The organism is Bacteroides sp. OM05-12, assembly GCF_003438995.1.
Classification (GTDB): Bacteria; Bacteroidota; Bacteroidia; order Bacteroidales; family Bacteroidaceae; genus Bacteroides.
Genome location: NZ_QSUN01000002.1, coordinates 115,344 through 173,014, shown reverse-complemented (window position 1 = coordinate 173,014; position 57,671 = coordinate 115,344). Strand labels below are relative to the sequence as shown.

At 42.6% G+C, this 57,671-nt stretch carries 44 protein-coding genes (2 of these 44 cut by a window edge); 24 read left to right on the top strand and 20 right to left on the bottom strand.

What is annotated here, in order from left to right; translation table 11 throughout:
- The 3 genes from DXB63_RS02560 to DXB63_RS02550 form a co-directional block, all read right to left on the bottom strand.
- Positions 1–1,364 carry the 5' portion of a glucoamylase family protein gene (locus DXB63_RS02560; RefSeq protein WP_233522744.1) on the bottom strand. It extends 577 nt beyond the left edge of the window, so 1,364 of the gene's 1,941 nt are visible here — the first part of the coding sequence; its start codon is at positions 1,362–1,364; the stop codon falls past the left edge of the window.
- A 1,193-nt stretch (positions 1,365–2,557) separates the two neighbouring features.
- Positions 2,558–4,045 carry a RagB/SusD family nutrient uptake outer membrane protein gene (locus tag DXB63_RS02555; RefSeq protein ID WP_158563618.1) on the bottom strand — a complete coding sequence of 496 codons (1,488 nt, stop codon included), beginning with the start codon at positions 4,043–4,045 and terminating at the stop codon, positions 2,558–2,560.
- Positions 4,046–4,064: 19 nt separating this feature from the next.
- The gene (locus DXB63_RS02550; protein WP_122124813.1) at positions 4,065–7,100 is read right to left on the bottom strand and encodes a TonB-dependent receptor; all 3,036 of its coding nucleotides are present in this window, start codon (positions 7,098–7,100) and stop codon (positions 4,065–4,067) included.
- A 224-nt stretch (positions 7,101–7,324) separates the two neighbouring features.
- On the opposite strand from DXB63_RS02550, the gene DXB63_RS02545 reads away from it, so the two are divergent.
- Positions 7,325–7,741 (top strand): lipocalin-like domain-containing protein, encoded by a 417-nt coding sequence (locus tag DXB63_RS02545; RefSeq protein WP_122124812.1) that lies wholly within the window; start codon positions 7,325–7,327, stop codon positions 7,739–7,741.
- Between the two features lie 251 nt (positions 7,742–7,992).
- On the opposite strand, the gene DXB63_RS18080 is transcribed toward DXB63_RS02545, so the two are convergent.
- The 11 genes from DXB63_RS18080 to DXB63_RS02490 form a co-directional block, all read right to left on the bottom strand.
- Positions 7,993–8,817 (bottom strand): hypothetical protein, encoded by an 825-nt coding sequence (locus DXB63_RS18080; RefSeq protein ID WP_178300452.1) that lies wholly within the window; start codon positions 8,815–8,817, stop codon positions 7,993–7,995.
- A gap of 78 nt (positions 8,818–8,895) precedes the next feature.
- Positions 8,896–10,317: a capsule assembly Wzi family protein gene (locus DXB63_RS02535; RefSeq protein WP_233522756.1), complete on the bottom strand. Its 1,422-nt coding sequence runs from the start codon at positions 10,315–10,317 to the stop codon at positions 8,896–8,898.
- 66 nt (positions 10,318–10,383) lie between these two features.
- Entirely contained in the window at positions 10,384–10,971 is a 588-nt protein-coding gene (locus DXB63_RS02530; RefSeq protein WP_122124810.1) for a sugar transferase, read from the bottom strand.
- Positions 10,955–12,166 carry a DegT/DnrJ/EryC1/StrS aminotransferase family protein gene (locus tag DXB63_RS02525; RefSeq protein WP_122124809.1) on the bottom strand — a complete coding sequence of 404 codons (1,212 nt, stop codon included), beginning with the start codon at positions 12,164–12,166 and terminating at the stop codon, positions 10,955–10,957. The genes DXB63_RS02530 and DXB63_RS02525 overlap by 17 nt, the downstream gene beginning before the upstream one ends.
- Positions 12,167–12,181: 15 nt before the next feature.
- On the bottom strand, positions 12,182–13,207 hold the full coding sequence (locus DXB63_RS02520; protein ID WP_233522742.1) for a glycosyltransferase family 2 protein: 1,026 nt from the start codon (positions 13,205–13,207) through the stop codon (positions 12,182–12,184).
- Between the two features lie 127 nt (positions 13,208–13,334).
- Positions 13,335–14,600: a DUF6337 family protein gene (locus DXB63_RS02515; protein WP_122124808.1), complete on the bottom strand. Its 1,266-nt coding sequence runs from the start codon at positions 14,598–14,600 to the stop codon at positions 13,335–13,337.
- 27 nt (positions 14,601–14,627) lie between these two features.
- A complete protein-coding gene (locus DXB63_RS02510) occupies positions 14,628–15,620 on the bottom strand; it encodes a glycosyltransferase family 2 protein (RefSeq protein ID WP_158563617.1) in 993 nt (330 codons plus the stop codon).
- On the bottom strand, positions 15,617–16,669 hold the full coding sequence (locus tag DXB63_RS02505) for a glycosyltransferase (RefSeq protein WP_122124806.1): 1,053 nt from the start codon (positions 16,667–16,669) through the stop codon (positions 15,617–15,619). Before DXB63_RS02505 ends, DXB63_RS02510 begins: the two co-directional genes overlap by 4 nt.
- On the bottom strand, positions 16,666–17,925 hold the full coding sequence (locus tag DXB63_RS02500; protein ID WP_122124805.1) for an oligosaccharide flippase family protein: 1,260 nt from the start codon (positions 17,923–17,925) through the stop codon (positions 16,666–16,668). Before DXB63_RS02500 ends, DXB63_RS02505 begins: the two co-directional genes overlap by 4 nt.
- Positions 17,926–17,937: 12 nt before the next feature.
- On the bottom strand, positions 17,938–19,020 hold the full coding sequence (locus DXB63_RS02495; protein ID WP_122124804.1) for a Wzz/FepE/Etk N-terminal domain-containing protein: 1,083 nt from the start codon (positions 19,018–19,020) through the stop codon (positions 17,938–17,940).
- A 9-nt stretch (positions 19,021–19,029) separates the two neighbouring features.
- Positions 19,030–21,567, bottom strand: coding sequence for an SLBB domain-containing protein (locus DXB63_RS02490; protein WP_122124803.1), 2,538 nt, complete (start codon positions 21,565–21,567; stop codon positions 19,030–19,032).
- A gap of 498 nt (positions 21,568–22,065) precedes the next feature.
- Between DXB63_RS02490 and dapF the strand changes: the two genes are divergently transcribed.
- From dapF to DXB63_RS02450, 8 genes are all read left to right on the top strand, one after another.
- Positions 22,066–22,878 carry a diaminopimelate epimerase gene (dapF, locus tag DXB63_RS02485; RefSeq protein ID WP_122124802.1) on the top strand — a complete coding sequence of 271 codons (813 nt, stop codon included), beginning with the start codon at positions 22,066–22,068 and terminating at the stop codon, positions 22,876–22,878.
- 35 nt (positions 22,879–22,913) lie between these two features.
- Positions 22,914–24,146, top strand: a complete 1,233-nt coding sequence (locus DXB63_RS02480) for an LL-diaminopimelate aminotransferase (protein ID WP_122124801.1) — start codon at positions 22,914–22,916, stop codon at positions 24,144–24,146.
- A gap of 119 nt (positions 24,147–24,265) precedes the next feature.
- Positions 24,266–24,961 carry a TorF family putative porin gene (locus DXB63_RS02475; protein ID WP_369869573.1) on the top strand — a complete coding sequence of 232 codons (696 nt, stop codon included), beginning with the start codon at positions 24,266–24,268 and terminating at the stop codon, positions 24,959–24,961.
- Between the two features lie 25 nt (positions 24,962–24,986).
- Complete coding sequence (locus DXB63_RS02470; protein WP_122124799.1) at positions 24,987–25,343, top strand: P-II family nitrogen regulator; 357 nt, start codon at positions 24,987–24,989, stop codon at positions 25,341–25,343.
- Positions 25,344–25,384: 41 nt separating this feature from the next.
- Positions 25,385–26,791: an ammonium transporter gene (locus DXB63_RS02465; protein WP_122124798.1), complete on the top strand. Its 1,407-nt coding sequence runs from the start codon at positions 25,385–25,387 to the stop codon at positions 26,789–26,791.
- Positions 26,792–26,913: 122 nt separating this feature from the next.
- Positions 26,914–29,103, top strand: coding sequence for a glutamine synthetase III (locus DXB63_RS02460; protein ID WP_122124797.1), 2,190 nt, complete (start codon positions 26,914–26,916; stop codon positions 29,101–29,103).
- A gap of 180 nt (positions 29,104–29,283) precedes the next feature.
- Positions 29,284–29,463: a hypothetical protein gene (locus DXB63_RS02455; RefSeq protein WP_122124796.1), complete on the top strand. Its 180-nt coding sequence runs from the start codon at positions 29,284–29,286 to the stop codon at positions 29,461–29,463.
- Between the two features lie 58 nt (positions 29,464–29,521).
- The gene (locus tag DXB63_RS02450) at positions 29,522–30,259 is read left to right on the top strand and encodes a DUF5131 family protein (RefSeq protein WP_122124795.1); all 738 of its coding nucleotides are present in this window, start codon (positions 29,522–29,524) and stop codon (positions 30,257–30,259) included.
- Here DXB63_RS02450 and DXB63_RS02445 read toward each other — a convergent pair.
- Positions 30,243–30,764 (bottom strand): HdeD family acid-resistance protein, encoded by a 522-nt coding sequence (locus DXB63_RS02445; protein WP_122124794.1) that lies wholly within the window; start codon positions 30,762–30,764, stop codon positions 30,243–30,245. The two genes, DXB63_RS02450 and DXB63_RS02445, sit on opposite strands and share 17 nt — an antisense overlap.
- Before the next feature lie 60 nt (positions 30,765–30,824).
- Positions 30,825–30,971, bottom strand: coding sequence for a hypothetical protein (locus DXB63_RS18075; protein WP_199604145.1), 147 nt, complete (start codon positions 30,969–30,971; stop codon positions 30,825–30,827).
- Between the two features lie 154 nt (positions 30,972–31,125).
- On the opposite strand from DXB63_RS18075, the gene DXB63_RS02440 reads away from it, so the two are divergent.
- Entirely contained in the window at positions 31,126–32,868 is a 1,743-nt protein-coding gene (locus tag DXB63_RS02440; protein WP_122124793.1) for a hypothetical protein, read from the top strand.
- A gap of 131 nt (positions 32,869–32,999) precedes the next feature.
- Here the strand turns inward: DXB63_RS02440 and DXB63_RS02435 are convergent, their stop codons facing one another.
- Positions 33,000–37,565 carry a carboxypeptidase regulatory-like domain-containing protein gene (locus DXB63_RS02435; protein WP_122124792.1) on the bottom strand — a complete coding sequence of 1,522 codons (4,566 nt, stop codon included), beginning with the start codon at positions 37,563–37,565 and terminating at the stop codon, positions 33,000–33,002.
- Between the two features lie 342 nt (positions 37,566–37,907).
- Between DXB63_RS02435 and DXB63_RS02430 the strand changes: the two genes are divergently transcribed.
- From DXB63_RS02430 to DXB63_RS02385, 9 genes are all read left to right on the top strand, one after another.
- Complete coding sequence (locus DXB63_RS02430; protein ID WP_158563616.1) at positions 37,908–38,192, top strand: YtxH domain-containing protein; 285 nt, start codon at positions 37,908–37,910, stop codon at positions 38,190–38,192.
- A gap of 382 nt (positions 38,193–38,574) precedes the next feature.
- Positions 38,575–39,771 (top strand): tryptophan synthase subunit beta, encoded by a 1,197-nt coding sequence (gene trpB / locus DXB63_RS02425; protein WP_122124790.1) that lies wholly within the window; start codon positions 38,575–38,577, stop codon positions 39,769–39,771.
- The gene (locus DXB63_RS02420) at positions 39,768–41,174 is read left to right on the top strand and encodes an anthranilate synthase component I family protein (protein ID WP_122124789.1); all 1,407 of its coding nucleotides are present in this window, start codon (positions 39,768–39,770) and stop codon (positions 41,172–41,174) included. Before trpB ends, DXB63_RS02420 begins: the two co-directional genes overlap by 4 nt.
- 6 nt (positions 41,175–41,180) lie before the next feature.
- Positions 41,181–41,750, top strand: coding sequence for an aminodeoxychorismate/anthranilate synthase component II (locus DXB63_RS02415; protein WP_122124788.1), 570 nt, complete (start codon positions 41,181–41,183; stop codon positions 41,748–41,750).
- 407 nt (positions 41,751–42,157) lie between these two features.
- On the top strand, positions 42,158–43,153 hold the full coding sequence (gene trpD / locus DXB63_RS02405) for an anthranilate phosphoribosyltransferase (RefSeq protein WP_122124786.1): 996 nt from the start codon (positions 42,158–42,160) through the stop codon (positions 43,151–43,153).
- A 5-nt stretch (positions 43,154–43,158) separates the two neighbouring features.
- Complete coding sequence (trpC, locus tag DXB63_RS02400; protein ID WP_122124785.1) at positions 43,159–43,947, top strand: indole-3-glycerol phosphate synthase TrpC; 789 nt, start codon at positions 43,159–43,161, stop codon at positions 43,945–43,947.
- Positions 43,944–44,552: a phosphoribosylanthranilate isomerase gene (locus DXB63_RS02395; RefSeq protein ID WP_122124784.1), complete on the top strand. Its 609-nt coding sequence runs from the start codon at positions 43,944–43,946 to the stop codon at positions 44,550–44,552. The genes trpC and DXB63_RS02395 overlap by 4 nt, the downstream gene beginning before the upstream one ends.
- Before the next feature lie 20 nt (positions 44,553–44,572).
- Positions 44,573–45,349, top strand: a complete 777-nt coding sequence (trpA, locus tag DXB63_RS02390) for a tryptophan synthase subunit alpha (RefSeq protein ID WP_122124783.1) — start codon at positions 44,573–44,575, stop codon at positions 45,347–45,349.
- Between the two features lie 76 nt (positions 45,350–45,425).
- On the top strand, positions 45,426–46,478 hold the full coding sequence (locus DXB63_RS02385) for an asparaginase (protein WP_122124782.1): 1,053 nt from the start codon (positions 45,426–45,428) through the stop codon (positions 46,476–46,478).
- Between the two features lie 5 nt (positions 46,479–46,483).
- Here the strand turns inward: DXB63_RS02385 and DXB63_RS02380 are convergent, their stop codons facing one another.
- The 3 genes from DXB63_RS02380 to DXB63_RS02370 form a co-directional block, all read right to left on the bottom strand.
- The gene (locus DXB63_RS02380) at positions 46,484–47,866 is read right to left on the bottom strand and encodes an MFS transporter (RefSeq protein ID WP_233522740.1); all 1,383 of its coding nucleotides are present in this window, start codon (positions 47,864–47,866) and stop codon (positions 46,484–46,486) included.
- Positions 47,867–47,981: 115 nt separating this feature from the next.
- Positions 47,982–49,007 (bottom strand): AI-2E family transporter, encoded by a 1,026-nt coding sequence (locus tag DXB63_RS02375; RefSeq protein ID WP_122124780.1) that lies wholly within the window; start codon positions 49,005–49,007, stop codon positions 47,982–47,984.
- Positions 49,008–49,092: 85 nt separating this feature from the next.
- Positions 49,093–50,844 carry a LuxR C-terminal-related transcriptional regulator gene (locus DXB63_RS02370; RefSeq protein ID WP_158563615.1) on the bottom strand — a complete coding sequence of 584 codons (1,752 nt, stop codon included), beginning with the start codon at positions 50,842–50,844 and terminating at the stop codon, positions 49,093–49,095.
- Between the two features lie 128 nt (positions 50,845–50,972).
- On the opposite strand from DXB63_RS02370, the gene DXB63_RS02365 reads away from it, so the two are divergent.
- The 5 genes from DXB63_RS02365 to DXB63_RS02345 all read left to right on the top strand — a co-directional run.
- The gene (locus DXB63_RS02365) at positions 50,973–55,220 is read left to right on the top strand and encodes an FN3 associated domain-containing protein (RefSeq protein ID WP_122124778.1); all 4,248 of its coding nucleotides are present in this window, start codon (positions 50,973–50,975) and stop codon (positions 55,218–55,220) included.
- 163 nt (positions 55,221–55,383) lie between these two features.
- The gene (locus tag DXB63_RS02360; RefSeq protein ID WP_122124777.1) at positions 55,384–56,265 is read left to right on the top strand and encodes a DMT family transporter; all 882 of its coding nucleotides are present in this window, start codon (positions 55,384–55,386) and stop codon (positions 56,263–56,265) included.
- A 33-nt stretch (positions 56,266–56,298) separates the two neighbouring features.
- Positions 56,299–56,961: a rubrerythrin family protein gene (locus tag DXB63_RS02355; protein WP_122124776.1), complete on the top strand. Its 663-nt coding sequence runs from the start codon at positions 56,299–56,301 to the stop codon at positions 56,959–56,961.
- A 94-nt stretch (positions 56,962–57,055) separates the two neighbouring features.
- A complete protein-coding gene (locus DXB63_RS02350) occupies positions 57,056–57,658 on the top strand; it encodes a TetR/AcrR family transcriptional regulator (RefSeq protein WP_122124775.1) in 603 nt (200 codons plus the stop codon).
- Positions 57,659–57,660: 2 nt separating this feature from the next.
- On the top strand, positions 57,661–57,671 hold the beginning of the coding sequence (locus DXB63_RS02345) for a hypothetical protein (RefSeq protein ID WP_122124774.1). Its footprint extends 712 nt past the window's final position; 11 of the gene's 723 nt are visible here — the first part of the coding sequence; it begins with the start codon at positions 57,661–57,663; its stop codon lies beyond the right edge, outside the window.

Sequence of the window (57,671 nt, the reverse complement as noted above, 5' to 3'; positions counted from 1 at the left end):
CTGCTGAGTGCAGCCGTAGGAGCTACCGTAGCATGGTCATTATCGGGTGCACTCGCCGTATAACCGCCCTGAATATCACTCGCTGTCAGCCCCCAGTAGACCTGGCTGTAACGGTTCTCTTTCGGGGCTGTCTCCAGACAATAAGCGCGGTTGATAAGTGTCTGGGTGACATTGCGTACCCAATAACCACGAGTCACATAATCATCCGACATCTGTTTCGGATCAAGCCCGATGAAGGAGTAATGTACAAAGAACAGAGGGCCGGTATAAAACATGGATGCCTGGATGGGATAACCGTTGTATACCCGGTCGGTATATCCCTCGCCCGATGTCCAATAATTGTATGCCCTACGGGTGATGGGGTGTGTAGGCGATGAAACCGCCAGCACGTAGGTCACCATACATTCGTTGAATCCCTGTATCTTCATGTTCATATCGAAACCGTAATCGGGACTCCAATGCCAGTACAGACCGTCATTCTCACCTTTCGTAAACCAGTTCCAATCCACATCGTTCCATATTCCGGTAATATCCCGGCGAAGCTGTTCCTCCGCCCCGTTTCCCATGAAATAGGCACGGGCGATGAGCAATCCTTCTATCAGGAAAGAGGTCTCCACGATATCCGCCCCGTTGTCTTTCGGACTGAAAGCGATGGTCTTCCCCGTCTCACCGTTCAGCCAATGCGGGAAAGCCCCGTGAAGCCGGTTGCGCTCCGTCTTATCCTTCAGGAAGGAGACAATCTTTGTCAGGCGTTGCACCGCTTGTTCGCGGGTAATCCATCCACGCTCCGCACCTACCACGATGGCGGCAATGCCAAAGCCACTGCCTCCGGTAGTAACCGGAGTATCTTTGCCCGTATTCCGTTCCAAAGCGAGTCCGGACACGGGATGGGCATAGTTCCACATATAGTTGAATGCATCCTGCTGGAGCTTATCCAACAGGTCACGGTCTTTCAGGTAAGACTCATCGGGTGAGAAGTTACCGTCATTGTCCGAGCCACTTGAGTCTTTCACGCTGTCTGTTTTGCAGGACAGCAGGGAAAGGAGGATGGTTGCTATAAATATTAATTGTTTCATAACGTTAGTTTTTAGTTTTTGTTTGTTTGCGCTAGAGCCGCGCAGGCTTTTCATTTCTTTTGTGCGTACAAAAGAAACGAAACAAAGAAAAAACGCCGGCTTACGTTGCGAAGCTAACATATTCTTCCATTTCCTGAACAAACCGAACTCGCTACGCTCAAACAGCGTTTTGTCCTTCACGGAAATGAAACAATATTTCTTCACGCTTCTCCACTGATGCCGGAAATACTCGAGAGAAGCTCGCTTCGCATCGCTCCATGCTACATTCGGAAGAGTCTCGCTGCGCATCGAAGTAGTATGTCTCTTTGTTGTATTCTATTGTGCTTGCTTCGCTTTGCTTTGAGGTGATATGCTTCTATGCTGCTTTCTACGAGACCGTTACTCTGTATTCTTTAAATACTCCTGTCTATGATGGTCTGAATTATTCAAAGAGGTTGTCTCAAAGCTTTCTCAATTCCCCCGCTTGAGCGGGGGTAGGGGGTGTGTGAATTTTCTAACAGTTTAACAAGCAAAGAAAGATCACACACCCCTTAATCCCCGCTCAAGCAGGGGAGACTTGGATACTTTGGCTTTCGACGCATTCCGCATTCAATTCCCCTGCTTGAGCGGGGGTAGGGGGTGTGTGAATTTTCTAACAGTTTAACAAGCAAAGAAAGATCACACACCCCTTAATCCCCGCTCAAGCGGGGAAACTTGGATGCTTTGACTTTTGATTCATTCCGACCGCTAAGCGACAGAGAAGTTTCTTCCATTCTCAATTCTCAACTTGTTCAACTCTCAACTAAATAAACATACGGTCGATTGATGACAAACTCCTATCGTTTACAGACAAAGGACCGTATGTTCGTATTCAATCGTCCTCATCTTTTTCACTACATTCCGCACCCAAAATCACATCTAAAGCTCACTATCACAGCAACTTGTTTGAGAAGGGTCTCAGACCCTCTTGTTTCGCCAAGCGATGATAGCCAAAACTATCTAAAATACCTACTCTGCTTATAGAGGAGACGCCGCGAAGCCACGAAGGAATTTCTCCCATTCTCAACTCTCAATTCTCAACTTAAAGAAAAAACTCCCTCCCCCCTACGGGGTACTCCCTCTATAAACAGAGGGAGAGGGGGCACAGCCCCTCTTGTTTCGCCAAGCGGTAATAGCCAGCGAAGCGCAGTAAGCAACATGAAGAGCAGCAAAGAGACATATCACCCCAAAGCGCAGCGCAGCGAAGCAAAGCGCAATAGAATACAGCAAAAAAACATACTACTTCGATGCGAAGCGAGATCCCCCTAAAAAACTCCCCCCACCCCACTACCACAGCGAGTTTGCTTGAGAGAGCTGCATCATTTACGCAGCGTCAAGCGAATGAACGGAGAGACGCGTGAAGAAGGAGGCTTGTCTGAGCGAAGCGAGTTTGCCTCCTTTAGCGTCACGCAGAGAAAGAGTAGCGGAGGAAATGCAGCAGCACTCTCAAGCAAACGAGCGAACTACCATCCCGCATTCTGCGTCAGCGTTCCCCCGCTCAGGTCGATTTGTCTTTGCGGTATCGGGAACAGTTCATTCTTTCCTGCCACCCACTTACTGCCAAGCACCTCTGCCGCTTCTCCCCAGCGAACGAGGTCAAAATAACGTTCCGCTTCCATCGCCAGTTCGATACGACGCTCATGGTGAATGGCAGCACGGAGTTTCGGAATATCCGTTGTCTTCACCTCCGGCAAGATATTCTTGTTTCCGCCACGGGCACGAGTCCTGACCATCTCCAGCTTAGCCAACGCATCCGTCGTATTGCCCAACTCACAGGCAGCCTCCGCATTCATCAGCACCACATCCGCATAACGCATCAAGCGGATATCTATCCAAGAACCCTTCTGCCAGTAACCATTCCAGAAGTCGCGGTTCGGTTTGTTTCGTTCATCTATCCACGGATACACCTTCTTGTTATAGTAAGGATTGTCCGCATCCGCAGGAACCAGTTCACCCGGCTCCACATACGTACCTCGGAAGATAACCGTGGCATCTTTCCGGGGGTCTCCCTCCTCGTACGCATCCAACAATCTTTGGGAAGGCACATTGAAACCCCAACCCAAGTTGAGCGAACCGCGCACGCCCTGCACCTCGGCATATTGAGAACCGATACTTTGTCCGTACAGTATGTTCTGATCGCACTGCGTCTCAAATACACTTTCCGGCCCGTTCTCCTCCGCTTCGGTAAAGATTTTATCATAAGGAGTAGACAGGTTATATTCACCGGAAGTAATGATCTCCGACGTCAGACGATACGCCTCCGACCAATTCTTCTGATACAGATAAACCTTCGCCAGATAAGCCTTGGCTGCACCACGGGTGGCACGTCCGTACCATTTTGTTCCGGCAGTGCTCTTCTCCGGAAGAAGCGGAGCGGCATACTCCAAATCCTCACGGATAAAGTCGTAAGTAGCGGCAAGCGAGCTACGGGCAGGAGACTGTTCGTCTTGTTCCAGCTTATGGTCTACGATAGGCATACCGCCGAAAGCCCGAACCAGATTAAAGTAATATAGCGCACGCATGAAACGGCTTTCCGCCTTCATCACCTCGATGGAATCGTTCTGCGGAGCGGTGGCAAGGAAACTAAGCGCTTCGTTTGCCTTGGATACGCCTGCGAAATTTCCCGTATACCAAGCGGAAATCAACCCGTTGTCTGCATTGAAAGTAAAGTTCGCCAACTGCCCCATCTCCGGCGAATCCGTCGGCGTACTGCCCTTATCGGCATCACCGGACGTCACACTGGTGATACCCACAAACGGCATTGCAGAGACATCATACGAGCGCAGATGTCCGTAGGTATCGAATACCATGCCTAGATAAAGTTCGTTCTCGCTGAAGCCCAAATCCTCGTTCGTGGTGGAGCCGTAGGGCTTGCGGTTCAGGAAATCATCGCTGCAAGCTGTGGCAAGCAGCATTGCCGACAAAGCGGCGGTTATATATTTTAATTTCATAATCATGTCTGTATTAGGATTAGAATGTTACGTTTAAGCCAAAGGTCACGGCTGCCGGTATCGGATAAAGCGCACCGTCGTCCACACCGGAGCGCAGTGGACTGCCGCCCACCTCAGGTGTCCAACCGTTGAATGCCGAGAGGGTAAACAGGTTTTGTGCATTGACATACACACGGAGTTTGTTCAGGTATATCCGCTGCATCCATTCACGCGGGAAAGTATATCCGAGCTGCAAGGTACGCAGGCGGAGATAGCTGCCGTTCTCCACAAAGAAATCGGAAGCACGCATATTGTCGGGACGCTGATTGCTCAAGATCGGATATTTATTGGATGTACCTTCACCATGCCAACGGTCTTTCCATCCTTCGAGGAAGTTGAACTGGTTGAAGTTATAAGGGGCTTTCTTGGAGTTATAGATATCATTGCCTGCCACTCCCGCCAATTCCAGCGCCAGGTCAAAGCCATGATATTGGAAGCTGGCACTTACACCGAAGGTGACCGGAGCAAAATAAGCACCGAGAATGGTACGGTCTTTCTCATTGACAACCCCGTCACCGTTCACATCCTTGAAACGGAAGTCACCGGCTTTCGCATCCGGCATCATCTTCTCGCCCTTATCATTCACGTAAGCGTTCACCTCCTCCTGTGTCTGGAATACGCCCGCCGTCTTATAACCGTAGAAAGAAGCGATGGTCTCGCCTACTTTCGTAATGCACGGGCCATCCACCTTATCGCTGCCATCGCCCAGAGACAACACCTTATTCTTGGTATAAGTCAGGTTTCCGGTGATGGTATAGGTCATATCACCTGCCTGTCCGTTCCAACTGGCGGCAAACTCAAAACCACGGTTGCGCATACTTCCGGCATTGCTGATCATATATCCGTTGCCCACAGCTGCGGGAACGGGAACAGACGCAAGAAAGTCTCTCGTGACACGATTGAAGAAAGTGAACTCGGCAGCAAGGCGTTGCCCTAAGAACTGACCTTCCAAACCTACTTCCGTTCCTTCCATCTTCTCCCACGTCAGTCCGGGGTCTGCCATTGCCGTAATGCTCGGCAAGGTTATCAACGAATTACCGATCACCGCCACCTGACCGTTCGGGTTCACAAACTGATAGTAATCATAACGTCCGCTACTGCGGTCATTACCCAGTTTACCCCAACTCCCTTTCAGCTTCAGGAAGTCCACACGCGGAAGATTCTCTTTCATAAAACGCTCTTCACTAAGCACCCAGCCCAGACCTACCGACGGGAATGTGCCCCAGCGATTGCCTTTGGCAAACTTGGAAGAGCCATCCCTGCGCAGCGTGGCCGAGAGAATATAACGGTCGAGATAAGAGTAGTTCACACGTCCGAAATAAGAGATCTGCGTCTCTTCGGAACGACCGTCGCCATTGGTAGCGGTCTGCACCTTTCCCATGCCCAACATCTGAAATTCATCGGGCAGGTCAGACTGGTTTCCGGCTACATTGATGGAGTCTCGTGCAGCCCAAAAGCCGTCTTGACTCTGGTAATTGGTCGTGAAACCCGCCATCACCTTAAAGCGGTGGTCGCCTATCTTGTCATCCCATGTCAGGGTATGCTCCTGCTGGAAAGTGGTAAACTCCTCGTTGTTGCGGCGAAGAGACGAGTTCGGTTGCTCATAGTTGGCATCATAACGGAACTTCTCTTTGTAGAGCTTGTCACTGTTGATACCCAAATCCAGATAAGCCCCGAAGTGATACGTCAGCTTCTTCAGCGGACGAATGTCGGCAAACACATTTCCCATCATGCGGTAGCCGTGCGACTTGTTGTCATACGTCCCCGTCTTTGCCATCGCCAAGGGATTGTTGACACGAGCCTGCACCAAGCGGTCCGGCATCATGAACTCTCCATTCTCCTCATAAGGCGCATAAGTAGGCATCGCACGAACGGCAGAGGTCAGAATATCCCCGTAGGACGAAAAAGAGTTGGTCTTCTTATCCCAATAGCTGAAAGCCAGATTGCCTCCCACCGTAGCCCAGTCGTTGAAAGAATAATCCGTGTTGAAACGAGCCGTCACACGTTGGTAATTATCATACTTCACTACACCGTCTTGCTTGAAATATCCCAAGCTGAAGAAGGAATGACTGCGCTCCGTAGCCGAAGATGCGCTAAAAGACTGATTGGTGATAATGGCCCGGCGGGTTACCTCGTCCACCCAATCCGTACCCTTGCCCGCTATCTGCGGGAGGAAAGGAGAAGGAGCCCCCTCCCCCATATCGGCGGCAGAGTTGCGAAGCAGTTCGTTGTACCAATCCGTAAACTGATTCCCGTCCGCCAACTTCACACGGTCGCCTTTCATCACTGTCTGAAAGCCCGTATAACTGTCAAAATTGAACAGTACCTTTCCCTCCTTACCTTTCTTTGTGGTAATGATGATGATACCGTTCGCACCCTTCACACCAAACATAGCCAGTGAAGAAGCATCCTTGAGCACCTCCATGCTCTCGATGTCATTGGGGTTCACAAAATCGATATTATCCGTAAACATCCCGTCCACAATATAATAAGGGTTCGAATTTCCCATAGAGCCGATACCGCGGATCGTAATGCTCGGAGCCGTACCCGCACTACCCGTTGTAGTAACGTTCATGCCCGGCACACGCCCCTGCAAAGCCGACACGGGTGAAGATGCCGGAGTGGAGGTAAGCTCATCGCCTTTCACGGAGACGATAGATCCGGTAAGGTCGCGCTTACGGGAAGTGCCGTAGCCCACCACCACTACCTCGTCCAGTGTCTTGGCATCCGGTTTCATCGTCACGTCAATGGTGTGGCGCCCGTCCACCCGTATCACCTGTGTCTGCATCCCCACATACGAGAACACCAGCTCCGCATCCATCGGTACACTAATCGAATAAACTCCATCGAGATCGGTTATCGCACCATGTGCCGTGCCCCTCTGCAAAATATTTGCTCCGATGATGGGTTCATTCATCTCTCCATCCATCACCTTCCCGGTAACGGTTATATTGCCCTGAGCGTGCACACCCGCCGCCATGCAAAACAACAAAGATAAGAACAATAATTTCTTCATAATTTAGGTTTTAGTATTTGCGATACACAACAAAGGGAGGCGGGGATTGTTCAGAGATTAACGCAGGCAGGAATAAATTGCTTTATTTGTTCATACAACAAATTATCGTATCTTTGCTTCCAAAAGCGAAGATAAGCTGCACCTCGGCATAAAAAATGAACAAGTTCATTTTATTCTGCTCTTGATTTGCATTATCTTTGCCTCCCAAAGAAACAAAGACAACAATGAAGAAGTCAATAGTACTGTTTGCCCTCATCGTCATCACTTGTATGTCATCCTGCGGAAAACTTCCTAAGAATGGACGTCTGGATGGAATGTGGCAATTAATGAAGATTGAAAAGGTAGGAGAAGATGCAATCGATACAAAAGAAGACCGACTGTTTTATAGTGTTCAACTTGACCTACTCGCATTGCAAAAAGTAGGTATCATAGAATATCTGGGACGTTTTACTCAAACTCAGGATTCATTGTTTGTCTATGATTTCCGTCTCAAAGCCGACAATGCTGTATTTGCCACAAAAGAACAACTTCAGGTGTATGGCTTAAACAATACCTCCGAACGTTTCGGAATAGAGAAACTGGACGATAAAAAGCTCATATTAAGATCTGAAAAGACGCTGCTCACTCTCAGAAAGTTTTAGCAACAAAGCATAATCAAAGGTACGGAGGGATGTGTCAATAGTCAAAGCATCCAAGTTTCCCCGCTTGAGCGGGGATTAAGGGGTGTGTAATCTTTCTTTGATTATTAAACTGTTGGAAAAGTCACACCCCCCCTACCCCCGCTCAAGCGGGGGAATTGAGATAGTTTTGATACAATCTCCCGTATCTTTATAAACGAACGTCCGTATGATTCTTCGGGGAACATACGGACGAACTTTGTTTTTTTATACTATTACTTCTTTAGTTTCTTCAACAAATTGTTGACTTTAGTCGTCGTATCGGAATTAGTATTGCTACTACCGGAATGAGCTTTTACCCATTCATCCGGCGCACCCTTTTCCGGAAAGTCCAACATCAGAATCACATTTTCTTTGGCTGGATCTGCCAACCATTCACTCCAATAACCCGGATTATCCGATTCGGCAAAACCTTCCGGACGTTGAGCAAACTCTGTCACTCCGGCACCGATTTTCTTCAGTCCCGAAGATTTTTTACTCTTTACTTCATCCAATGCCTCATTCAATAGTGTGAAGACTTTATATTTCTCATCACGATTCACCCCCGGAGTGTCAAATTGGAAAACAACGGGATGGTCACCCGGATATTTAGCCCATCCACCTGTGAAATGTATATTTTTATATTTCTCCAAACTCTCTTTGCAAAGCGCAATAAATGGGTCATTCTGTCCCGTACCTATTTTACTCGAATTTTCAAGTACCAGATTAACGGCACAGTCGCCCTTTGAATTCAAATAATCGAGTACGGTATAAGCATCTACGTCACAGAACTCCACTTCACCATGAGCAAAATAAGGAGTACCGTCAATGAAACGAATCCTCAAGTCATAGAAACGAACACCAAAATCATATTGTTCTTTGTAATCCATACTCTGGCACTTGGCAAACGGCCACATCGCCAACATCTTGGCATCTCCACACGGCTTCATGTAAGTCATGGAGTTGTGCGTACCCAGTTTTCTTCCCGATTGTGCACTAGCGGTAGATATACCTAAAGTCAATAAGATAAAACACAATCCTACTATACCTTTCTTTTCCATTTTGAGAATTTTTTATTAAAATTATGAGCAAAAATAAAAAAACTCATCGACATTATCAAGCTATTACTAATTAATAATCTATTTCGATTTTGTCAATAGCCCCGTCTTACGCACCGTAATCATACTGCCGGCACTCTTTCCCAATAAATCTCCCGCATCAAAAGCCAAAGACGCTACAAAATCCCAGTTCTTTAACTGATGCGGTTTATAAGTCACTTCCAGCAATCCATTGATATTATCTTTCACCTCACTGAAAGGTTCTTTGTAGCCTCCCCAGTTTTTGGTATAAGAGAATAATACCCGATAACCTAAGTCTGCCATAGGCTGCCCCATAAATCCCACATGATGCCCTTTAATACGATTACTCATAAATCGAATATCTCCATTATTATACAAAGGAGCTACAATCAACGGATTGCCGATACCCATTCCCCAATGCTGCCATCCGGTATAGATATAATGATTATAATACTCATCCACAGCACTGACCTGATCTGGTATTTCCGGAGTCTTATCATGGAATATAGGCCCCGACTGATCCTTTGTTCCTATATATTCATAAACAAAGCTGCTGATAAAGCGATTTTTCGGGAAAGTAATCTCCACTCCCGCCAAACAGTCTTTCCATCCGTATTCGCCCCACATTTGAGAAGCATCCTCAAAAAAATGTTCATAATACACCCGTGCATTCCAATCCTCCAGCTGATAGCCCAACGAGAAGTTCCAGCTACCTACATGATTACCGTAAACATTCGTCTGCTCTCCCATTGGAGTTGAAGAGTCTCCACCGGAAGGTATTAATACCTTGAAAAAGTCTTCAAGCTTATTAGGCATATCTATATATTTCTTTTCTCCCATGTATTCTACATTGAATGCGTTTCCACCAAATTGTGCCTGCATCTCAATCCCACCTTCAAACACTAAAGGAAATTTCTTATAATCTCCCAGCTTAACGAAAAGTGCTTTAGAATGGTAAAGGACATGTTCGGTGTATTTATTCCCCGGAGTCACAAAATCTTCCTGCCAATTATCATCCGTAAACATACCATAAGAAAGGTGTCCTTTTATACGAAACAGCCCTTTTGTTCCGGGGATTAATGTATATTCGGGAATACCGATACGAACCTGAGGGATAGGACGCGCATTGCCGGAGTAGGTCATTCCCCCACTCGTTAACAATTGATTTTTCAGTTCACTTCCATATTCTTTACTACCCACACTCAATCCAAGACAACGATACTTCAAATCGAAATAGGCTTGCTGAACAATAAAACTCGACGTAAAATGATAAGCACCGGCCAAATCTATCCCGAAACCATATGAAAAGTGTTTATCATCTTCCAGCGGACGAAATATACCGGCCCGTAAATAACCGTTATTTTTCTCAATGGAAGATAGGCCCTGTTTATTGGCAGTCAACCATAAAGGGGTATGCTCTCCTCCACTAAAATTTATTCCTGTCTCTACCGAATAATTCATGCCTTTCGTAAATTGGGCCATCAACGGAAAGGAGACTGAAATTGATAGAAGAAATACAAAAAAACGATTCTTTACATGCATATTTTCTTATTTTATAATGTGATATAAAGTCAAAAAGATAATCTTAAAATATTCCTGAGGACACTGATGATTGATATATTTCATATTATATCTTATCTTATCCGGAAGAATTGTTTCAATATAAGCTTTTTCCGGATCTTCCGCCTGCCCCAGGATTACATTCTCATCAACATACTCGATAGAAGCATAATCCGTTATTCCAGGACGAACGGACAATACTTTTCTTTGTTCATCCGTATATAAATCCACATACTTACGCACCTCCGGCCTGGGGCCGACTATACTCATATCACCAATCAAAACATTAAACAACTGCGGCAATTCATCCAGTTTATACTTACGGATAAAAAATCCGGTTCGTGTCACTCTGGGATCACGCCCACCAACGGTAATCAATCCTTTTTTATCCGAGCCGATACGCATCGAACGAAATTTAAATAACTTAAAATCCCTTCCTTCTTTCCCCACTCTTGTCTGACTATATATGCCACCGCCCTTACTCTCAAGACAAATAGCTATATATAATACGACAAACAAAGGTGAAAGCAACGCAATACCAATGAATGAGAATACAACATCAAAAAATCGTATCATGCGCTTTGATTACAGTCTGTATAATAAAATCTACTTTCTCATCGTCCAGCTGCGGATAAATGGGCAGCGATATTTCACACTTATAATTATCATACGCTTGCGGATAATCTTTTATATCATATCCCTGTTCACGGAAGAAAGAAAGCATAGGCATCGGAATAAAATGTACATTTACCGCTACTTCACTCTTTGCTATTTCATCAATCATAGCATCACGTTGTTCCTCCGTACAGTTCTTAACCCTTAACGCATAGATATGATAGGAACTTTCCTTCTCCCCCTGCACCGACGGAGGAACAATAGCCCAATCACATTTGGAGAAAGCATCGGAATAAGAATTGAATATCCGTTTTCTCTCTTTCAACAACTCCGGATATTCACGTATTTGGGCTAAACCAATGGCAGCATTCACATCCGCCATATTTATTTTCATCCCCATACCTACAATATCATATCGCCATCCTCCGGCTTTAGACTTGGAGAAAGCATCCTTTGTCTGGCAATTCAAACTCATCATACGCATTTCAGCATAAAGAGCTTCATTGTCAAACGGTGCAGGAAGATTGAAACAAATAGCTCCTCCCTCTGCTGTAGTTACATTTTTCACCGCATGCAAAGAGAATATGGCAATATCCGTCTCACAACCGGTTCGCATTTTTGTACTATAGCGAGCACCCAATGAATGAGCAGCATCATTCAGCACCAGAATCCGTCCCAATTGTTTCTGAGCCGGAGAAGTAGGCTGAAATAAATCCCTAATCGATTGCTCTTGCACTAACGACATAATACGGTCATAATCACACGGAAATCCGGCTATATCTACCGGTATAATCGCTTTTGTTCTCGGAGTAATAGCTTGCCTGATCGCATCAACAGATATATTGAAGTCTTTACCGGAATCCACCATTACAGGTTTTGCACCTGCATGAAGAACAGCCAAAGCCGTGGCACTGTACGTATAAGCAGGAACAATTACTTCGTCTCCTTCTTTCACTCCCAGCCAACGCAACATCATAATAGCACCTGACGTCCATGAATTTACGCAAAGCACGGATTTAGCTCCTGAGAAGTTTTTAATCTCTTCTTCCAAAGCCTTTACTTTCGGACCGGAAGTAATCCAGCCTGACTTTAACGAATCAACGACTTCGTTGATAACCGCCTCGTCTATATAAGGTGGTGAAAATGGTATTTTCATAAATTCTTCATTTAATTATCTATTCGAATGTACACAAAAAGATTCTCTTTTCAATATTTTATAAATTCCATGCAAATATCCCCATCCATAACTAATATGGATCACCAAAAATATCCACGGAAGAAAAAACAACAAACGCCAATCTTTGTGTTTCAAACTCTCTATTAAAGAAAAGGACAAAGATATCAATAAATAAAGCAATAAAACTACTACATAAATATATCGTACCGATAAAAGAAAAAGACTTAGCAAACCACCAAGAATTAATCCTACCACAAATAAAAGAGGAAAAAACTGACGCAACGTTGCAGGAAAGCCTAGTTTTTTATTAACCAACGGTTTGAAAAGACCATACTGATAAAACATCTTAGATACTTTATAAATACTGTCGCGCGCATAATAATCTATTACCAAATCCGGTATCAAATAAATTTTCCCTCCATTCTTGATAATACGAGCATTGAATTCATCATCCTGATTTCGAATCAATTCTTCATCAAACTCCCCGATTCTATCAAATATATCTTTTCTGAAACAGCCAAAAGGAACGGTATCCGTTTCGGTTATATCTTTCACTCCGACTTTATGTAATGAATTTCCGATGCCGAATTTATGACTTACTCCTACTGCAATAGCTTTGCATAGAGAAGTATTCTTTGCCGGTAAAGTATTCCACACAGCACCAACATTATCGGCTCCCAACTCATACAAATTCCGAACTAATACAGAGATATAGTTAACCGGATAAGTACAATGACCATCTATACGGATAAGAACATCTCCCTTGGCTTTTCGAATCCCAATGTTTAATGCGGGAGGCACTATTTTATCAGGATTATCCAATAAATGAATAAAAGAATATCTATTTACATAATCCATTATTATAGAACGAGTAAGATCCGAACTCATCCCATCTACCAAAAACACTTCCATATATTCTTTCGGATAATCTTGCCGGATAATTGAATTTATGCAATTAGCGATAAACTTTTCTTCATTATAGACAGGACAAACTACAGAAACAAAATGTGTATTCATCATCCAAATTTTAAATATATAATGCTGAGACTAAGCCTACGCAGCCGGTACCAACAATTGCTATTTCTAATTTTCCCATATTTTTATTATATTCTATCTAATGCATGTCAAGTTAATGCCCTCTGTACTTCTACGTCAATTTATTTCTATTGATAAAAACAGTATTTACAGAAAAAGCTGATTTAGCCTTTTGCAGGAATAGAAAAACCAATAGTATCAGCGGAATTTCTATTATATCCAGATGGAAAAAATAAAATTCAAACCAGCCCATACATAATAAAGAACAAATAAATATGTAGATTGTACTGATCATTATATTTTTTGATAAAATAGACAATATGTTTAATCCATAAGAAATAAAACTCAAAACCAATAAATAAATAACAGCTTGCAATATGGTAGTATTTATAAATAATGTTCCGAAAAACGTTCGTACATTAGTCAAAGCCCATCCCGGATTAAGATAAAGCGGATTTATTGGTGAGACAAAATCATCTCCCGTAAAACTATATGCAATGTTGAAAAACGGTACTAATACATAATCAATAGGACGTTGATCCGGGAAGCCTAATTCCGCATCCATACTTAACCCATAAGTTCCACTGGTAAAATAATGCAAAAAGTGCATTGATATTTCATCTATAAAATCAATATTAAACTGCCCATCTCCCGCAACGACTAAGATTAAAAAGTATGAGAACTGAAAGAAAATAAATCCCACCAACAAAACTTTCAATAACAAAGAAAACTTCAATCTCATTTTCTTTGTATATAATCTTAATGTTATTCCGGCAATACAAGGAATAATAACCCACCCTTTTACCTGATATATCATATTGATTATTAAGAAAACAATAATGTATAGCCAATATATCTTATGCTTTTTATCAACTAAAAAAATCAGCAAGATTAAAAGTGGCATAGTTAATATACGGAGATGTCCCCAAATTCCGGCACAGAACTCTTCGGCAAACTCATCCGATCCAATAATAAACTCTGATGATCCGAACAAAGAATAAAGGCGAAATAAAAATAAAAGAATTAACAATATTATAAATACTTGAGCTACCTTGTCAAATTGAAAAGATACTGCAAAACCTTTTTTCTGTAAACTAAGCAGATTATATTTTTTATTAAATAAAAAACCTAGTACAAAACTCGGTATAAAAAAGACAAGTAGCCCAACATTCCAAAGCAATATAGTAGGATAATAGAACTCAACAAATCCAAACCTTCCAGAGATAAGAATAGTTATGAACAATACTAAAATATAAGGCAATATCAAAAAATTCAAAGGCGTATAAAGTGTCTTCCAGATGCACTTTTCACAATATACAAGCACAGCTGACTCTACAAGGAATGATAATACAATTAATATATTAAAAATAATATCCATCTTATAATCTTTAGCTCATTTGAATCTCTATTCGATATCTTCTATATTATGAGAGATAACATAAGAAAAATATTCTTGAGATACGCCATCCATTATCTTATGATTTTTAGATAATAATTTTATAAAACAAGCTATTTTTTTTATTGAGAATCCTCTTCTTATCAGCAATAAAATGATATACACATAATAAATATTTTTCCATATATAAAATTTCAATGGAGAGAAATGCGCTTTCACATCCATATATCTATCCAAATAATGTATATAAATTTTGGATAAATTATTCACTTTTGCAGTAGAAGCTCCCACTTTATGATAAATCTGAGAAGAAAGCACACAGGCCATCTTAACTCCTCTTTCTTGCATACGTAAAGAAAAATCAAAATCTTCCTCTCCAAAAAAGTATTTTTCAGTAAATAATTTCTCATTCTCAATCAAATCGATTGGAAAGAAAAATGCACATCCCGTTATAAGAGAAATTGGAATGAAATTCTCCTCTTTTATTGATGAAGCTAAATCATCACCATAATAATACTTTCTCAAACCAAAGATCAATTTACCTCCACAATTCCAAATTTTATTCTTATCATAAAAATAACGAATCATCGGAGTCAAAACTTTATATTCTTCATTAGCCTGAATAAAAGTCTCTAGTTGCCAAAGGAAATCAGCTTCAACCTCTGTATCATTATTTAATAATAATAAATAATCCGGAGAATATTTTCTAGCGAGATCTATTGCATAGTTATTTCCTTTAGCAAATCCATAATTTTCCTTCAAACAATAAAGGATACAATCTTTATTTTGCAAATTAACGTCTAATGTTTCACCTTGCCCTAAAATATAATGTTTCTTATCTTCATCTTTTAGCCAAGCAGATAAATGATCTACAGAATCATTAATAGAACCATTATCTACTAAAACAATAAAGAAATCACCTTTTTCTATTTGATACAACGACTTTAAACATGCAATTGTATCCTCCCAACCATTCCAATTAAGTATAATTATGCCTGTCATTTTTCTTCTATTAAAAAACATTTTAACTGTTCCCAAATTTTATCTGCATGAAATTCTTTACTTTTTTCATATGCAAATACTTTCATTTGTTCTAATAAAGAACGATTCATATATAAATATTCAATTTTATCATAGAATTCATTGACATTATTTACATCACAAATATAACCGGTCTTACCATTATCTACATATTCTCTACTATTATTCCAATTGGAAACAATTACTGGAATTCCTGATATATACGCATCTAAAATAGCACCGGGGAAACCTTCCGTCATATATTTTGTCGGTAATATAAGTAAATCATAGGTAGTTAAGGTTTGATATATTTCAGCCGGAGCCAACTCTCCTTTATAGGAAATTATAGAGTTTTCACGAACTTGTTCTTCAAAATATATTTTGTCCTTCTCTGCTATTTGTCCATAGAAATCGATTATGACTTGTCCTTCCATATATTTTTCAGAAAGTTTTCTTGCTAAAAGAAATACAGTATCTATTCCTTTTTCCAACATTATTCGTGACATGAACACAACCCTAAATTGATTTTGATTGGAAGATATCAAAGGTGCAAAACTGTGTATCCTGAAATTAGGGGATATATATACATTTTGTAATGAATAACGTTCTTTCATCTCCTTGTAAACAGAGCTATTCTCTAAAAATATCCCTTTTATATGAGATAACATATAACGATGAATTCTTTTATTCTTTAAATAAGACGATAACCAACCTCCTATTACAATATACAAAATATCAAATCTCTTTACCAGCGATAACACATAAATGAAGGGGAAAATATAAGTTAAGTTATTTTGAGCCGGTAAATAAACCAAGGAATCACAGTTCATTAATAATTTCAACATCCTAAGAAGAGAGCTCTTATTATATTGAAAATCTTGTGTATCAAAATGAGACAATAAAAAATTATCGGAACCATATAGTTCCAATAATTCATATACATTCCTTGTTTTTATTGTTTGACCATCCAGCTGATTATTTTGATAACCAAAATAGCCCAAGACTAATATCCTCCTTTTTTTCTCTTTCATCGACCTATCAAATATAAACTTCTAGTACATAATATAAATAATATCAATTCAGATAAAACCATTGAAATAGCCCCTGCATAAAAAGTCAGGCTATGTACTAAAAATAACATGACCAATATTCCTATAACTCCTGAAATAATCACATTCCTAAAAAAAAGGGATTGTTTATTCAAATTAATAAGTCCCACAATACCCAATACATAATTTAATCCTCCCACCACAATTACCAACGACATAATACGTATTAAAGGGATCGAATCAAAAAAAGACTTTCCCAATAAAATATTACTTAGAAACGGGGCAAAAATTAATACTAAAAGAAAAAGGAAAAATAATAAAACAGCATACGGCCTTATAAAACGATTCAGTTGGCGAACACTGTCTTTCACATCCTTATTCTTCTGAAATTTATACCCTAAATGAGGAAAAAGAGCTTCCGCTACCGGTGAAAGAATACCCTGCAAAGCTTTTATCAATTTCTCTGCTGCCGAATAAATTCCCACAGAAGCATCATTAGCAAATAAACCTAATATAAAAATATTAGAATTACGATATAAATTCATACTTAAGGTTGAACCAAAAACATGAAAGCCATCTCTTAACTGAAACCAAATGTCATTCCATGAAGGAATAAAGAAATTTATTTTAAAAAATCGTTTCACTATTATCGTACTGCAAATACCAGCAGCAACATATCCTAGAGAATTCAAAAGGATTATATACTTATAATCTTCCGGACTTATAATGACAAAGAATATCAAAATTGTAAATACAATTTTAGAAATCACATTTACCAAAGTCAGATAACGCATCTTTTCCATTCCTTGGAATAGCCAAACTGGTATAAATATATCACCTAAAACTATTCCGACCCCCATTTCAAAAACATTAAATTCCTCTTTGGATTTCAACACATAAAAAGAAATCAACGAAAAAAGTATCAATCCTATAAATGTCAACAATAAGCGAGCAGTGATCACTCCAATGTATATCCGACTTACTTCATTTATATTATCTCTATATTGAGAAACTTGTTTCGTTGCAGAGAAATTAAATCCATAGCTGCTCAACAATAATAAATATTGAATTATTACATAGACAAAAGAATATATTCCATATTTCTCCGGTCCTATGACTCTCAACAAATAAGGAAGAGTTACAAGTGGCAATAACAAATTCAGTCCATTCAATATTGACAAAGATAGAAAGCTTTCAATTATAGACCTATTATTTGTAACCTGTTCCTTAAATCGCATATAATAAATAAATTAGATTTTTTGATAAAAAATATCTTTCATAAAAATCCATCCTATTGTTCCAAAGCCTGCCAAAAACATAAAAACGATCAATATAAATATTTTCCTGGGAGAAGCAGCTTTCAAAGAAATAACAGCAGGTTGTACTACAGTATAAACAGGGGTCTGTTCTTGAACTTTCGCTTTTGCTAATTGCAATTGTTGGGCTACTTGTCCATATACCTGATACGCCAATTTAACTTCATTTCCCAATCTTTCTTCTTCAGTTTTAAAACGTTCTAATACCACATTTAAATTTCCATCCATATGCGTAGCATACGCCTGCTGAGCTTTAATATAATTTTGCAATGCTTCTTCATACATTTTTTCTGTAAAGAGCAAATCTTTCCGCGCCTTATTTGTACGATAATTAATTATATATTGCTGCAATTTGTCTTTTACCGTATCAGCCAAAGCCGCAGAAATCAAAGGATCTTGCATATATATTTTAAGCGTTATTACACCTGATTTCTTATCAACTGATGCAATGATACTTTTCTGTATTGATTTTGCTATTTTTGCCTGTTTCAATGTCAAATCAAAATAATCAACATTTGCAGAATCAGCATCTTCCGGATCGTCTTTAAACAAAGACACTACCCATCCCAATGCATCAAAAGGAGCCGATATAACATAACCAAACCAAGGGCTCTTCTGGTGTTCGTCCATATAATCATAGAGCGTAGTTTTTAAGTCTCCTTTTTTTGTCTCAACTTGCACATTAAATAACTCAACCAGAAAAGGGGTCGACTTTAAAATATCAGGATATAATTCCGGGGAAATGGCATCCTCACTTGTCATATTACCTAAATTAATACCTGCCAAGGAAGCCAAAGAACCTAAGCTTCCGCTTAAACCATTTTTCCCAGAAGCTATTTCCGGTGCCAAAGTTACTTTGGTTTCGTATTCTTTCGGAATACTAAAAGCAACGATCACTCCGACAACCGCAGCTATACAGCAGTTTTTAAATACCAGTTTACGCTTTGCCCATATTTTACGGGCTACTTCTATCAAATCAATTTCCTGGACTTGTTTTTTATCTTGTTCTTCGCTCATATCAGTGTATTATTTTATTAATGCAGCTAAAGCGGCTAAAGTAGTTGCTGAAGTAGAAGCCATTCCTATAATTTCGGCAAGTGATGCCTTATTTCCGGCTTTTCTCGGCACGATGATTTCACATCCCGGTTGAATAGCTTTCTTGCTCTTTCCTTTCAGACGGGCTACCGTACCATTCATATAAATGACGTACGCACGACTTTTCTTTGCCCGGTAGGAATAACCTCCCGCCATATTTACGTAATATTTTGTTTTCTGATCCGGATTATAAGCTACTGTATTCGGATGCATAACAGCTCCGCCTATCTTCACCGTATTGTTGTATTCCGGTACAACCAACTTATCTCCTTCACGTAATACTATATCTGCATCACTACCCGGTTTGTCCAATGCTTTTTCCAATTCGATACCAACTGAATAGACATCGCCTAAGTCAAGTGTTTCGGCAGACATTGATTCGTTTCCGGCTTGAGTTCTCGCCATCTTCAATGCTGCTTCCAAACGAACCTTTTCTTCCGGAGTCATCTTACGTTCCAAACGTGCTCCTTTGATATAGGCTTCTTTGGTAAAGCCACCGGCTCTTTCTACCAACTCGCTCAAACGTTGATTCTTCTTTGTCAAGGCATAGGTTCCGCCAAATAAGACTTCTCCTTCTATCGCCACATTCTGCTGTTGCTGATAGCCCGGACTGCGACGCACGTATACTTCATCAAACGGTTCCAGTGCAAAACCTGTTTCACCGTCTACCACGAATCCGTCTTTCAACGAGAAGCTGAAGGTCTGTGCTATTTCATTGGACGGTTTTGTAGCTTTCGGGTCTTTGACACGGCGTGCAACGTCGATACGTACCGTTGATGCCGCTTCTTTCAAACCTCCTGCCTGCAATACCAGATCTTCCAATGTGATGTTATCTGCATAAGGGAATACGCCCGGTTTTGCTACTTCACCGGAGATGGTCAGCGTTCTGCCTTCCTGCATGTCGTGGATGCTCGGGATGAATAACACATCATCTTTACGCAAAGCGATATCCGGAGTAGTGCCGTTCAGCAAACCATTCACATCCAATGAAATCACTTCTAAAGTAAGGTCTTCCTTTCTGCGATGCAATACGGCACGATTCAAGAATGCGTCTCCACGGATGCCTTCCGCTTTCTCTATCAATTCTTTTACAGTGTTGATGCTGCCTCCCATCTGATACATACCGGGACGATATACAGCTCCTTTCACTTCCACCATATTGGCAAAACGGGTCAACACGGAATCTACGAATACAGAGTCGCCATCCATTACCTTGAACAGGTTGAAATCGAACTCTTCTACATTATATATCTGATGTTCACGTCCGCTCTTACGAATCAAACGGATATTTTTTGAATAAGCGTCACCGGTAAATCCACCTGCATACTTCAACAGGGTAGCCACGCTTTCAGAGTTTTTCATTTCATAGAACATCGGGCGTTTCACCTTTCCGGCTACTTTTACCACACTGTCATAAGGTCCTACCACGATTACGTCGCCATCCATCAAGCGGATATTGTCTTTCATCACACCATTTATGATATAATCATATATATCTATGGTAGATACCAGCTTGTTGTCTCTATATACTTTTACCGCACGCAGCGTACCTATATCACTTACTCCTCCCGCCATATACAATGCATGGAATACGGAGGCCAACGAAGACAAGGTATAGGAACCCGGCACTTTTACCTCTCCCATCACATTGACTTGTATGGAACGTATCTGCCCCAGCGTCAGCTTTATCCGGGAAGTATTGTTTACTATACCGGCATATATCTTGCTCAGTTCCGAAGTGGCATAATCATTCGCCTCTTTCACGGTCATCCCGTTCAGATAAAGCGGACCGTAATTTTCTATCTGGATATTTCCATCCGGTGAAATCGTCTCGCAAATAGTGGTTTGCGAACCTCCCCAAATGTCTATCAGCACTTCATCACCCGGACCCAAGCGATAGTTCTCCGGAGTGGCGATATTTAAATTCGGTTCAAACGTAAGTTTCTTATTATTAAACAAGTCGCGTCCGAAAACCTCAGTGGTTCTATCTTTCGGAAACATCATCATGTACATATCCTCATCATACGGATACATACCATCTTCATCCATCGTAGAGAAACCTCCCATGGCAGACATAGAAGACATCCCTCTCATGGTAGACATTCCTCCTCCCATCCCGGATGATTTGCCGGAAGCTTTCAAAGAGCCTTTGCTTTTTTCACCTTTTATCATGCGTTCTTCGGGATCGTCCGTTGTTTCACGCATACGTTCTGGGTTATTCAGCATTCCACTGATCACCCCCTTGGAGGAAGCTCCCTGACTTGATTTTGAATATTTGCTTTGTAAATTCTTCAACTGTTCTACCGTCACACCTTTCTTCATCAAGGCGGACATCATGTCCTGTTGACTCATGCCACTGGCTTGTGCTTCAATCACATACTGCATAATTTGTTCGTCAGACATCCGCTGTGCCATAGAGACCTGAACAAAAGAAAATACAAAAAGTAATAAAATAGATAATTTACGCATATTTTTTAATTATGACCATAAAAATTTATAGAACCGGGCGCAAAGATAATACTTTCCCCCGTATTACTACATACTTTTTCTTCAATTAATAATCGTGTCAATTAGAAAACGAAGGACACAACGGAATATTGCAGCGTCTATTATTGTTTTTTTTCGGGCGAAGAAGTTTAACTCCCAACATACGGTCGATTGATCACGAACATACGGTCCTCCATTCACAAACATACGGTCCTCTATGCACGAACATACGGTCGATCAAACTGCATAATAAGTGAATATTTCAATAATCGTCAATCGAGCATCTATCATTAACAAAGTAATAAGTATAGTTAATCTATCAATCTATTACAATACAAAGCAAAAATATAACGAATTGAAAGTCTATTCATTATTTTAAAGAATTATGATAGCACTAATCTTGTATATACAGACAAAAAGATATATATTTGCAGAAAAATAAGACAAAAAGAAACGAAGACAACAATCATATAAATCAAAATGGCAGCAACCATAAAGTTCACAAAGATGCAGGGAGCCGGCAATGATTATATCTACGTCAATACCCTATCACATAAGTTAAACAATCCGGAAGAGATATCGAGAAGATGGAGCGCTTATCACACCGGGATAGGTTCTGACGGGTTGGTACTCATCGGAAATTCCGACAAAGCGGACTTTAGCATGCGGATTTTCAATGCAGACGGTTCGGAAGCCATGATGTGCGGAAATGCATCGAGATGCATCGGCAAATATATCTATGATAATAAACTGACTGACAAAACCGAGATAACACTCGACACCCTATCGGGCATAAAGGTATTAAGACTTCATATCAAAAATGATAAAGTAGAGAAAGTTACGGTAGATATGGGAACTCCCGAAATAGAATACTCCCAACCGATTACCGTCGGGAATGCCACTTACAAAGGTAGCGTCATTTCGATGGGCAATCCGCATTTGGTTATATTTACCGACGATGTAGAAACACTAGACTTAACACAGATAGGTCCTCTATTGGAGAACCATCCATTATTCCCCAACCGTACAAACGTAGAATTTGCACAGGTGATCGATAACGAAAATATACGGATGCGGGTTTGGGAACGAGGTTCGGGCATCACACAGGCATGTGGCACAGGAGCATGTGCCACAGCCGTAGCCGCCTCATTAACAGGAAGAACCGGACGAGAGGTTGCGGTAAAGATGGACGGAGGTGTTTTGGAAATTCATTGGGATGCCGATACCGGCAGAGTATTCATGACGGGAGACGCCGTCAAAGTATTCGACGGGAAGATCGAGCTGGAAGAATAAATCAGGAAACCAACAAACTTAAAACAATAAATCGTATGGCATTAGTTAATGAGCATTTTTTAAAGTTACCGAACAATTATTTGTTTTCCGACATTGCAAAGAAAGTAAATACGTTTAAAGTTACCCATCCGAGGACGGAAATCATCAGCTTAGGAATCGGGGATGTGACCCAACCACTGCCCAATGCCTGCATCGAAGCAATGCACAAGGCGGTCAATGAATTGGCGGGCAAAGAGACTTTTCACGGTTATGGTCCGGAACAGGGATATTCTTTCCTTGCCGAAGCAATCATAAAGAACGATTTTGCACCAAGAGGCATCCAGTTGGATACAAGCGAGGTATTTATCAATGACGGAGCTAAAAGCGATACGGGAAATATAGGCGACATACTTCGTCACGACAACAGTATCGGAGTTACCGACCCTATCTATCCGGTTTATATCGACTCGAACGTGATGTGCGGACGGGCAGGCGTATTGGAAGACGGACGTTGGAGCAATGTCGTTTACCTACCTTGTCTGGAGGAGAACGACTTCGTGCCGGAAATCCCCGACAGAAGAATCGACATCCTCTACCTTTGCTACCCCAACAACCCGACGGGTACGGTGCTCAGCAAACAGGAGTTAAAGAAATGGGTGAACTACGCTTTGGCAAATGACACCCTTATATTATATGATGCAGCATACGAGGCTTACATACAGAATCCGGATATTCCTCATTCGATCTATGAGATAAAAGGGGCTAAGAAATGCGCGATAGAATTCCGCAGTTTCTCCAAGACAGCCGGATTTACCGGAGTAAGATGCGGATACACAGTAGTACCGAAAGAAGTGACGGCCGCCACGCTGACAGGCGAACGGATTCCTCTTAACCGTTTGTGGAACAGACGTCAGTGCACGAAGTTTAACGGAACATCCTATATCACCCAGAGAGGAGCCGAAGCGGTCTTTTCTCCCGAAGGGAAAGAACAGGTGAAAGAAACAGTCAAATACTATATGACCAATGCCCGAATCATGAAAGAGGGACTTGAGAATATGGGATTGAAAGTATACGGTGGCGAAAATGCCCCTTACTTATGGGTTAAAGCCCCGGGCGGTATGAACTCCTGGAGATTCTTCGAGCAGATGCTCTATGAAGCAAACGTGGTAGGAACACCGGGAGTAGGATTCGGACCAAGCGGAGAAGGATACCTCCGACTGACGGCATTCGGAGAACGCTCCAACTGTCAGGAAGCAATGGTCAGGTTAAAAAGATGGTTGAAAGGATAACAAGAAACATAATAAGAAAGGAGGTTCATGGCGCATAGAAAGAGTTCTGTATGAAAAAAACGTAAAGAGAAGATTTTTCCACATTTTTCTAACTAAAAAGGTAAAAAGACATGAGAACGATGATTAAAACGACAAGTCTGTTACTACTAGGATGGACAACCATAATCCCCTTGGCAAATGCACAGGATAAGTTTGAAGTATCAGGCAATGTAGAATTGGTAAGCAGTTATGTATGGCGTGGCATGGATCAGGAATCAGGAGCCTCTTTGCAGCCATCGCTCACATTGGGTTATAAAGGGTTCTCACTCGAAGCATGGGGAAGCGGAAGCCTCTCGGACTTTCATCCGCAGGAGTTTGACATAACGCTGGGATATTCCACCGGAGGTTTCGGAATATCGGTAACCGATTATTGGTGGGAAGGTGCCGGCGCACCTTACGGACATTACAAAGACTCCCACTATTTTGAAGGGACTGTCAGTTACAACTTCGGAGAAAAATGCCCGCTCACTCTCTCATGGAGCACCATGTGTGCCGGAGCAGACAAAGATGAAAAAGGCGACCGGTATTATTCATCTTATTTCAATGCCGCCTATGACATTGCTCTGCCGAAAGAAATTACGTTGACACCGTCCATCGGTATCAACCCTTATAAAAGCAGGTATGATGAAGACTTTAATGTAATGGACATCAGCTTGAAAGCCTCCAAGGACATTAAGATTACAAATAGTTTTTCCATACCATTATACGTACAGGCCATTGTATCTCCGGCATACGATCATGCGTATTTAATAGCCGGACTCAATATCGGATTTTAAAGAAAGTTTTCAAATAAAGATCAATATGAAAAAAATAGAAGCCATTATACGTAAGACAAAATTCGAAGATGTGAAAGACGCTCTGCTTGAAGCAGATATCGAATGGTTCTCATTCTATGATGTAAGAGGTATCGGTAAAGCGCGTCAGGGGCGTATTTATCGTGGAGTAGTATATGATACCGGTTCTATCGAACGCATTCTGCTGAACATTGTGGTTCGTGACAAGAATGCGGAAAAGACAGTTCAGGCAATAATCAAGGCTGCACAGACCGGAGAAATCGGAGACGGACGAATATTCGTCATCCCGATAGAAGATGCCATCCGCATCCGTACGGGAGAAAGAGGAGACATCGCACTCTATAATGCAGAAAAAGAAAAATAGTACAGGTATTCAGGTATTAACACATTAACAGTAAAAAGATTATGAACACATATACGAAACATGTTATCCTGAGACGATGGGTAACCGGAGCCATCCTGTTGGTTTCAATGTTCGCTTTCGATACTTTTGCGCAAGACGTAACTGCCGTTGCAGTCCCGGAAAGCGCCCCGACTACTATCATCGACGCAATGGGAGAACTCGCAACCGGCATCAACACGGTATGGATGCTACTTGCCGCCATGCTGGTATTCTTCATGCAACCGGGATTTGCTTTAGTGGAAGCAGGATTCACCCGCACTAAAAATACAGCCAACATTCTGATGAAAAACTTCGTCGACTTCATGTTCGGCTCACTTCTGTTCTGGTTCATCGGATTCGGACTAATGTTCGGAATCGGCAATTTTGTAGGAGCACCGCATTTCTTTGACCTCAGCATCATGGATTCCATTATCGACAACGGACTCCCGATTGAAGGGTTCCTGATATTCCAGACTGTATTCTGCGCAACCGCCGCTACCATCGTATCCGGTGCAATGGCAGAACGTACTAAATTCTCCATGTACCTACTCTACACGATCTTCATCAGCGTAATCATCTATCCGGTATCCGGTCATTGGACATGGGGAGGCGGTTGGTTGATGAATGGCGACGAAGGCAGTTTCATGATGAATGCATTCGGAACTACTTTCCACGACTTCGCAGGTTCTACGGTTGTTCACTCCGTAGGCGGATGGATTGCCTTAGTGGGCGCGGCAATTCTCGGTCCCCGTGTAGGTAAGTACGGTAAAGACGGAAAGTCAAAAGCCATTCCCGGACACAACCTGACCATTGCAGCCTTAGGCGTATTTATCCTTTGGTTCGGATGGTTCGGATTCAATCCCGGTTCACAGCTCGCCGCTGCCACAAGCTCCGACCAGTTCATCATATCACACGTATTCCTAACCACCAATCTTGCCGCCTGTGCCGGAGGTTTCTTCGCACTTGCCGTCAGTTGGCTCAAGTTCGGGAAACCGTCTTTATCATTAACCCTGAACGGCATCTTGGCGGGACTCGTGGGTATTACTGCCGGATGCGATCTGGTATCGCCTTTCGGAGCAGTGATGATCGGTATGATTTGCGGTATCGTTATGATATTCGCCGTTGAATTCATTGACCGTGTATTAAAAATAGACGACCCCGTGGGAGCTTCTTCCGTACACGGAGTATGCGGATTCTTGGGAACCGTACTCACCGGTCTTTTCGCCACAGAAGAAGGATTATTCTATGGCGGCGGTTGCGGTCTGTTATTGGCACAGCTGTTTGGTGCGGTGATAGTAGGTGCATGGGCAGCAGGTATGGGCTTCATCATCTTCAAAGGACTCGATGTGGTTCACGGTCTTCGCGTTACCAAACGTGTGGAAGAGGAAGGACTCGATGTGTACGAACATGGCGAAAGCGCTTATAACTAAAACCAACTATAAGAATCTAATTAGAATATAGATTTATACCGGAGAGCCTTAACCGGCTTTCCGGCAACAAAAGAAAAAGAAATATAGATGAATATATTAACAACAAATCAAAATTAGGTAGTATGTCGAAACTTAGATTTAGAGTAGTCGAAACAGCGTTCAAGAAAAAAGCTGTAGAGGTTTCCTCTCCTAAAGAGAGACCTTCGGAGTATTTCGGTATGTATGTGTTCAACAAAGACAAGATGTTCAAGTATCTTTCCAACGAGGTTTACAAGAAGCTGACGGATGCGATGGACAATGGCGCTCCTCTTTCCCGTGAGATTGCCGACGAAGTGGCAGCCGGGATGAAGAAATGGGCGATTGAAATGGGAGCTACACACTACACGCACTGGTTTCACCCGTTGACGGAAGGAACTGCCGAAAAGCATGACGCCTTCGTAGAGCATAACGGTAAAGGCGGTATGATGGAATCTTTCTCCGGTAAGCTCCTTATCCAGCAAGAACCGGATGCATCCAGTTTTCCGAACGGCGGTATCCGCAACACATTCGAAGCCCGAGGATATTCTGCATGGGACCCCTCATCACCTGCATTCATCGTAGGCGACACGCTTTGTATACCGACTATCTTCATCGCTTACACGGGAGAATCACTCGACTATAAAGCTCCGCTGCTGAAAGCACTCCGCGCCGTAGACAAAGCAGCCGTAGAGGTTTGCCGTTATTTCAACCCGGAAGTAAAGAAAGTATATTCTTACTTGGGATGGGAACAAGAATATTTTCTGGTGGATGAAGGTTTATATGCCGCACGTCCCGACTTATTGCTCACCGGACGTACCTTAATGGGACATGAATCTTCCAAGAATCAACAATTGGAAGACCATTACTTCGGAGCTATACCTACACGTGTGACGGCTTTCATGAAAGAATTGGAAATAGAAGCTCTGAAACTGGGCATCCCGGTAAAGACCCGTCACAACGAGGTTGCACCCAACCAATTCGAACTTGCCCCTATCTTTGAGGAGTGTAACCTTGCCAACGACCACAACCTGCTTATCATGGCACTGATGCGTAAGATAGCCCGTCACCACGGCTTCCGCGTATTACTGCACGAAAAACCTTTTAAAGGAGTCAACGGTTCCGGAAAACATAACAACTGGTCACTCGGTACGGATACAGGCATATTATTGATGGGACCGGGCAAGACTTCCGAAGACAACTTGCGCTTTATCACTTTCGTTGTAAACACCCTGATGGCTGTTTACCACCATAACGGGTTATTGAAAGCAAGCATCATGTCTGCCACCAACGCCCATCGTTTGGGAGCCAACGAAGCACCGCCCGCTATCATCTCTTCTTTCCTCGGCAAACAGCTGACTCAAGTGCTCGACCATCTGGAAGAAAGTACCAAAGACGATCTTATCAGCCTCAGCGGCAAACAGGGCTTAAAGATGGATATACCTCAAATACCGGAGTTATTGATCGACAATACCGACCGTAACCGTACAAGCCCGTTTGCCTTCACCGGAAACCGCTTTGAGTTCCGTGCCGTCGGTTCGGAAGCAAACTGCGCAAGTGCAATGGTTGCACTCAATGCCGCCGTAGCCGACCAGCTCACCAAATTCAAGAAAGAAGTGGATGCTTTAATCGACAAAGGCGAGCCTAAGATTTCCGCTATCCTCGAAATCATCCGTAAGTATATCAAGGAGTGTAAGGCAATCCGTTTTGACGGTAACGGTTACAGTGACGAATGGAAAGAAGAAGCACAACGTCGCGGACTGGACTGTGAGACAAGCTGTCCGATTATCTTCGACAACTATCTGAAACCGGAAAGTATCGCCATGTTCGAATCAACAGGTGTACTGACAAAGAAAGAATTGGAAGCCCGCAACGAAGTGAAATGGGAGACTTACACCAAAAAGATACAGATTGAAGCCCGCGTACTGGGTGATTTGGCAATGAACCACATCGTGCCGGTTGCAACAGAATATCAGTCTAAGCTGATTGACAACGTGTACAAGATGAAAGACTTGTTCCCTGCCGACAAGGCAACGAAGATGTCTGCCAAGAATCTTGAACTGATTGAAGAAATAGCAGACCACACCATCTTCATCAAAGAGCACGTAGACGCAATGGTAGAAGCCCGCAAGGTAGCCAACAAGATAGAGAGTGAACGCGAAAAAGCCATCGCTTACCATGACACGATTGCTCCGATGCTCGAAGAAATACGCTACCACATTGATAAGCTCGAACTTATCGTAGATAACCAAATGTGGACACTGCCTAAATACAGAGAATTACTTTTCATAAGATAGATAATTTTGATTATCTATTTCTTTTGTTGGTTGTTTTAAGTTTGGAAGAGGAGATACTGTGAAGTATTTCCTCTTTATTTTTCATCCAAGCGGGCATGAATAAAAAATGATTATGAGTACGAACAAATAGCCGCCTCATTCGTTCTTATTGCTTACTAACCAATAAAAAAGAAAGAAGTTATGAAAGATAAAAGTAGAATTTGGACTATCGTCGCCGTCATCGTAGCCATCTTGTTATTAGGATATTGGATATTCTTCACTAAAAAAATAGACAACGCCGTCGATCAGCAAGGTGAAGAAGTGATTGAAGATCTGGAAATACCGGCACAACCCGATACCGTTACTACCGTATTCAATTAAAACCATATTTCTTTGCAACCTTTTTCTTTTCCATTATCTTTGTCGACAAACAAGATGAATGGAAAAGAAAAGTGCTTCTATATGGAATCCATGGCATGGTTGCCACAAACTGAGCGAAGGTTGCCGGCATTGCTATGTCTACCGGGGCGACAGCAAGCGCGGACGGGACAGCTCCATTGTAGAGAAGACGGGAAAATTCGACCTGCCGCTTCAACGGAAGAAACGAACCGATGAATACAAAATACCTTCCGGCAATCTTGTCTATACCTGTTTTACATCCGATTTTCTTGTGGAAGATGCAGACGAATGGCGTCCGGAAGCATGGGAAATGATGCGCATCCGTAGTGACTTGCATTTTCTTTTCATCACCAAACGAATCGACCGCTTGCAACAATGCCTGCCTGATGATTGGAAAGACGGTTATGACAACGTGACCATTTGCTGCACAATGGAGAACCAGAAAGAAGTGGATTATCGTTTACCCATCTACAAGGCAGCTCCCATCAAACATAAAATCATCATCTGCGAACCGTTGCTGAGTAAAGTCGACTTCTCTCCCCATCTCGGAATGTGGGTAGAACAAATCGTAGCCGGAGGCGAATCCGGCAAAGAAGCCCGCATCTGCGATTATGACTGGGTATTGGACATCAGACGGCAAGCCGTAGAGGCAGGCATATCATCCTTTTGGTTCAAACAAACCGGAGCCCGACTATTAAAAGACGGTAAAGTATATAACATCAGCAGGCAATACCAACACGTCCAAGCCCGAAAAGCCGGGATTAATTACGACGTTTGAACCTGAAGCCGTTAAACAGTTCGGACAATCCATAGACAATAGAACTGATACCCAGCATGATGAATGCCGCAGAAAGTGCATTGAAAGGGTTAACCAATACGATAAGTCCCGCAACAAGAATCAATACCGGAACAATGTAAAAGCCCATCGGAACATACGTCCACTTTCTTGCGGATACCAGCGAAGCAATCTGCTGAATACCTCCCAGCACCAATATAAAGCCCAATATATACATTAATATATTAACAAAGAATGCCGGCATGATCATCAACCACAGACCGAATAAAATACTGCCCACTCCGGCTATCGGGAATATACGGTAATCTTCTTCGTCTTTTTTCCCACGGGCAAAGTAGCTGATAAGCGAAATCAAACCGGGAACAAAGAACAACACTCCTACTGTAATCACTAAATAATTGATAGCCTCTTCAGGCCATAATACCAATAGTAAGCCCAGAACTAAAGCAAAAACGCTTCGGAGCATAAAGTAATTAATAGCTTTCATATTTCTCATTTTTTATAATCGGAACGAATATACGATATATCTCTGACATATGAAAAGGATTTAAGCGATAAAGACTTGCCCGGTAGTCACACATGCCTGTTCTTCATTCACATCCTCATCTACCAGAATAGCTACATACAGCCACCACAACAAAAGTATACATAAGATGATTGCTCCGAAAGCGATCCAAAATTTCCTTCTATTCATAATGTTTCATTTTATTTTACTCCCTAATAACAAATATGGGGAAAAGATTGTTCCCGGAGAAGAGTAAAGAGATGCAGAAAAATAATCGCTATTTTTATTCCGGTAAATAATAAATATTATATCTTTACCCTCCTATTCTTTACGAAAGAACTCTATGAAGACCATCTACCTATATATCGGATTATATATATTGCTGCCATTCAGCCTGAAAGGTACTACCACCCATCCATCATATTGGAAAGAGGTGTTGCCCGCTTTCGATACGCTTACCGTAAGCCTGGAGCAGAACTTAGACAACGCCGACAAGGATAAATTCAGTCACGTCATCCGTAAAATGTATCAGTTGGCAGAGCATCACAAAGAGCTCAATATTCTACAGGCGAGAGCTATGTACTGGGATGCCCGCATTAACACAAATACGGACTCCGCCATGTGTTTGCTCAAAAAGGCGGCAACGCTTGTCGACGATAAGCGATATGAATATGACAAGTTCCGTATTCAGCACCAACAAACCAAGCTGCTGATATACAAAGGCGACTGGCTTCCGGCATATATACAGGCCAAAAAGGAAGAAGCCTACTTTAAAGAAATAGCGGATACGCTTATGTTGGCACATGCTTGGGTGGATTTGGGAGTTGTAATGAGTAACTTGAATGATTTGGATAAGGCTTTGGAATATCTGGAAAAAGCAGATTCCTGTTTCGAGACACTGAAACAAACCGATTTACAGATGAAGAACCGACTGAATATATGTAACATTCTTTGCTGCATGGAACGCAAAGAAGAAGCGGTCAATACCCTCAAATTACTGCTAGAAGAACCGGAAGCACAACGTGACACTTCGTTCTATATCAATGTGTTGATGTCATTAGGTTTCTATGAAACAAACACAAAAGATGCACAATATTACACGGATAGAGCTTATAAATTAGCACTGACTTTCGGCAGTAAACTTCTCTTGGCCCAAACATCCATCAATAAAGCGACGTCACTCTATAACCAATCAAAAACAGACAGTGCACAGCTACTTTACCGTCACGTATGGAATTTCTCAAAAGGAACAGACAACTGCGAAATACAACTCCATGCCCTCGCCGGACTAACCAACACCTTTGCCAGTGTACAACGTTGGGACAGTGCCTATCATTACTCTTCGCTTTACCAGCATTACAATGATTCGTTATCGGGAATAAACAATCTGTCTGAGATCACCCGTATAGAGGGACGTGCCGCCATTGAAAAATATGAAAACGACTTAATACAGATGGAGGTAAAAGCCAAACTTCAACGCAAAGCACATATATGGATTCTTACTGCAACAGGCTGTTTCTCTCTCCTTGTCTGCGGCATATTCTGGTATATGCGCAAAAAAGAGGTAATGAAAAAGCAACTGAAAGAGATTGAAGTAAAAGACTTGAATGTCCGCTTGGAAAATGAAAAGCTGAAGAATGACCGCTATCACCTCGAGATAGACTCCAAAAACAGAGAATTGACTTCCAACATTATGCTCATGCAGGAGAAAAATCAAGTATTAAGAAACCTGCTGCAACAAATCGATGCATTAGGCAGTGATGGAGAATTGCCCCGCCAGAAATCTACCGAACTAAAGAAACAAATCAAAAGTCATCTACAAATAGACGATGAATGGCAATACTTCAAATTACACTTTGAATCCGTATATCCGGAATTCTTCGTTAATCTGAAAAAACAATACCCCTCATTGACAGAAAATGACCTCCGTCTCTGTGCTTACATACGCATCGGGATGAGCAACAAACAGATTGCCCAAATGCTTTCCGTTCTACCGGACAGCATCAAGATTTCACGTTACCGGATACGAAAGAAGTTTCTGTTACCACAAAAGGATTCTTTAGAAGATTTCTTACGGCTCACCTGATATTTATAAAGGAGAAGAAATAATCAACGGGACGATCGAATACGAACATACGGTCGGTTGAAGACAAAGATACGGTCGATTGTCTGCAAACTCCTATCGTTTGCAATCAATCGACCGTATGCTTATTTACACTACTTCACAAAGATCTTACGGATGGTTACCCCTTTCTCTGCGGTAATCTGCACAAAATAGAAATCCGAAGGTAAAGAAGTAACGCGAATGCAATTATCCGAGTTATCCCGATCTATGACTACCCTACCCATTTTGTCGATTACCCGGACACCCGTATATTCACCTTTGACATAGAAACAATCAGTTGCCGGATTAGGATAAACATCAATGCCGCTTTGTACATCACGGATACCATCCGGACCTGTCGAAACAAAACTCAACTCAGCCGGCCCTGACTCTCCCGACGAATAGACTCTACGAACGGAAGCTTTATTCTCGCCTTTGACCAACCCTTGCAATAAGAATGAATGATCGGTCGTATTATGTTTCACCAATTTATCATTCAAGTATACATCATAAGAATAGTATTCTTTTTGAGGAACACTTCTCTCTGCATCGATGAATACATCGTCGATCATTAAAAGATAGGTATTCATGGAAATACTGTTTATCGTCACATACTTAGCCTCTGCCGGAACATTAAATTCATAATGTGTCCACACCACAGGAACATCCTGCTTACTGTTTTCTATCCAACTGAAATCATCAATCTCTTTTCCTGTCATGGAATAGCCTATACGGAATATCTCCAATCCCATCGCACTTTCATAAGACCGCGCATAAAAAGATATTGTGAAATCTTTATCCGACTTCAGTTCCGGAGATATAATCCAATCATCACTATAACCGGATTGCGCAGCAAAACTTGCCAGATACTTATTGCCGCTATATGCAGCCGTATCACCGGGAGCCGTTTCGGTAGCGTTCATAATGATATAAGCCATTTCTTGCTCCATTCCGGGAAACTCATACATTGCCGAGCCCCAAGTTTCAGACTGGTCTGCATCGATATAGCTCCACCCGATTACTCCCGGAGAATTGATCGTGAAGTCAGGGTGTGTCTCAAAATTGTCGAACAGCCCTCTATCCCATGTCAACAAACATTCACCTTCCACCTCAGTATTCTCTGCAAAGATATTGAACGGTTTCTCTATAATCTCCTGTAAAGTGTAGGCTTCTGTTGAATAAGCGGCTTCTTTACTAAAATCAACTTCGTTCTTTATTAATGCTGTGTATCCCGGCAATACTACTTTCACACTATATATACCTTTCCACATTTCACTGAACTTGATCTTTTCCTCCTTACCGATCGTATCTGTATAAACATGTTCGTCGTTATATAAGGTAACGATAGCACCTTCCGAACTTTTCCCTGTGGTATTTGTATGAACATTTACAGTCACAGTAGTAAACATATCCTTATAAAGTACGTCAGAGAAAGCCGGTACGGAGCTAACGCCCTTTGATGATACAGTCTTAACTGCATAACGATAGATGCCCTGCGGAATATCTTTCCATTTTGTATCTGCCAGTTCCATTCCCGTTTGCGGTTCGGTGGTAAGCAATGTCCATGATGGTTCTTCTTTCTCTTTGCCACTCAGTAATCTCCATACCTTATAGACCGGTCGGTCGATATCCGCCGTTACAGGTTCATCTACTTTACCTAACGGAAAACTATTTACCCGAATCATTAAATTGCTATTATAAGTATCCCATGATTCCAAATAAACAAACCCATTTGCCGTGAAGTCATCATTGTAGCACATCAAATGCTCTGCAAACGGGTTGGTTCCACCATCTACGCCCAAAGACAAATTACCTTCGTCCACACTGAACGCTACCAAACAACCGTTAGGTGCATAAACTTCTTCTTTAAAATTGTAGGTAGACCATTGGGAGACTTGCGTCGGGACTCCTCTTTCCGAATAAATAATATGATTGGTAGGATTTCCTTTTTCATCCAAATCGAATATATAGATATTAACCTTGTCATTAATGGCCTTTTCGTCTGTCAGATACCAACTTACATTATTAAAAAGCATAGGTACACGATATACATTACCAAAGACACTTGCTTCATTTCCATAATCAAATCCAAACGAACTCTCACCCGAAGTACCATCATCATAAATAAAATCGGTCAAGTCTGCCGGTACTTTCCAAGAAATAACCGGACTGTCATTCTCTTTATTTACCGTCAGTCCATACGGCGGAAGTTCTCTTTCCGTTAATACTACAGTACCTAAATCCTTATTACCTGCAAGATCAAATAACTGCGAATAATAATAATAGAGCTTCTCTTTTATACTGAGTGTATACGAGTTCGCCTGATAAACACCGGTAATGGTAAATACTCCTCCTGCATCCGTAACTGCCTCGAGATGAACATAACCATCCAAAAAGACAGAAACACCCGCAAGCAGTTCGTTATTGGTTCCCACTATCTTTCCCGTAATAGAATAGCGAGGTAAAGAAACCAGAGTAGCATTTAACTCTGTCGCTGCCTTTTCCTGAACGGAAATAGATTCTTCTTTTACCACATATCCTGTTTTAGTAAATACTACGGTATAAGTTCCCGCTTCTATATTCAGCAGGCGATACTTTCCCTCTGCATCTGTGGTCACTTTAGCTCCCGTTTCTTTCACACTCACTACACAGCCTGCCAATGAAGTGCCGTCTGCATCTGTTACCTTACCGGTTATACTTCCGGCATTGCTTTCCTCAAGAACCAGATTGCTGACTGAAATATAGAACTTATAAGCATCTGAACAGGCATACAAACCTACCCTATAAGCATCATTCTCAATATTCTCCGGCAAATAGACTGTTTTTCTAATGACATCTTGAGAGGAATATGTAGCTTCATCCAATACAACAGCTTGCCCTTCCGCCGTATCATCTTTCCCGAAAGTCACTTTCAGTTTCTCCGGCATTCCACCTGTCAGCACATCAAACGATACTTTATAAGCCTTCCCTTTTTCCAAAGTAACAGGCGGACTTATCAGCCAATCATCACCGGAATTAGTTGAACTGTAATTGTATTGGGCTGTCTTCATATAGTGAATCCATGTCACCTTATCTTGATTGGCATCGATAACCGTCCATTTATTAAAGTCCGCATCGGTTTCAAATGTACAGGAATAAGGTACGGTAAAAGGATTACCTACTCCTACTTTGTTACTGGTAGCCTTACCTCCTTCACCATCAGTATTAAATGCCTGTATGCTATAATAATAACTGTTATAGTCACTGATATTATTATCATCTATACCGGTTTGATCCGTAGATTCCGTGATGACAACTTTATCAGGATACCTCGTTATCTTATAAGTCAATGTGGATACATCGATCCATCCGCCATTAAGTCCTATTGCGGGAGCGCTCCATGACAAGCGGATAGAATTATTACTCAACCTTTCGGCAGACACCATCTTCGGAGCGGCCGGTATATCCCGTCCCACAAATTTGGCAAGGGAAACGGCAGAGCTCTCTCCACCCTCATTGGAAGCTGTTATAGAATAAGTAGTCATCCCTATCGGTACATCCATATCTATATAGTCGGCCTTTCCACCTACAACAGGGTTTGCTATGGTATGAATCAAATCTCCGTTACGATAGATTTGAACACTAGTCAGTGCCGTCAATTCATTCCCAACCACATCTTTCGTCGGATTTGTCCATGACAGGGACACCTTATTACTGAACCCATCCAAAGTAATACTCAAATCGGACGGCGCAACAGGAGCTTTCACTAAAGATGCCGTATAAGGAATATATAAGCCCAATATTTGAGAGTTATTCCCAATTGTTCCCAAATTGGCAGCCTTTCCTGTTTTCGTATCCACTTTGGCAAGAAAACCTTTTTCTGCCGTGGTAGTAGCCGCCCAATACAGTTCATTGGAATTGCGGTCAAATTCCATGCTCTGACGATAGGCGGGAGAAATGCCGGTTGCCCCGACAGTTGTTATCTCTCCGTTTATCTTATTAATTGTACACAAATCACCATTAACAGTTACACCATACAATTCACCGTTGACATCAGCAGCCATGGCAATCAATGTCTGTTTAAGAGTTGCCACATCCGTACAATCGCCAGTGGTCAAATCTACCGTATGCAAAGATGAACCGTCACTCGAAGAGGAATAAGCCCACATGGTATTGGTTACATAATCATAGGTCATATCACCAAACAGCACCTTCATTGTCGAATAATCCTTAATCATCACCGATTTGCCACTTTCCAGATCCATCTTATAGAAGCCTAAAGGCAAAACATGGCTCTCAACAGTCGTATATGCATAATAGTAATAAGAATCATTGGCATAAGCTCCGGCACAAATAGTAAAGCCGTTAGTTTTATACAGGAATGAAAACTCCTGAAGATGATCCAAAGATAATTCAATGATACCCTTCTCCTTTATTTGGTCATCAAACTCCAAGTATCCATAGATTTTCTTACCTTCACCGGATACTAAACCTCTTGTATTCTCAGGTAATGATGCCGGAGATTTTAAATTAAGTGCCTGCTTCTGTAAAGAATGTAATTGTCCGTCCATTATTCGGGCTACCCGTAAATCCGGTTTCTGAATATCCCCGAAAGCAGTTCGTCCCCGTACGTCCGACTGAGCAAAGGCATATACAACCAATAGCTGTAGAAATGTCCAAAGAAGTAATAGCTTTTTCATGTTTATTCGTTTTTAGTTTAAGAAGTTTATGATTCGTTTAAGGTATCAACACAAGGAAACCTCTTTTAAACCTTGCCCAACCGATTCACAAATATAGAGGTATTAGACGCCAATGAATAATAGAAAGGGGATACAAACGGTATACAAAAACAAATTCTATAATTCACTTTATTTCATAATAGTCTATAAATGAACGACATAATCAAATACAGAGAAATTACAATAGAAGCTACCACCATAATTACGCTCTATCTATCTTCAAACTATCTGAATTTATATTAAAACATGAAACTTTCCGTATTCCGGGAATGTTGTCTCTACGAAATTAAAAGTTATAGCATTATGGAAAATAGCAAATTATTATTGGGTATCGGCATTGGCGCCATAGTAGGCAGCCTTGTCACTTGTTTCGCCAAATCGGCAAAAGGACAAAAGATGAGAAAAGATCTTTCCAGCTCATTCCACGAACTGGAAGGAGATGCAGAAGACATTCTCTGTTCAGCGAAAGAAAAAGCTCAATCAACCGGACAGGCAATTGCCAACAAAGTAACAGGCAAGTATAATTATGCCAAAGGACGGGTGGAAGAGAAACTGAATAATCTTTCCGAAGAACTGAATAAGGGATAATAGCAGGGGAGTTACCCGAAAAGGCTGCATATTCTTTCTTTTTGGATGAGGGGGGTGTAATAGGAAGAAGGCTATTGCACCTTTCCTTATATATAGACACAACTTGCAGATTATTAGGATAATTCACTATTACTGCATAAAAAAGTAAGTTTTCTATTGCATATATCAAACAGAAGGTTTATATTTGCCCGCAAATAAATCATAAAGCAATGAAGGTGATAATGGTAAATACATATTGGTGGTGGCACTCTTTACAACTCCGACAGTCGTAAGGGAGCAGCTCCTCATGTATATATACTAACCAAAAATATTAAAAAGAGGCCTGTCGCACTTGCGGCAGGTCTCTTTTCTTTTGTACACAATAATAAAAACAATATAAATTATGAAAAGAACATTTCAAGTGAACGAAGAAGGCTATTATGGAGAGTTTGGCGGAGCATATATCCCCGAGATACTTCATAGTTGCGTGGAAAACCTGAAGAAGACCTATCTCACGGTATTGGAAGATGAAGACTTCCTCCGCGAATATGATCAATTACTGAAAGATTACGTGGGACGCCCTTCCCCGCTCTACTTTGCCCGAAGACTGTCCGAACAATACGGATGCAAGATTTATCTGAAAAGAGAAGATCTCAACCACACCGGAGCACATAAGATAAACAATACCATCGGACAGATTTTGCTTGCCAAACGGATGGGGAAGACACGGATTATCGCCGAAACCGGTGCCGGTCAGCATGGAGTTGCCACCGCTACCGTCTGTGCCCTGATGAATATGCAGTGCATCGTCTACATGGGCAAGACGGACGTGGAGCGGCAGCACATCAATGTACAGAAGATGCAGATGCTCGGCGCAACGGTTTGTCCCGTCACTTCCGGCAACATGACCTTAAAAGACGCCACTAACGAAGCCATACGCGACTGGTGTTGTCATCCTGCCGATACTTATTACATCATCGGTTCTACCGTAGGGCCGCATCCTTACCCCGACATGGTGGCACGCCTTCAATCCGTTATCAGCAAAGAAATCAAGAAACAGCTGGCAGAAAAGGAAGGACGAGACTATCCCGATTACCTCATAGCCTGTGTGGGTGGTGGAAGCAATGCTGCCGGAACAATCTACCACTATATAGATGACGAACGTGTGAAGATTGTCTTGGCAGAAGCGGGCGGTAAGGGTATAGACAGCGGCCTGTCTGCTGCCACGATCCAACTGGGTAGAATGGGGATTATCCACGGTTCGAAAACACTGGTTATGCAGGATGAAGACGGACAGATACAAGAGCCTTACTCTATCTCCGCCGGACTGGATTATCCGGGAATCGGACCGTTGCACGCCAATCTTGCCCGGGAGAAACGCGCTACGGTGTTTGCCATCAATGATGATGAAGCGTTACGGGCAGCCTTTGAGCTGACAAGAATGGAAGGCATTATCCCTGCATTGGAATCCGCACACGCACTGGGGATATTCGGTAAGATGAAATTCAAGCCGGAAGATGTAGTGGTGCTCACGGTATCGGGCAGAGGAGACAAGGATATGGAGACATACATCAACGCAGAAAATACTATATCACAATGAATACATTCAATTTCACAACCGTAACCAAAAGTGTGCTCGGAGATTTGAATACCCCCGTAAGCATCTATTTGAAAGTACGCGACATCTTTCCGGAATCTGTTCTGTTGGAGAGTTCCGACTTTCATGGAAACGAAAACAGCCTTTCCTACATCGCCTTGAAACCTTTGGCAAGTTTCGGTGTAAACAGTTACATGAGCGAGATGAAGTATCCGGATGGGAAACGGGAGGAGGAAAAGATAACGGACAGCTTCACCGTAGCGGATTCCATGAACAAATTTCTGTCGTGCTTCCGCATAACCGGCACAGAAGCGGATACCTGCGGGCTGTTCGGTTACACTTCTTTCGATGCCGTGAAATACTTCGAGAAAGTGCCCATCATGGAGTGTCACGATGATATGAATGATGCGCCGGACTTGCTCTACATTCTCTACCGATACATTATCGTATTCAACCATTTCAAGAACGAATTGACGCTGATAGAATTACTCCAAGAAGGTGAGGAGGATCATCTTTGCGAACTGGAATCAATCCTCAACAATCGGAATTTCGCATCCTACGACTTCCGCCCCGAAGGAGCAGAAAGCAGTCCTGTTACGGATGAAGAGTACAAAGAAATGGTACGCAAAGGCATTGCGCACTGCATGAGGGGCGATGTTTTCCAAATCGTTCTTTCCCGCAGATTCGTACAGCCATTCCGGGGAGACGACTTCAAAGTGTACCGCGTATTACGTTCCATCAACCCTTCCCCCTATCTTTTCTACTTTGATTTCGGTGGTTTCCGCATCTTCGGCTCTTCACCCGAAACGCATTGCAAGATAGAGGACGGACGGGCAACCATCGACCCGATTGCCGGAACGTTCCGCCGCACGGGTGATGTGGTAAAAGACCGGGAACTCGCCGAATCTCTGTTGAAAGACCCGAAAGAGAATGCGGAACACGTGATGCTGGTAGACCTCGCCCGCAATGATTTAAGCCGGAATGCAGAGGGTGTGCGCATCGACTTCTACAAGGAAGTACAATATTACAGCCACGTCATTCACCTTGTATCCCGCGTGAGCGGAAAGATAGCCGAAGGAAGAAATCCGATACAGACATTTATCGACACCTTCCCGGCAGGCACACTGTCCGGCGCACCCAAAGTACGCGCCATGCAGCTCATCTCCGAAATAGAAAAGCATAACCGGGGCGGCTACGGAGGATGTATCGGCTTTATCGGACTGAACGGGAACCTGAACCAAGCCATCACCATACGTACGTTTGTAAGCAGAAACAACTTGCTGTCTTATCAGGCGGGAGCGGGAATTGTGGCAAAGAGCAATGCAGAGAGTGAATTGCAGGAAGTCAACAATAAGCTGGGCGCACTGAAGAAAGCCATCACCATTGCCGCAACACTCAAAAATTAAGAACCTATGAAGAAGATATTATTATTGGATAATTACGACTCTTTCACCTACAACCTCTTGCACGTAGTGAAAGAACTGGGACAGACCGACGTTGAAGTACATCGCAACGACCGCATCTCACTCGATGACGTGGAACGGTTTGACAAGATACTCCTTTCACCCGGTCCCGGCATACCGGAAGAAGCCGGTATATTGCTACCGCTTATTCAACGTTATGCCCCTACCAAAAGTATTCTCGGCGTTTGTCTCGGGCATCAGGCGATAGCACAGACATTCGGTGCGCAATTAGAGAATCTGACGGAAGTTTATCACGGCATCGCCACTCCCATCCGTATCGTCAAGGAAGACTTGCTATTTAAAGGTCTTCCCGAAAGTATCGAGGCGGGACGTTACCACTCATGGATAGTATCCCGCAAGCATCTGCCAGAATGTATCGATGTGACGGCGGAAGACGAACAAGGCAACATCATGGCACTCCGCCACCATATATATAAGGTAAGGGGAATCCAGTTCCATCCCGAATCGGTACTTACTCCCAAGGGGAAAGTCATCATCAGGAACTGGCTGGAGGAATGAAACTATCTCAAGTTTCCCCGCTTGAGCGGGGATTAAGGGGTGTGTGATCTTTCTTTGATTATTAAACTGTTGGAAAAGTCACACACCCCCTACCCCCGCTCAAGCGGGGGAATTGAGATAGTTATGACAACCTCACAGGCAGGATCCACCTGTGGGGGTAGCATGGGACTCACCCATGGGGGTAGCATGGGACTCACCCATGGGGGTAGCATAGGACTCACCCATGGGGGTAGCATGGGACTCACCTGTGGGGGTAGCATGGGACTCACTCGCAGGGGTGGCATAGGACTCACCCATGGGTAGGCATAGGACCCTCCCGTGGGTGGATGGGTGATCCTCCCGTGGGTGAATCCCCCTCCCACAGATGGGTATTATAAAGAGAATAACAAGAACAAAAACAGTAGTTTATGAAACAGATATTATACCAGCTCTTCGAGCATCAATACCTCAGACGGGAAGAAGCCCGGGAGATATTACAAAACATTACTTCGGGCAAATACAATGATGCGCAGATAGCATCGCTCATTACCGTATTCCTGATGCGAAGCATTTCGGTGGAGGAACTCATCGGGTTTCGTGAAGCCCTATTGGAGATGCGCATCCCCGTAGACCTGTCGGACTTCGAGCCGATCGACATCGTAGGAACCGGAGGCGACGGCAAGAATACGTTCAACATCTCTACCTGTGCGTGCTTTGTTGTGGCGGGAGCAGGGTATCCCGTGGTGAAACACGGTAACTACGGTGCAACATCCGTGAGCGGGGCAAGCAATGTGATGGAGCAACACGGCGTCAGATTCACATCGGACATCGACCGTCTGCGCCTCAGCATGGACAAATGCCACATCGCCTACCTGCATGCCCCCCTGTTCAACCCCGCACTCAAAGCCGTCGCGCCCGTCCGTAAAGCACTCGGAGTACGTACGTTCTTCAATATGCTCGGTCCGCTGGTCAACCCTGTTATCCCCAAATATCAGCTGCTCGGCGTGTACAACCTTCCGTTACTGCGCTTGTACAGCTACACCTTTCAGGAAAACCGAACAGGGTTTGCAGTCGTGCACAGCCTGGACGGGTACGATGAAATCTCCCTTACCTCCGACTTTAAGGTAGTCACCTCCAATAATGAGAAAATCTATACCCCCGAAAGTCTCGGTTTCAGCCGTTGCAAGGAGAAAGATCTCGACGGAGGCAACACTCCTGAAGAAGCGGCAAAGATATTCGACCAAGTTCTCACCGGTAATGCCACCGAAGCACAAACCGCCTGCGTAATAGCCAACGCCGGATTCGCGATACAGGTGATGGAACCGCAGAAGACACAGGAAGAGTGCATCGCCCTTGCCCGTGAGTCCTTGCAAAGCGGACAGGCATACAATACATTCAAAAGATTCTTGGAAATAAACGCATAACCGGTATGAAAGATATATTAGAAGAAATCATCGCCTACAAACGGATTGAAGTGGAAATGCAGCAACAGGCCTTTCCCTCAGAGATATTGGAAGACCATCTCACGGACGCCGTTCCCTTAAAACGCTCCATGCGTCAGGCTCTAGAGCAATCCGCAACAGGAATTATAGCCGAGTTCAAACGCCGCTCTCCCTCAAAAGGATGGATAAAGAAAGATGCGAAGGTAGAAGAAATCATCCCCGACTATGAACGAAACGGGGCTACGGCTCTTTCCATACTGACCGATGCCGAGTTCTTCGGAGGCAGTCTGCGGGATATACGTGAGGCACGTGCTTTGACCGACCTCCCCATCCTGCGAAAAGATTTCATCATCAGCGAGTATCAGCTATTACAGGCTAAAGCGGTGGGCGCGGATGCCGTGCTGCTCATTGCCGCATGCCTCACTCCCAAAGAGTGCAGGAACTTATCCCGCAAAGCGCACAGGTTGGACTTGGAAGTGTTGCTTGAGATACACAGTGAAAAGGAATTGGAGTACCTGAATGAGGAGATAGATATGGTAGGTGTAAACAACCGTAATCTAGGCACTTTCCATACAGATGTGGAGAACTCCCTGCACCTTGCGGAACTCCTGCCGAAAGACCGGGTTCGTATATCCGAAAGCGGTATCTCCTCTGCAGAAACAATGGCAAAGTTGCGTAATGCCGGATTCCGGGGCTTCCTTATCGGAGAGACTTTCATGAAGACCGAACATCCTGCGGATACATTACGCCGTTTCATTAAAGGAGGCACGGTATGATACTCAAAGTATGCGGTATGAAAGATGCGGAGAACACCCGTCGGGCAGAAGCGTTAGGCATTGATATGATAGGAAACATCTTCTATCCCGGCTCTCCGCGCTATGTATCGGAGAGGGAGCTTCACTTTACACCGAAGCGGGCAAAGCTCGTCAGTGTCTTTGTAAATCCGTCGGAAGAACAAGTCTGCCGTATTGTAAGTGTTGTCGGTTCGGACTATGTTCAGCTGCACGGAACGGAACCACCGGAGTTCTGCTCATCCCTCAGAGACAAAGGTATCCGGATTATCAAGGCATTCCCTATCGCCACAGCAGAGGATATGCAAAAGACAGAGTCTTATGCAGGGCTTTGCGACTACTACCTGTTCGACACAAAAACATCCGCTTACGGAGGTTCCGGCAAGCAATTCGACTGGGAGATAGTTAAGAGTTATACCGGAGAAACGCCTTTCCTCCTGAGCGGAGGTATCGGTCCGGACAGCATACCGGCACTAAAGGAGTTCAAGCACCCCATGCTCGCGGGTTACGACCTCAACAGTCGTTTCGAGATCCATCCCGGAATAAAAGACATCCCCCTGTTAAAAGAGTTCATTCAACAGATCAAATAACCGTTAATACAATAAACATCATGAACAGAATCAATAAATTATTCAATGACCGTGCAAAGAAAGACCTTCTTTCCGTTTACTTCTGTGCCGGATACCCAACCTTGAACAGTACGGTAGAGATTATCACCGAGCTGGAGCGTCAGGGTATTGATATGATAGAAGTCGGCATTCCTTTCAGTGACCCTATGGCGGATGGTCCCGTGATACAAAACGCAGCGACACAAGCGCTTAGGAACGGCATGACGCTACGCCTACTCTTCCAACAACTACGAGACGTACGCCATCACATCCACCTCCCCCTCGTACTGATGGGATATTTGAATCCGATTATGCAATACGGCTTCGAGAACTTCTGCCGTTCCTGTGTGGAATGCGGAATAGACGGTGTTATCATTCCCGACCTGCCCTACCGTGACTACATGGAGCATTACCGTATCATCTCCGAGCGATATAATATTAAAGTCATCATGCTGATTACTCCGGAGACTAGTGAAGAACGCATCCGGCTCATTGACGAACATACAGACGGTTTCATCTATATGGTATCTTCCGCCGCCACTACCGGTACACAGAAAGATTTCAATAAAGAAAAGCTGGACTACTTCCAACGCACCCAATCCATGAACCTGCAAAACCCACGTATGATAGGTTTCGGCATCTCCAACAAACAGACTTTCCAATCCGCCTGTAAGTATGCGGCAGGGGCTATAATAGGCAGCAAGTTCGTCACATTGCTGGGTGAAGAAGGTAATCCTGAAAAGGCGGTAAGCAAATTGCTGGAGGCTCTGAAAGAATAAACTGATTCTCAATGAAGGAAGAATCGACTGAAATTATTATCTTTGCAGCCGGAAACAATTAGCAGGAGAGTCAAGTATGGTGTTATACAACAAATATCCGTCTGTGTTATTGATTTATACAGGCGGTACGATAGGTATGATTGAGAACTCTGAAACAGGAGCGTTGGAGAATTTCAACTTCGACCATTTGCTAAAACACGTCCCCGAATTAAAACGTTTCAATTACCGTATTTCATCTTATCAGTTTAACCCTCCTATCGATTCGTCCGATATGGAACCTTCTTACTGGGCTAAATTGGTGAAAATCATTAACTATAACTACGATAGCTTCGATGGATTCGTTATTCTGCACGGTACGGATACAATGGCATACACTGCTTCCGCACTGAGTTTCATGTTGGAGAATCTTGCCAAGCCGGTCATACTAACAGGATCACAGCTTCCCATCGGCGTACTGCGAACCGATGGTAAAGAGAACCTGATAACCGCCATCGAAATAGCGGCGGCAAAGCATCCGGACGGGACTCCGATAGTGCCCGAAGTCTGTATCTTCTTCGAGAACTTGCTTATGCGCGGCAACCGCACCACCAAGATTAATGCGGAAAACTTCAATGCATTCCGTTCACATAATTATCCCGCATTGGCACATGTAGGCATACATATCAAATATGAGCCTCATCTTATTCATAAGCCCGACCCGGAGAAAGTATTCAAACCTCATTATCTGTTTGATACGAACGTAGTTATTCTAAGCCTATTCCCCGGCATACAGGAAAACGTAGTATCTTCCATACTTCATGCCCCCAACTTAAAAGCAGTTGTACTGAGAACTTTCGGCTCGGGAAATGCACCGCAGAAAGAATGGTTCATCAATCTGCTGAAAGATGCGACGGACAGGGGCATTATCATTGTCAATATCACCCAATGCTCCAGTGGCGCAGTTGAAATGGAACGTTACGAGACGGGATATCATCTGCTTGAAGCGGGTGTAATCAGCGGTTACGACAGTACGCCGGAAAGTGCGGTTACCAAACTTATGTTCCTGCTCGGGCACGGACTCAGCAATCAGGAGATCCGTTACCGTATGAACCGGTCACTTGTAGGAGAAATCACCAAAAGAGAAAGGTAATACCATCAACTTCCGGCAGGCACCGTCCTACCGATGCGCATCATACTGACAATTGCAGCGACAACAGCCACTCCACATCCCAAGTAGAGAGAAGCGTTCATGCTGTCTCCCGGAAACAGCCGGAACATCAAGGCAACCAAAGCTGCCCCACTCGTCTGCCCCAACAAACGTGCCGTGCCCAACATACCGCTTGCCCCGCCGCTCCTTTCCTTTGGAGCAGAGGATATAATGGTACTGTTATTCGGCGTCTGGAACAATCCGAACCCTGCTCCGCAAATAGCCATACGCCATATAATATCTATATCTTGCGGATTTGCGGGCAGCTCACCCAACATAAACAATCCGAATGCAAAGATAAGAAGTCCCACTCCCCCTAAGATTCCCGCATTGATTTTCTCTACAAGTACTCCCGCAAGCGGAGCAAAGAGCATCGTTGTCAAAGGCCATGGCGTCAACAATAATCCCGTTGCCACCTCGTCTTTCCCTAAAGAACCTTGCAGAAAGAAAGGCAAAGAAACCATCGCCAACATCTGTGCGATAAAAGAGAAGATAGAGGTCATGATGGAAAGAGAGAAGATAGGAATCTTCAACAAGTCCACCGGAAATAAAGGATACTCCTGTTTACGCTCCCGCCGAAAGAAAAAGAACCCGAAAACCAATAGAATGATAAAACCGGCAATAATAACATCTGTCTTAACCCTATGGGTAAAAGCCTCTATCAAAGCAATGACCAGTCCGAAGGTTATGGCATTCATGATTCCCCCCATCACATCAAACTTACGTCCGGCAACCTTCACGGGATTATCAGGGAGAAATTTATAGCTTAACGCAAGCGCTGCAATACCTATCGGGATATTTATGGCAAACAACCAAGGCCAATTCGCCATGGATAAAATAGCTGCCGCGATAGTAGGTCCCGCAGCGGAAGAAACGGAAACCACCAACGCATTAAGTCCCATTCCCCTACCCAAAAAACGTGCAGGGTAAATAATACGTATCAACGCCGTATTCACACTCGTGATAGCCGCCGCGCCAAAACCTTGTAATGTACGGGCTATAATCAACGTAGGAAGTGAATCCGCCATGGCACACGCCAATGATGTACAAGTAAACAGCAATAAACCTGCGGTATATACACGGCGATACCCCCATATATCCCCAAAAGAAGAAAGAGACAACAAGGAAACTGTTATAGCCAACTGGTAGGCATTGATTACCCAAATAGAATTGGCCGGAGAGGTATGAAGATCATCGGCAATAGTAGGGAGTGCAACATTGGCGATAACTCCGTCCAACACGGACACAAGAATACCCAAACCAATGGCTAAAATAGCCCAATACCGATGAGGTAACGGCAAACCGTCTTGTACCTGATTAATCTTTTCCAAACTCATTTACTTATACCAAATTACTTTGCATTCCTCTAAAAACAAACGACACTGCGTTTCAGTCTGCAAAGGAAATAATTCTTTAGCAGAAACAGTCCATAAAACAAAGATAAATTCAGGTTATCCAGCGTTGTTTCTTTACATCCAGATATTCGGTTTTAAAGATATCGACACACAATATAAAGAGCGAAAGCATCAAAGGCCCGAAGATCACCCCCATGAATCCGAATAACGGAAGTCCGATGACTACTCCGAAAATAGTTATCAAGGGATGGGTATCCGCCATCTTTTTCTGCAAGATAAAACGAATCAGATTATCAATATTGGTTATCACTACCAATGCATATATCAACAAACCGATTGCATTGCCCCAATCTCCTGTTATAGCCATATATGCTACCAACGGAAACCAAATGATCGCAGTGCCCACGATAGGAATAATCGTAGCGAAGCAGGTCAACAGTCCGAACAATAATGCACTCGGAGCATCAAAGATGAAATACCCTAACATAGCAATACTACCTTGTATCACCGCAAGCAGAGGAATACCGATTGCGTTTGACCTCACAAGCATGTGCACCTCTTCCAAGACATTCCTTTTATTCTTCGGATTAAAAGGCAATATATCATATATATATTCTTCCATACGACTTCCGCCGATCAGCATGAAATAGAGTACGAATACCAATACAAAGACATTTATAGCGAACCCGCTGATTTCTCCCATCAGGAATTGTCCCACTTGTGGCAATACGGAAGCAATGGATGAAAGATTTTCCGTTTTCAGCACATCATATCCGGTCTTCTCTTTTATCAAAGAAACCAAATGCTGTATCGGTTCCATGATGCTCTGCGGATCAAGATTGAGATTTTGCACCTTGTTCACGAGCAGCCAAACTATCAAAGACAAAGGAATGAGAAAGCACAGTATGGTTTCACTCAAGAGTAAAACGGCAGCCCGGCTCCTTTTCATCTTTTTCTTCAAAATCAAATGCCGCATTTGTCCACGCAGCAATACATAGATGGTACATGCTCCAAGCAGACCTCCCAGAAAAGGTCTTAACTTAAAAAAGATAATCGTTCCCAACAAAAGGATAATAACGACAAGAGAGTATTTCCAATATTGTTCTTTTACATTCATCAATCCGGTATTTACAAATAAGAACAATAAATCAACAACGATGGTTTACTATACATCATTATTTAGTTATAAATAAGTATGGAAACTAGATAGATCGCAAAAAATCTTCCAAAGAATCTTCTTGTCGTAATTTCAATTTTCTTCTTATCCTATAACGTGAAGTTTTCACCGTATCCGGTTGTACGGAAAGCATCTGGGCTATCTGTTTGTTTTCTATACCGATGCGGATATACGCGCATAAACGCAATTCGCCTTCAGACAGATCAGTACATACTTCTTTTAGTTTTGAGAAGAAGTCCGGATGAACTTTCTCGAAATGTAATTTAAAATAGATCCAATCATCTTGCGGTACTAAGTCGCCCTTAATCTGCCCTACTAATTCTGCCGCATTCTTTTCAGACATATTTCCTTCTTTCCGCATAGCCTCTATTCTGGAAACAAGCTGATCCAACAACCTGTTCTTCTCACTAACCATTAATGCATTGGAAGCCAATTCCTTATTCTGAGCATCAATTTCCAGTTGGAAATGTTCATTACGTAGTTGTTCATTCTTTAATCTGGCGGCAATTTCCTTATTTTCCAATATTTTCAACTGTTTCTTTACTTTCTCCTTGTTGCGCAATGTCTCGAATACATACCAGACAAACAAGATAATGAGTATTCCGAATACTACGAGAGAATTTATTATTCTTTTATGCATAAGCATATCCTTCTCTGCCTGCGCCAATTCCGATTCATATCTTTTCTGAGCAATCTGAGCCTCCATCTGATTTACAAGAAATACATTCTTTATCTGATTAAGAGAATCCCGAATAGAAATATATTCCTGTTGATAGGCAAATGCACTGTCCCAAATCCTCCTCGAAGAATATACATTAATTGCACCTCCCAATGCCGGCAATATAAAATCATAATTATTACTTTGTCTGGCATACTCCAAAGCATATTTATAGTAGAATAAAGCACTGTCTTTCTTATTTTTCTTATACAAGTTCTCTCCTTTAACGACTGCCGCCTTAGCCTGCAAAAAATCATTCTTCAAGACTGACGACAAACGATAAGCCCGTTCCGCATATTTATCGGCATTCTCAATATTTTCGGTTTGGTTATGAATTGAAAACAAAACATTAATATAAAAGACCGTATCTTTCTTTGCCTCCGGTTCATCCAATAAATTTAGAAGTAGACTTATCGCCTTATCTTTCTGTCCGGTTGAATACAACACATTCGATAAATTCAGATGATTTTTTATTCGATACTTATCTAATTTATTAACTTCATAAAGACTATCCGCCTTAGACAAATATTCTAAAGCCCGTTCATGTTCCTCAATGTCTTTCAAATAATTGCCGATGTTGATGTATGTAGAAGCAAGCATGATGGCATCCTTTTCTTTCTCATAATACATCTCCAACTTTTTCATCTTATTGTAATAATTCGTCCAATTTCCTTTTTTCAAATTTATCATGGCTTCTAAAGAAAGGAAACGTTCATAATCATAACAATAACTCAATGTATCCAACAACTGAACACCGGAGCGAACTAAACACAAAGCCGAATCCAGTTCCGACTTTGAGATCAACAACCGGGCATTCCAATATTGCGCTCTTGATTTCAGAACCGGCAAATGAGGATTAACGGCAGCTAAAGTATATAACGAATGTACTACAGCTAAACGTTTTCCATAAGATAACCCGTTGTATGTATCACTTTCCAACAAGATAACCAATGAATCCGCAGAAGGACAAACAGGCTTCCAATGGAAAAACTGTTCTCTGGTAACACATCCTCCCAATTGATAAACAGAAAAGAATATAATCAAAAGAAGCCATCTCATAGCACAAAAATAGTAAAAAGTAAGTATGTACACCATTTGTACACTATCTTTTTCGGGGAAAAACCGCTAAATACGTTATTTTTGTTATTGAGATAACTCCTATATGTTTCACTTAAACAAGAATCAATATGAGAAAATTTACCGCATTACTTACATCTCTTTTACTGTTGGGAATTGTTTTTCCTACTTTTTCTCAAGTAAAAGTGTCAGGATTCAACGATGACGCTGCCATAAAAGCTGCTGATTCAGACCTAAAGAAAGGTATTACCCTTTCCAAGCAGGTGAACATGAGTGAAGAACTGCAACCCTCTTCTATCCAAATCAAAAAGGGAAAAGCAGAAAGACTTCCGATACATCAAAAGAACAAGGTACTTATGACATCGGAGAAATCCTTCGTCTCAATGAATGATTTAAAGGAGGATAATATACAATTGGATTATGCCGCCGATAATTCTGTAGAGAGAACTTCTGCCGTAAAACTTATTAAAGAAAACGAAACAACACTCAAGATTGAAAACTTCTGGGGAGGTGGAGGCACAATAACAGCACAAGTAGATTACTCCAAAGGTGAAATTGTAATAGAACCTCAATTAATGTATGAGCATGCGACTTATGGACCATGTTTCATTTATTCGGTCAATGTAGATAAAAAGATATATGATTCTAAAGCCAAAATATATGGAACAATCGATGAAAACGGGATTACATTAGAATCATGGGGATGCGTGATAGCAAGCGGAGATTATACCGGTAGCTCATTCGGACTCTATAGAGGCTCCTCCATCAAAGCATCAAACGCAACCATGAAAAACATAGCACTGGATAAAGACAGTGTTCCCTATGCAATGGATGTTCCCGTCTTGGTGGAACAAAACAGTAAGAATATGGTACGTGTATACAATTTTGCAGGAATAAGCAGCAAAATCGATATACAAATAAAAAACGATAAGAGTTTAGCAATAAGCCCTCAATACTTATTCAACAATGCCAGTTATGGAAACTTCTACTTTTACCCTGCCGACTGGACAAAGGGGTTGTTCTATTCAAGACCTATAAACGGTACGACAACCGATACCAATATGAGTTGGGGAAATTGGATCATTGCCACAAATAAGGGAATCTTTGCATATCGTTTTCTTTCAACATCCATAGACCTTCCATTTACCCTGAGTTATCCGCCTACACAGACTCAGGAAGGATTTAAAGGAACAGGTACAGAAACGGATCCTTACCTGATAGAAAATGCAGCCGACCTACTTGCTTTATCCCAAATAGTAAACAATGATACTCTCATTTCCGGACGTAAATACTCGAGTACATATGTTGGGAAGTTCTTCAAACAAACAGCCAATATCGACATGAAAGAGTATTCATTCCCACCTATCGGCGGTAGTGATGATGTTCGTCGTTTCGGAGGTACATACGATGGAAACAGCAAGAAAATATCAAATCTGACGATTGATGCGGGAGGCGCCGGCTACTGCGGACTGTTTGGATGTATAGATACTACGGGAGTCGTTAAAAACATCACCATTACCAATGCGAATTTAAAATCATCCTATTATTATGCCGGTTCTGTAGTAGCCTACAGTCTTGGAACAATAGAGAATTGCCATGCGGACGGAACTGTTTACGGGCTCTTCTGTGTAGGAGGAGTTGCCGGATATTCAAGGCAGGCGAACAATGCCTCTTTCCAAGGATCGGTTACAGGCGACGGACAAACAGGAGGTGTGATAGGTGTAACATACAGTAAAGTTTCCAATCTATGGAGTGATGCTATCGTAACGTGTACATCCACTACCACTACAGCAAGTGCCGGAGGCGTTGTAGGCTATGTAGGCAATCGTGACGGAGGCGCTGTATCCGATTGTTATTTCAACGGTTCCTTATATATCCTAAATCCGGGTGTATTCGGCGGAAGCGTGGTGGGAGTTGCCGTTTGTTCTTCCGTTACCCGTTGTTTCAGTATCGGTAAAGTATATGCAACCGGTACTCAATCAGCAGCCGGAGGAATTGTAGGGGCAGCACAGGGAGGAACGATTACAGACTCCTATTTTGCCGGTTCCATTGAATATCCAATCCCTTGGAACGGAGGTATTCTAGGATATTGCATAGATGGCCTACTGGACGGACAACCTGTATATAACTCCATAAGCAATTGTTATATATCGGGTATTGTAAGAAGCACGTCAGCAATGGAATATGCACCCTATGTCGGTAATTATCCCAAAGAGAACACAACATTTACCAATTGTTTCTTCGATCAGAAAATCATGCCGAACACACCTAAAAATATAGGTGCCATGAATACTGAAGATATGATTAAGGCTACTGCGTGGGAAGGTTTCGATACCGAAATATGGAACTTTACCGATAGATTATATCCTCGTTTGAAAGGTATAGATACCAATAAATTAGCTTATGTATCGGCAGCTCCTATGTATTTGGTGGAAAATGACAATGCAATGAACATATCCAATGATTTCACCGTATCCACCGCCAATAGCGTAAGCTGGAAAGCAATAACAAACGGTGTACTCTCCACCACCGGAAACGGAATAGAAATATCGGGAGCAAACATTCACCTTAACGGTACATTTGCCGTAGATACACTGGTAGCCTCTATCGGTAATTACAGTAAATATTATGTTATCACCTGTACTCCTCAAGGGCTGTATGAAGGAAAAGGAACGGAAGAATCTCCTTATCTTATCAAAAATAAACAAGATTTGATAACACTGGCAAAAGCAACGACAGTAGACCTGATGAGTTATTCGGGCTCATATTTCCAAATGACCAATGACATAGACCTTGAATATGACGAAACATTTACCGGTATCTCCGCTACGGACAAAACTACCTATTGCTTCGGAGGTATATTCGACGGCAACGGATACACCATTCATCGTTGTAAACTTGTATTTGTAACCTTAGACCAAGACAACAAGATAGCAGATAAGACCTCTTATCGGGGATTCATCGGACGCCTAAGCGAACGTGGCACAATCAAGAATCTGACTATGGCTGCCGACTGCGAATTCAAATTCGGTTCTTATTCTTCACCATTCGTTGGCTATAATTACGGAGGAGTAATAGAAAACTGTAAGAATTATGCCGATGTGTACGGATATGTGGGAAATGTAGCTGGGATGACTTCTTATAACAAAGAAGGAGGAATCATCCGTAACTGCTACAATGCCGGAAAAATAATCACCGGACAACAGAATGCAGGGGGTATTACCGCATTCAACAGGGGTACGATAGAAAACTGCCAGAATGTAGGCGAAATCGGAGCAGAGGTGTTGAGTGCCACATATACTTATGACAAACTAAAAGTGGTAGCCGGCATAAGCCATTCCAATTTCGGTACGATCAAAAACGTTTTGAATGCAGGATATGTACATGCACCAACTCAAGTGGGTGGTATCGTAGGATTCTATAATAGCGACGGTTCAATTCCTATTGCCGAATCCGCTATCAATTTAGGACGGTTATCATGTGATGACGACATGGTGGGCAATGCAGTCGGGAAATTATATAAAGAAGGAACATTCAATCATGTTTATTACGACAAGCAAACTTACCTCAGCAGTGCTGCACAAGATGAAGAACACGAAGGTGTAACACCTATGTCCACTGCAAGTCTCACCAGCGGTACCGCACTCGAAGGTCTCGACCCTGAAATATGGTTATTTGAAGAAGGGAAATATCCCGTACTGAAAGCATTTGCCGAAGAAACCGGAGCTAAAGCTGCTGCCATCTCCGTTATCCATTTCCCGGAAGAAGAGAAGTGTAACACGATTAAATCAGACCTTACATTGGGAGCTGACGCAAAACTCACATGGACACTTAAAACCGGTTCCAGTTTCCTTATCGAGAACAATATGCTATGCCTGAGCCCCAACACAGATCTCAAAGATACACTCATCGCAACCTACGAAACGTTCGTCAAGAGGATCCCGATTGTAGCCAAGCCTGACACATTACCGGCTCCGGTCATAACAATGAATACAACCACTAATGGCGACGAATGGTATTTCATTGATTGCGATTATCCGGATGTACAGATCTACTACACTTTGAACGGCGACACTCCGTCTAAAGATGCAACGCTGTATGAAAGAGAATTTCAAGTTACTCAAGACTGTACCATCAAGGCATACGCTACCAAACGTTCCTGTTATGACTCTTCTGTAACCGAGTATAAAGCAACAGCAAACGGCATAACCGATATAAATGCCGGAAAAGCAATCCTGTCACGTAAATATGTTACCCCTTCAGGAATAACATCCACCACTCCGATAAGCGGTATCAATATCATGATAACGGTTTACGAAGACGGTACTACGGAGAGATGTAAGATGATAGCCAAATAACTTTTTCAACATACGGTCGATTGATAACAAACTCCTATCGTTTGCAAACAATCGACCGTATGTTTGTCTTCAATCGACCGTATGTCTTTTTATATTTATACCTTCTCCCTTCTTTGTCCAATCCGAACATCTTTCCTATCTTTGCGCCCCAAAGAGCAATAACATGGCAACAAAAGCAACTTTCTGGTATCATCTTATGGCAATTTTTACAGTTGTCGTATGGGGAACAACATTCGTATCAACCAAGGTATTAATCAATTACGGATTATCACCCGCCGAAATCTTGCTTTACCGTTTCACGTTGGCTTATGTATGTATCTGGTTCATATCACCACGCAAGCTGTTTGCCAGAAGCCTCAAGGAGGAATTGATATTCGTAGCTGCCGGACTTAGCGGAGGGTCTCTCTACTTTCTGACGGAGAACACGGCTTTAGGTATCACACTCGCCTCGAATGTTTCACTGATTATCAGTACCGCACCCATCCTGACCGCTTTCCTGTCCCTGTTGTTTTTCCATAAAGAGCGACTGACATCGCAACTTATCTACGGTTCATTGATTGCGCTGACAGGTGTGGCATTCGTGGTCTTCAACGGAAGTTTTATCCTGAAAATAAACCCTTTGGGTGATTTGCTTACATTAACGGCTGCATTGATGTGGGCTTTCTACGGCATTATCCTCCGATACCTGAATAACTATCCGACTCTTTTTGTCACCCGGAAAGTATTCTTCTACGGTGTCGTAACCTTACTGCCTTTCTTCATATTCCATCCAATAAAGTTTGACAGTGAAGTATTGTTGAAACCGGTCGTCCTTGCCAATTTATTCTTTCTAGGCGTTGTTGCCTCCATGCTTTGCTATATATTATGGACGGTAACCATAAAGAAACTCGGTATGCTGCGAACTACAAATTACATCTATGTCATTCCGATGGTCACACTCTTGGCTTCTTCTCTTGTCATACATGAACATATCACCCTCATAGCCCTTACAGGATCTGTCTTAATCCTGCTCGGCGTATATATGGCAGAAAGAAGAAGCAAATGAACAACGGTTTAGAAACGATTTAGTCCGTAACTTATGAAAAAGAGTCATTTAAGCCTGTTATTCTTTATCCTGCTCGTCACAGCCTGTTCCGGCAATCCGGAGAAAACGATCGCCAATCTGAAAACCGCCATAGATACGGAGTCAACTGCCGTAAGCAAGTATAACGCCTTTGCAATACAGGCGAAAAGAGACAGCCTGTTCCCCATTGAAGCCCTGTTCAAAGCCGTTTCCAAAGCCAGAAGCATTCATCTGCAAAATCATATTGCAGCATTAGCCTCACTGGGAATAACGGATTATCCATCCAATATAGCAGCATACGATGTAAAATCCACTACAGAGAATCTTCAGGCTGCCATTGATGAAGATACGCATGAGTTTACCATTACTTACCCCGGCTTCATCAAAGATGCCAAGAAAGAAAATGTCAAGAAAGCCATAAGTTCTTTTACTTATGCTCAAAAAGCAGATAAGAATCATACACGAATCTTCTCCTATGTATTAGGAAACATCAAAAGTCCGGCTGTACTGGCTGCCGTATATTACGTCTGTCCCGAATGTGGAAATGTATTTTTAGGAACAACGGAGAAGGTTTGCGATATTTGCCGGACTGTATCCGACAAATTCATCGGACACAGTGCAAGCGCCACACTACAAGATGCTACTTCGGGTGCTACCAGCAGACGAATGAGAGAATAAAACAGACGCTCACTATAAAAAACATTGTTTTTCTTTTGATGTTACCGTTCAGTAACTTATATTTGTGACCACTCAGTAACAAAGTGTATCACAAATGGAAAAGGAAACAATAAAAAACAGAAAAAACACCGAGCAACTCTTGTTGGATGCCGTACAGGCACTGGTGGAGGAAAACGGTTTTGAAGGTCTCGGGGTGAATGCCGTAGCCACAAAAGCCGGCGTTTCCAAAATGCTCATATACCGTTATTTCGGTTCTTTGGATGAATTAATAGCCGCATATATCCAGCAACATGATTTCTGGATTAACTTCAACCAGGAATTGCCCGACAAAGAACATTTGGGAGAATTCATCAAAAATATGTTCAAACAGCAGATTACGAGTATGCGCGAAAACTACACACTAAGACGCTTATGCAGGTGGGAACTCTCCGCAAGCAACGCGATTACAAAGCAATTATTTGAAAAACGGGAAGCGAAAGGTATTTGGCTGATTGATGCAGTGAGCCGTCTGACAGGACACTCGCAAAAAGAGATTGCCGGAATTGCCACTCTGCTCAGTGCCGCCATCACTTACCTTACTCTATTGGAAGAAAACTGTCCTGCCTACAACGGCATTAAATTGCAGCAGGACAAAGGATGGGAGCAACTCGAAGAAAGTATTGATCTATTAACAGATATTTGGATCACAAAATTATAAAAATGAATCGTAT

Excerpts from the sequence above, each read along its gene's own strand:
- DXB63_RS02370 (WP_158563615.1), bottom strand. The coding sequence starts at position 50,844 with ATGAGATGGCTTCTTTTGATTATATTCTTTTCTGTTTATCAATTGGGA.
- DXB63_RS18075 (WP_199604145.1), bottom strand. The coding sequence starts at position 30,971 with ATGAATAGAAGGAAATTTTGGATCGCTTTCGGAGCAATCATCTTATGT.
- DXB63_RS02460 (WP_122124797.1), top strand. The coding sequence starts at position 26,914 with ATGTCGAAACTTAGATTTAGAGTAGTCGAAACAGCGTTCAAGAAAAAA.
- DXB63_RS02395 (WP_122124784.1), top strand. The coding sequence starts at position 43,944 with ATGATACTCAAAGTATGCGGTATGAAAGATGCGGAGAACACCCGTCGG.
- DXB63_RS02435 (WP_122124792.1), bottom strand. The coding sequence starts at position 37,565 with ATGAAAAAGCTATTACTTCTTTGGACATTTCTACAGCTATTGGTTGTA.
- DXB63_RS02535 (WP_233522756.1), bottom strand. The coding sequence starts at position 10,317 with ATGGCCCAATTTACGAAAGGCATGAATTATTCGGTAGAGACAGGAATA.
- DXB63_RS02445 (WP_122124794.1), bottom strand. The coding sequence starts at position 30,764 with ATGAAAGCTATTAATTACTTTATGCTCCGAAGCGTTTTTGCTTTAGTT.
- DXB63_RS02545 (WP_122124812.1), top strand. The coding sequence starts at position 7,325 with ATGAAGAAGTCAATAGTACTGTTTGCCCTCATCGTCATCACTTGTATG.
- DXB63_RS02465 (WP_122124798.1), top strand. The coding sequence starts at position 25,385 with ATGAACACATATACGAAACATGTTATCCTGAGACGATGGGTAACCGGA.
- DXB63_RS02350 (WP_122124775.1), top strand. The coding sequence starts at position 57,056 with ATGGAAAAGGAAACAATAAAAAACAGAAAAAACACCGAGCAACTCTTG.
- DXB63_RS02500 (WP_122124805.1), bottom strand. The coding sequence starts at position 17,925 with ATGCGATTTAAGGAACAGGTTACAAATAATAGGTCTATAATTGAAAGC.
- DXB63_RS02480 (WP_122124801.1), top strand. The coding sequence starts at position 22,914 with ATGGCATTAGTTAATGAGCATTTTTTAAAGTTACCGAACAATTATTTG.
- DXB63_RS02530 (WP_122124810.1), bottom strand. The coding sequence starts at position 10,971 with ATGATACGATTTTTTGATGTTGTATTCTCATTCATTGGTATTGCGTTG.
- DXB63_RS02375 (WP_122124780.1), bottom strand. The coding sequence starts at position 49,007 with ATGAATGTAAAAGAACAATATTGGAAATACTCTCTTGTCGTTATTATC.
- DXB63_RS02550 (WP_122124813.1), bottom strand. The coding sequence starts at position 7,100 with ATGAAGAAATTATTGTTCTTATCTTTGTTGTTTTGCATGGCGGCGGGT.
- DXB63_RS02515 (WP_122124808.1), bottom strand. The coding sequence starts at position 14,600 with ATGGATATTATTTTTAATATATTAATTGTATTATCATTCCTTGTAGAG.
- DXB63_RS02415 (WP_122124788.1), top strand. The coding sequence starts at position 41,181 with ATGAAGAAGATATTATTATTGGATAATTACGACTCTTTCACCTACAAC.
- DXB63_RS02440 (WP_122124793.1), top strand. The coding sequence starts at position 31,126 with ATGAAGACCATCTACCTATATATCGGATTATATATATTGCTGCCATTC.
- trpB (WP_122124790.1), top strand. The coding sequence starts at position 38,575 with ATGAAAAGAACATTTCAAGTGAACGAAGAAGGCTATTATGGAGAGTTT.
- DXB63_RS02490 (WP_122124803.1), bottom strand. The coding sequence starts at position 21,567 with ATGCGTAAATTATCTATTTTATTACTTTTTGTATTTTCTTTTGTTCAG.
- DXB63_RS18080 (WP_178300452.1), bottom strand. The coding sequence starts at position 8,817 with ATGGAAAAGAAAGGTATAGTAGGATTGTGTTTTATCTTATTGACTTTA.
- DXB63_RS02520 (WP_233522742.1), bottom strand. The coding sequence starts at position 13,207 with ATGATGAATACACATTTTGTTTCTGTAGTTTGTCCTGTCTATAATGAA.
- DXB63_RS02525 (WP_122124809.1), bottom strand. The coding sequence starts at position 12,166 with ATGAAAATACCATTTTCACCACCTTATATAGACGAGGCGGTTATCAAC.
- DXB63_RS02360 (WP_122124777.1), top strand. The coding sequence starts at position 55,384 with ATGGCAACAAAAGCAACTTTCTGGTATCATCTTATGGCAATTTTTACA.
- DXB63_RS02365 (WP_122124778.1), top strand. The coding sequence starts at position 50,973 with ATGAGAAAATTTACCGCATTACTTACATCTCTTTTACTGTTGGGAATT.
- DXB63_RS02430 (WP_158563616.1), top strand. The coding sequence starts at position 37,908 with ATGGAAAATAGCAAATTATTATTGGGTATCGGCATTGGCGCCATAGTA.
- trpD (WP_122124786.1), top strand. The coding sequence starts at position 42,158 with ATGAAACAGATATTATACCAGCTCTTCGAGCATCAATACCTCAGACGG.
- DXB63_RS02455 (WP_122124796.1), top strand. The coding sequence starts at position 29,284 with ATGAAAGATAAAAGTAGAATTTGGACTATCGTCGCCGTCATCGTAGCC.
- DXB63_RS02355 (WP_122124776.1), top strand. The coding sequence starts at position 56,299 with ATGAAAAAGAGTCATTTAAGCCTGTTATTCTTTATCCTGCTCGTCACA.
- DXB63_RS02495 (WP_122124804.1), bottom strand. The coding sequence starts at position 19,020 with ATGAGCGAAGAACAAGATAAAAAACAAGTCCAGGAAATTGATTTGATA.
- DXB63_RS02450 (WP_122124795.1), top strand. The coding sequence starts at position 29,522 with ATGGAAAAGAAAAGTGCTTCTATATGGAATCCATGGCATGGTTGCCAC.
- DXB63_RS02555 (WP_158563618.1), bottom strand. The coding sequence starts at position 4,045 with ATGAAATTAAAATATATAACCGCCGCTTTGTCGGCAATGCTGCTTGCC.
- DXB63_RS02505 (WP_122124806.1), bottom strand. The coding sequence starts at position 16,669 with ATGAAAGAGAAAAAAAGGAGGATATTAGTCTTGGGCTATTTTGGTTAT.
- trpC (WP_122124785.1), top strand. The coding sequence starts at position 43,159 with ATGAAAGATATATTAGAAGAAATCATCGCCTACAAACGGATTGAAGTG.
- DXB63_RS02510 (WP_158563617.1), bottom strand. The coding sequence starts at position 15,620 with ATGACAGGCATAATTATACTTAATTGGAATGGTTGGGAGGATACAATT.
- trpA (WP_122124783.1), top strand. The coding sequence starts at position 44,573 with ATGAACAGAATCAATAAATTATTCAATGACCGTGCAAAGAAAGACCTT.
- DXB63_RS02475 (WP_369869573.1), top strand. The coding sequence starts at position 24,266 with ATGATTAAAACGACAAGTCTGTTACTACTAGGATGGACAACCATAATC.
- DXB63_RS02470 (WP_122124799.1), top strand. The coding sequence starts at position 24,987 with ATGAAAAAAATAGAAGCCATTATACGTAAGACAAAATTCGAAGATGTG.
- DXB63_RS02420 (WP_122124789.1), top strand. The coding sequence starts at position 39,768 with ATGAATACATTCAATTTCACAACCGTAACCAAAAGTGTGCTCGGAGAT.
- DXB63_RS02385 (WP_122124782.1), top strand. The coding sequence starts at position 45,426 with ATGGTGTTATACAACAAATATCCGTCTGTGTTATTGATTTATACAGGC.
- dapF (WP_122124802.1), top strand. The coding sequence starts at position 22,066 with ATGGCAGCAACCATAAAGTTCACAAAGATGCAGGGAGCCGGCAATGAT.